The following is a 42,594-nucleotide window of genomic DNA, read 5'->3' as shown; positions in this document are numbered from 1 at the left end:
AGCGTAGGCGGCTTCGGCTGCGTGCTGGGCTCGCTGGCCAACCTGATCGCGCTGCGGCTGGCGAAACTGCCGAACGGGCTGAGCGAGTTCCATCGAATCAGCATTCCGTTTCTGCTGGTGTGCGCAGCCTCGGCGCTGCTGCTGCGGCTGGGGTGACAGCGGTGGCGGGCGGACAATTACTTCCTCCCCGCCCCTTTTCACGCAAGAGCCGGCCACGGCCTCCGGGAAACATCATTCCCACCAGCACTGGCGGGGGCTACTCGAAGCAGTGCCCGGAGATGGCGAAGGCCGTGTCAAAGTCGCCAAACCATGGAAGCACCCAAGGAACCGCCATCGATCTCACCCCGCATGGCGATCGCCTACGCGATCGGGTCGCCCCTGGCGTTGCTCGCGCTCGTCTTCCTGCCTGCAGGCTCGATCGGCTGGCGCCCAGGATGGGTGTTCCTCGCAGTGCTGGTGCTTGGTTTCGGCGTCTCGGCGATGGTGCTCGCGCGGGTCAATCCGCTGATCTATCGCGCGCGCAGCCGCATCCAGCCGGGCACCAAGGGGTGGGACAAGGCGTTGCTCGCGGTCATCCTTCCCGCGATGGTGGCCATCCTCCCCGTGGCGGCACTCGATGCCGGGCGCCATCACTGGTCGGAGGTCCCTGTTTGGCTCATGGTGCTGGGCTACATCGCGCTGCTCGGCGGGATCGCCCTGACCGCGTGGGCACAGGCCGTGAATCGGTTCTTCGAGCCTGGCGTGCGCATCCAGTCCGAACGCCAGCAGCGCGTGATCGACGCAGGGCCCTATCGGTTCGTTCGCCACCCGGGCTATGCCGCAGCGCTTGCGCTGTTCTTCGGCATGGCGCTTGCGCTGGGCTCCTTCTGGGCGCTCGCCCCCGCGGCGCTCGCTTCGGCCGTCCTGGTCTTGCGGACCTCCTGGGAAGATCGCCTGCTGCAGGCCGAGCTTTACGGGTACGCGGACTATGTCCATCGTGTCCGCTGGAGGTTGGTTCCCGGGCTCTGGTGACGGCAGGGCTGTCCATCGACCTCCTTGCGCTCAGTTTTACCCGGATTTAATTTCCGATTGGCGTTCTGGCGCGGTCATCGATGCCAGGTGCCGCCTCCCAGCGGACCCACAGCCCTACCGACAACCCCACCCGCATCCTTGAAACGTCATCGATTGCCCTTATGATTAGCACTCGCTGCTGATGAGTGCTAACAACGGCCTCGCTTCCAGTCGATGGGCTGCCGGTCCCCGGTCCGGCACCCGACCACAAACCCGTTTCTTATCCATACATCCAGGAGATGCAATGAAACTTCGTCCTTTGGCCGATCGCGTGATCGTCAAGCGTGTTGACAGCGAAACCAAGACCGCATCGGGCATCGTGATCCCCGACGCAGCCGCCGAGAAGCCCGATCAGGGTGAAGTCCTGGCCGTGGGCCCGGGCAAGCGCAACGACAAGGGCGAACTGGCCGCTCTGACCGTGAAGGTCGGCGACCGCGTCCTGTTCGGCAAGTACAGCGGCCAGACCGTCAAGGTCGGCGGCGACGAGCTGCTCGTCATGAAGGAAGACGACCTGTTCGCAGTCGTCGAGAAGTAATTCAACAGATCCCCATTCGGAGTAATAGAACATGGCAGCAAAAGACGTAGTCTTCGGCGGCGAAGCCCGCGCACGCATGGTCGAGGGTGTGAACATCCTGGCCAACGCAGTCAAGGTGACCCTGGGCCCCAAGGGCCGCAACGTGGTGCTCGAGCGCTCGTTCGGCGCCCCCACCGTCACGAAGGACGGCGTGTCGGTCGCCAAGGAAATCGAACTGAAGGACAAGCTCCAGAACATGGGCGCCCAGCTCGTGAAGGAAGTGGCCTCCAAGACCAGCGACAACGCCGGTGACGGCACCACCACCGCGACCGTGCTGGCTCAAGCCATCGTTCGCGAAGGCTTCAAGTACGTGGCCGCCGGCATCAACCCGATGGACCTGAAGCGCGGCATCGACAAGGCCGTGTCGGCCCTGGTCGAAGAGCTGAAGAAGGCCTCGAAGCCCACCACCACGTCGAAGGAAATCGCTCAAGTCGGCTCGATCTCGGCCAACAGCGATGAAACCATCGGCAAGCTCATCGCCGACGCGATGGACAAGGTCGGCAAGGAAGGCGTGATCACCGTGGAAGACGGCAAGTCGCTCGAAAGCGAACTCGACGTCGTCGAAGGCATGCAGTTCGACCGCGGCTACCTGTCGCCTTACTTCATCAACAACCCCGAGAAGCAATCGGCGCTGCTCGACAACCCCTTCGTGCTGCTGTTCGACAAGAAGATCAGCAACATCCGCGACCTGCTCCCCACGCTGGAACAAGTCGCCAAGGCTGGCCGTCCGCTGCTGATCATTGCCGAAGAAGTCGAGGGCGAAGCCCTGGCTACGCTGGTGGTGAACACGATCCGCGGCATCCTGAAGGTCGTGGCCGTCAAGGCTCCTGGCTTCGGCGACCGCCGCAAGGCCATGCTGGAAGACATCGCCATCCTGACGGGCGGCAAGGTCATCGCTGAAGAAGTGGGCCTGACGCTCGAGAAGGTGACGCTGGCCGACCTGGGCCAGGCCAAGCGCATCGAAGTGGGCAAGGAAAACACCATCATCATCGACGGCGCCGGCGCTGCTGCCGACATCGAAGCCCGCGTGAAGCAAGTGCGCGTGCAGATCGAAGAAGCCACGAGCGACTACGACCGTGAAAAGCTGCAAGAGCGCGTGGCCAAGCTGGCCGGCGGTGTTGCCGTGATCAAGGTTGGCGCTGCCACCGAAGTCGAAATGAAGGAAAAGAAGGCTCGCGTCGAAGACGCCCTGCACGCCACCCGCGCTGCAGTGGAAGAAGGCGTGGTTGCCGGCGGCGGCGTGGCTCTGCTGCGTGCCAAGCAAGCCGTGGGCGACAAGGTCAAGGGCGACAACGCCGACCAGGACGCCGGCATCAAGCTGGTGCTGAAGGCCATCGAAGCTCCCCTGCGCGAAATCGTGAACAACGCCGGCGGCGAAGCCTCGGTGGTGGTGAACGCGGTTCTGGCCGGCAAGGGCAACTACGGTTTCAATGCCGCCAACGACACGTACGGCGACATGCTCGAGCTGGGCATCCTGGACCCGACGAAGGTCACCCGCACCGCACTGCAGAACGCCGCTTCGGTGTCCTCGCTGCTGCTGACGACCGAAGCCATGGTGGCTGACGCTCCGAAGGACGACGCTCCTGCCGGCGGCGGCATGCCCGACATGGGCGGCATGGGTGGCATGGGCGGCATGGGCATGTAATTGCTCGCCCCCAGGCTGCGCGGCACCTCGTGTCCGCTACGCCTACCCCCTACCGGGGGCGACACCTGCGGACCGGCGAAGCCGGATCCGCGGTGTCCCGCGAAATGAAAAAAAGCCCGTCTGCGACGGGCTTTTTTTCATGGTCGTGGAGATTGTGCCGGTTACTGGACCTGGTCTCGCAGGGACTTGTACAGCGTCTGAAAGCGCGTGTGCCTCGTCCTGTGCCCCTCGGCGCCTTCGGTCGAAGGCGCCAACTTCTGCTTCACCGGCGGCAGCGTGCACACCTCGGCCACCTCGCCGCCATCCGCCAGCCAGGCCAGCCGTGCCGCACCCAGCGCGCCGCCCGTCTCGCTGCCGGCATACAGCGTGAGCGGCACGCCGAAGATGTCGGCGAGCAGTTGCCCCCACCACACGCTGCGCGCGCCGCCGCCGACCAGCGCCATCTCGCGCATCGGCATGTCTTGCGGCAGCCGCAGGGTGTCGAAGCCGTCGCGCAGGCCGAAGCTCACGCCCTCGACCACGGCATAGGCGATCTCCTCCGCACCGTGCGCATGCGTGAGCCCGAACAGCACGCCCTGCGCGTTCGGGTTGTTGTGCGGCGATCGCTCGCCCGAGAGGTACGGAAGGAAGAGCGGGCAGCGTTCGCGCTGCGCCAGCGGAACGCCTGCGGCGGCTTCGAGCAGCGCTGCCTCGTCGGCGAACCTGAAAGTCTTCGCGGCCCAGCTCACCGCGCTGGCGGCCGAGAGCATCACCGACATCTGGTGCCAGCGCTTCGGCAGCGCATGGCAGAAGGCGTGCATCGCCTGCGCGGGGTTGGGCAGGAAGCGGTCGGTCGAAACGAACACCACGCCCGATGTACCGAGCGAGACGAAACCCTGCCCCGGCTCGACCAGCCCCATGCCGACGGCGCTGGCAGCGTTGTCGCCCGCCCCGCCGGCGATCTTGACGCCATCGCGCAGGCCCCATCGCTCGGCCAGTTCGGGCTTGAGCTGTGCCGACACCTCGCTGCCCTCGACCAGCCTCGGCATGTGCGCGCGCGTCAGCCCCGTGGCAGCGAGAAGTTCGTCGGACCAGTCGCGCGCGCCCACGTCGAGCCACAGCGTGCCCGCCGCATCCGACATCTCGCTGACGGTCTCGCCGCTGAGCATGAAGCGCAGCCAGTCCTTCGGCAGCAGCACGCGCGCGACGCGGCCGAAGACCTCGGGCTCGTGCTCGCGCACCCACAGCAGCTTGGGCGCGGTGAAGCCGGGCATCGCGAGGTTGCCCGCGATCTCGCCGAGCCTGGGTACTGCGCGCGCGAGCGCCTCGCATTGCGCGCCGCTGCGGCCGTCGCTCCACAGGATCGCGGGGCGCAGCACCTCGCCTGCTTCGTCGATCAGCGTGGCACCGTGCATCTGGCCCGAAAGGCCGATGGCGCGAACCGCAGCGAGTTCTTCGGGGTGCGACTTGCCGAGCGCGCGCATCACCTCCTCGAGCGCCTGCCACCACTGCTGCGGCGCCTGCTCCGACCACAGCGGCTGCGGCCTTTTGACGGTGAGCGGCGCGCGGGTCACGCCCACGATGCGATGGTCGTCGGCGAGCAAGAGCGCCTTGAGCTCGGACGTGCCGAGGTCGAGTCCCAGATACAAGATGAGCCCCCTGGTTTTGTGTCGGTGCTTAGGAAGAGATGCCGCTGCCGAAGCGCGTGTCGGCCTGCTTCCTGAACTCGCTCGGCGTCATGCCCTTGATCTCCAGGAAGCGCCGGTTGAAGTTCGCCACGTTGTTGAAACCCACCTGGTAGCAGATGTCGGTCACGTAGTGGTCGGTCTGCATCAGCAGGTGGCAGGCGCTGTTGATGCGCACGCGGTTGACGAAGTCGGTGAAGCTGTTGCCGGTGGAGCGCCTGAAGAAGCGGCTGAAGCGGCTCTCGCTCATGCCCAGCTCGGCCGCCACGTCCGACATCGAGATCGGCTCGGCCATGTTGTTGGTGATGCGGTTGACGATGCCGTTGATCTGGTCGACCTGCGCGTCGCCGTCGGCGCCCTGCGCCCCCTGCATCTGCACGCTCGACAGCAGCCGGTAGTCGGTGCATTGCGCGAGGTCGGCCATGAAGTCGAAGAAGAGGCCCAGGCGGCGCACGCCGCGCGCGGCCTTGATGCGGTCCCAGTGCGACTGCGCCTGCTGCGACATGCCGAAGAACTCGATGCCGTGGCGCGCCCGCTCCAGCAGCTGCATCACCTCGCGCAGCTCGGGAATCTGCTCGGCCGCATGCTCGATGGGCTCGTGGCGGAACTGGATCACGCGGTCGCGCCCCGCCGCGCCGCCCTCGGGCACGTCGAGCGAGATCCAGTTGTGCGGCAGCCGCGGCCCGCACAGCACCAGGTGCCCGGGCTGGAAGGGCCCGATCCAGTCGCCGATGAAGGCCTTGCCCGATGTCTCGGTGATCAGGTGAAGCTCGTAGTCCTCATGGAAGTGCCACCGCACCAGCGGGCTCGGGAAGCCGTGGGCGAGGCAGCGCACCACGCCGGTTTCTTCGGGGGCCTCGTAGCCCAGCGAGGGAGATCGCGCGAAGTCGCGCTCCAGTTCGGGCTGGCGCTGGCGGGGAATCGAGCGCTTGCGAGTGGACGTCGTCATGATGGCAGCACGGCTCAGGGCCGGGAAGCAGCAGCAACAGCGGTATTTTGTGCCTTTGCCAGCGCGGCGTGAACCGCCTCCAGCGTCGGTGGATCGGCACCCTCGCGGGTGCAGTTGAGGGCGGCGGCGGTGGCGGCGAAACCCATCACGGCCTTCCAGTCTTCGTCGGTCAACCCGTCGAGCTGACCGGGCTGCTCGATGCCGTGCGAGAGCAGCGCCACCGACAGCCCGGCCGTGAAGGTGTCGCCCGCGCCGATGGTGTCGACCACGGTGACGCGCGGCGCCGCCACGCTCAGCGGCGCACGACCGGTGCGCCAGAGCGTTGCGCCGTCGCCGCCGCGCGTGACGATCACGGCGCGCGCGCCGGCCTTCAGGCACTCGGCGGCCAGCGCATCGACGGGCTGGCCGGGCGCGAGCAGCGCCGCGTCCTCGTCGCTGAGCTTGACCAGGTCGGCCATGCCGAACCAGCCGTTCACGCGTTCGCGATAGGCGACCATGTCGGTGATGAGGCTGGGCCGCACGTTCGGGTCGAACACGATCACGCGCTGCCCGCGGTTCGCCGCCACCAGGTCGGCGATGCGCGTGGCGGCCGGGTCCTGCAGCAGCGAGATCGAGCCAAAGTGCAGGAAGCGGCACTCCGCCGGCAGCTGTGGCAGCGGCTCGGGCGCCCAGGTGGCGTCGGCGCTGCCTTGCGTATAGAAGGCGTAGCGGTTGGTCTGCGGCGTGCGCTCGACAAAGGCCAGCGTCGAAGGCGCGTTGCTGCGCAGGATGAAGCTGGTGTCCACGCCGTTGCGCTGCAGGAAGCCCATCAGCCGCTCGCCGAACAGGTCGGTCGAAAGCTGCGTGAGAAAGCCGGTCGGCTGGCCGAGCCGCGCGCAGGCCACGGCCGTGTTGAGCGGCGAGCCGCCCTCGTGCCCCAGGAATGCCAGGTTGCCAGCCTCGCTGGCGGTGAAATCGATGAGGGCTTCGCCCGTGAGTGCTATGCGCATGATGGCTGGATTCTGGATCAGGGCAGGTCGCGCGCGTCGGCCAGGAAGCCGCTTTCCGCGGCCAGCGTGGCAGGATGATCGAGCAGCTCGGAAAACAGGCGCGGCGGGATGGTGATCGCGCCCACGCCGATCTTCAGCAGCGAAAGATACGCCTCGCGCGAGCGGATGCTGGCCACCAGCAGCCGCGTGCCCGATGAAGGCCGCTGCGCCACCAGCGCCTGCATCTGCGCGATCAGCCCCAGCCCGTCGGCGCCGGAGTCTTCCAGCCGGCCCAGGTACGGCGCGGCATAGGCGGCGCCCAGCTGTGCCGCGAAGTGCGCCTGCTCGGGCGCGTAAACCGCCGTCCAGGTGACCGGCACGCCCTGCGCGATGAGCCGCGCGCCGGCCGTGAAGCCCTGGCGCGTGGCCGGGATCTTCACCACCAGCTGGCCGGGCGCGAAGTGCGCGAGCAGCGCCTGCGCGTCCTCCAGCATGCCCTCTGCATCCTGCGAATAGACCTGCGCCTGCACTTGTCTGGCGCCCAGCTCGATGCAGCGGCGCAGCAGGCCGGGCACGCCGGCACGGCCGATGCCGGCGCGCTTGAGCAGCGTGGGGTTGGTCGTCACGCCGTGCACCACCGGGTGCGGCAGGCAGGCCTGCAGCTCGGCCATGTCGGCGCTGTCGAGGTACAGGTGGAAGTCGTGGTTCATCGGGTCTCAGCTCATGACGTTGCCGCCGTCGACGTTGAGGGTCTGCGCCGTGATGTAGCGCGCCTCGTCGCTGGCGAGGAACACCGCCGCCCCGGCGATGTCGTCCGGCACGCCCATGCGTCCGAGCGGCACCGCCAGGCCGACCTGCCGCTTCTTCTCTCCAGGCGGCAGTCCTTCGGCTTTGGCGAACAGGCTGTCGACATGGTCCCACATCGGCGTGTCGACCACACCGGGGGCGATGCCGTTGACGCGGATGCCGTGCGGCGCCATGGCCAGCGCGGCGCTCTGGGTGTAGCTGATGACGGCCGCCTTGGTCGCGCAGTAGTGCGACACCAGCGCCTCGCCGCGCCGCCCGGCCTGCGAGGCCATGTTGATGACCGACGCGCCCTGCGTGCCGGCCTCCACCATGTGGCGCAGCACCGCCTGCATCACGAAGAACATGCCCTTCACGTTGACGGCGAAGAGCCGGTCGAACGAGGCCTCGTCGCTGTCGAGCAGCGGCGCGAGGTCGAACACCGCCGCGTTGTTGAAGAGCGTGTGGATCGGCCCGAAGGCGACCTGCGCCTCGGCCAGCATGTGGGCGATGGCCTGCGTGTCGGTCACGTCGGCCGCGATGTAGGCGAGGCTCTCGGGGTGGCGCTGCTGCAGCGCGCGCACCGCCTCGGGGGCGGCGGGTGCGCGGTCTATCACCGTGCAGCGCGCGCCCTCGGCGATGCAGGCCGCGGCCACGGCCAGGCCGATGCCGCCGCCAGCGCCGGTCAGCAGCACGTGCCGGTCCTGCAGGCGGGCACTCATGGCTTGCGCTCCGAAGCTTTCTGCACGAAGCGCACGACGCGCCCGCTGGCACGGCGCACGGCGTCGATCAGGCGAGCGTCGCCCGCGATGTTGCCCCACAGCCCCACGTCGGAACACAACGCGACGATCGGGTCGGCCGCCTCGCAGATCGCGTGTGCCACGGCCTCGTCCATACCCTGGTCCTGGTAGACATAGGGCAGCGCGCCCTTGTGCCAGCGCTGCAGGAAGGCCAGGAACAGCGCGGGCAGCATCGCCACGCTCTCGATGGGCTGGCCGGCCGCTAGGCGCTCGCGCACCGTCGGCGCGATGAAGCCCGGAATCTTCGAGAAGCCGTCCGCCGCCACGCGCTGATTGGTGTCGCGGATGGCGGGGTTGCCGAAGCGGTCGAGCACCACGTCGCGGTACGCCGCGAGGTCGATGGGGCTGGGAGTCAGGCAGGGAATGACGTCGTCGGTGACGTAGTCGAAGGCCATCTTGCGGATGGCCGCGTCGTGCGTGCCCTCGTGGATGAAGCCGAGCCCCACGAGCGTTCCCGCCCAGGCAATGCAGCTGTGCGTGGCGTTGAGGATGCGGATCTTCGCCTCTTCATACGGCTGCACCGACTCGACCAGCTCCACGCCCACGCGGCCCCAGTCGGGCCGGCCGGCCGCGAAGTCGTCCTCGATCACCCACTGGATGAAGCTCTCGCCGGTGATGGCGGCTGCGTCGTCGCGCCCGGTGGCGGCCTTCACGCGCGCGCGCAGCTCGGGCGGCGGGCGCGGCGTGATGCGGTCGACCATCGCGTTCGGGCAGCGCGTGTTCGCGTTCACCCAGGCCAGCAGGTCGGCGTCGCCCGCCAGTTCGATGAACTCCAGCAGCCCGGCGCGGAAGCGGTCGCCGTTGTGGCGCAGGTTGTCGCAGTTCAGCAGCGTGAGCGGGCCGGCGTTCGCGGCCTTGCGCGCGCGCAGGATGGCGCAGACGGCGCCGTAGATGGTCACGCCCTTGCCCTCGGTCTCGCCGCTTTCGCCGCGGCGCGCACGCTCCACGTCGGCCGCGAGGTCGGGGAACGACAGGTCGAGCCGGCCCTTGTCGTCGAGGTAGTAGCCGGCCTCGGTCACGGTGAAGGACACGATGCGCGTCGAGGGCGCCGCGCCGCGCGCGATCACGCCGGCGAGCGAGCGCTCCCAGGGCAGCACCTCGCGGATCGCGGAGATCTCTTCGTAGCGGTACTCGCCTGCGGGCGAGACGGTCTCGAGCGTGTAGCGCCCGCCCTGCGCCTCGAGCGCGGCGACGACCTCGGCCATGTCCGGCCGGATGTTGGCGCCCGAGAGCGACCAGCGGGTGTCGCCCGCGTCGATCAGCCGCTGCAGGTACACGGCCTGGTGGGCACGGTGGAAAGAGCCCAGGCCGAGATGAAGCACCGTGAACTCGGAAAGAGCCGGTGGAGTTTGCGCAATGGTCACGAGAAGGTCCGTTGAAAAGACGGTGGACGGAAAGTTGTTGTCACGCGAAGACCGAGCGGCCTTCGCGGTTGAAGAGATGCAGCACCGACGGATCGAGCTCCACAGCCACGTCGTCGCCGGCCTGCAGCGGCGTGCGGTCGTTCTGCCGCGCGATCAGCGGCACGCCGCCCACGTCGACGTGGATCAGCGTGTCCGCGCCCAGCGCCTCGATCAGCTCGACGCGGCCGAGCACGTCCGACACCGGCGCGCCCTGCTTCGGATGCACGCGCAGCCCCTCGGGGCGCACGCCCAGGAAGCCGTCGGCCGGCAAGCGCCCGCCGGTCGCGGCGGAGAAGGAAGGAATCGCATTCGCCGCCACCATGTTCATCGACGGCATGCCGATGAACTGCGCGACGAACTGGTTGGCCGGACGGTCGTACAGCTCCAGCGGCGTGCCGACCTGCTCGATGAGCCCGTCCTTCAGCACCACCACGCGGTCGGCCAGCGTCATGGCCTCGACCTGGTCGTGCGTCACGTAGATGGTGGTCGCGCCCAGCGCGCGGTGCAGCTTGTGGATCTCCACGCGCGTGTTGCCGCGCAGCGCGGCATCGAGGTTCGACAGCGGCTCGTCGAACAAAAACACCTTGGGCGCACGCACGATGGCGCGGCCGATGGCCACGCGCTGGCGCTGGCCGCCCGAAAGGTCCTTCGGCGTGCGGTCGAGGTACTGCGTGAGGTTCAGCGTCTTCGCCGCGTACTCGACCTTCGTCTTGATCTCGCTCTTCGAGACGCCGGCCAGCTTGAGCGCGAAGGACATGTTGTCGTACACGCTCATGTGCGGATAGAGCGCATAGCTCTGGAACACCATCGCGAGGTCGCGCTTGCCCGAGGGTGCCCAGGTGATGTCCTTGCCGTCCAGCAGCAGGTTGCCGCTGGTGATCGGCTCCAGCCCCGCGATCAGCCGCAGCAGCGTCGACTTGCCGCAGCCCGAGGGCCCGACGAAGACGATGAACTCGCCCTTCTGGATCTGCAGGTCGACGCCCTTGATGATGTTGACTTCACCAAAGCTCTTCTTGATGTTCTTGAGTTCGAGGTAGGCCATTCACGACTCCTTGATGTTTTGTGAGCGGGCAGCCGACGTGCCCACGGTGCTCGAAAGCGCACAGCGCAATCCGGGAGCTGCCGCGGAACCGGCTTTGCCGGGCCGCAGGCAGCGCCCCCTCGAGGGGGTTGGCGAAGCGACACGCAGTGCGCGAAGACTGGGGGTGTTCATTTCACGGCGCCGAAGGTCAGGCCTTGAACGAGTTGTTTCTGGCTGAACCAGCCGAACACCACGATGGGCGCAATCGCCATCAGCGAAGCGGCCGACAGCTTGGCCCAGAACAGCCCCTCGGGGCTGGAGTACGAGGCGATGAGGGTGGCCAGCGTGCCGGCCTTGGCGGAGGTGAGGTTCAGCGCCCAGAAGGCCTCGTTCCAGCTCAGCACCAGGCACAGCAGGCCTGTGGATGCGAGGCCGCCCACCGACAGCGGCATCACCACGTGGCGGAACTCGGTCCAGAGGTTGGCGCCGTCCATGCGAGCGGCCTCCAGGATCTCGGGCGGAATGTCCTTGTAGGCGCTGTAGAGCATCCACACCATGATCGGCAGGTTCGACAGCGTGAACACGATGGTCAGCGCGGTGAGCGAGTCCAGCATGCCCGCGGTCTGCGCGATCACGTAGATCGGCACCAGCGCGCCCACGGCCGGCATCATCTTGGTCGAGAGCATCCACATCAGGATGTCGCGCGTCTTCTTCGTTCGGAAGAAGGCCATCGAGTACGCGGCGGGCGCCGCGATCAGCAGGCCCAGGATGGTCGAGCCCAGGCTGGTGATGAGCGAGTTGCGCGCGTACAGCAGGTAGTCGCTGCGGCGCTGCACCTCGCCGAAGTTGTCGAGCGTGGGCTCGAAGAAGAAGAGCGGCGGCACATGGATCGCCTGCAGCTCCGTCTTGAAGGCCGTGAGGAACAGCCAGCCGAGCGGAAAGAACAGCAGCAGCGCGACGGCCCACGCGCCGACGGTGCGCAGCAGCTGCGGCAGGAAGTTGCTGGGAGCTTGTGTCTGTTGCATGGCGCGGGGCTCCTCAGTCAAGGTTCTTGCCGATGATGCGGATCAGGAACACGGCCACGATGTTGGCCAGCACCACCGCGAAGAGCGCACCCGCCGAAGCCACGCCCACGTCGAAGTTCATGAGCGACTGCTTGAAGATCATGTAGGTCATGTTCGTGCTCTCGTTGCCGGGGCCGCCGTTGGTGGTGATGGCGATCTCGGCGAACACGCTGAGCAGGAAGATCATCTCGATCATGATCACCACCGCCATGGGGCGCGCGAGGTGCGGCACGGTGAGATAGAAGAAGCGCTGGAACGCGCTCGCGCCGTCCATGCGCGCGGCCTCCATCTGCTCGCGGTCGAGCGACTGCAGCGAGGTGATGAAGATCAGGCAGGCGAAGGGCAGCCACTGCCAGGCCACCATGATGATCACCGACAGCAGCGGCACGTCGGTGAGCCAGTCGACGGGCTGGGCGCCGAAGGTGCGCCACACGTCGGCGAGCACGCCGTAGATGGGGTTCATCATCATGTGCTTCCACAGCAGCGCGTTGACCGCGGGCATGACGAAGAACGGCGAGATCAGCAGCACGCGCACGATGCCGCGCCCCGGAAAGGGCTCGTTCACCAGCAGCGCGAGCAGCACGCCGAGCACCACGGTGATCACGATCACGCTGCCGATCAAGAGCAGCGTGTTCCAGGTGGCCGGCCAGAAGTCGGGGTCGGTGATGAAGTAGTGAAAGTTCTCGATGCCCGCGAAGGTGCGCTCGCCGGGCTGCATGAGGTTGTAGTTCACGAACGAGAAGTACAACGTCATCACCAGCGGCACGATCATCCAGGCGAAGAGCGTGAGCACGGCGGGCGCCATGAGGGCGCGGGGCAGGAGTCTTTTCATTGTGTGTCCTCTCCGGGGGCTGTTGCCCCCTCTCCCGCTCGCGGGAGAGGGTTGGGGTGAGGGCATGCGGCACATGCGGTGGGCACGCCGTCCCCTCACCCTGCCCTCTCCCCGAGGGGAGAGGGAAGAAAGCGGCTTACTTGTAGTAGCCAGCCTTCTTCATTTCGCGCTCTGCGGCGTTCTGCGAAGTCTTCAGCGCCTGGTCGACAGTGACCTTGCCCGACAGCGCCGCGCTCATCTGCTGCCCCACCGCCACGCCGATCGCCTGGAACTCGGGAATCGCCGCGTACTGCACACCCACGTAAGGCGACTTCGGCAGCGTGCTGTCCGTCAGGTTCGCGCTGTCGATCGCCTTCTTCTCGGCCGCGGCGAACTTGGCGACCTTCTGGAACTCGGGGTTCGCGTAGGTCGACTTGCGCGTGCCGGTCGGCACCGAGGCCCAGCCGGTTTCCTTGGCCACGAGGGCGATGTAGTCCTTCGAAGTCGCCCACTTGATGAACTTCTGCGCCGCCTCGTCCTTGGTCGAGCTGGCCGGAATGGCGAGGTTCCACGACCACAGCCAGTTGGCGCCCTTGGGCGTAGCGGCGGTGGGCGCCTGCGCGAAGGCCACCTTGTCGGCCACCTTCGACTGCTTCGGGTCGCTGATGAACGAAGCCGCGATGGTCGCGTCCACCCACGCCGCGCACTTGCCTTCGTTGAAGAGCGCGAGGTTCTCGTTGAAGCTGTTGGCCGAGGCGCCCGGAGGGCCGTCCTTCTTCATCAGGTCGACGTAGAAGGTGATCGCGTCCTTCCAGGGCTTGGTGTCGATCTGCGGCTTCCACTGCATGTCGAACCACTGGCCGCCGTTGGTGTTGACCAGCGTGGTCAGGAAGGCCATGTTGTCGCCCCAGCCCGGCTTGCCGCGCAGGCACATGCCGTAGACGCCCGCCTTCGGGTCGTTGGCCTTGTCGGCGAACTCCTTCACCTGCGCCCAGGTGGGCTGCTCGGGGAACTTCACGCCCACCTTGTCGGCCAGGTCCTTGCGGTACATGAGCATGGAGCTCTCGCCGTAGAAGGGCGCGGCGTAGAGCTTGCCCTCGTTCGACAGGCCGTCGCGGATGGCGGGCAGCAGGTCGTCCACGTCGTAGGCGGCGTCGGTGGCAATGGGCTTGAGCCAGCCCTTCTTCGACCAGATCGGCGTCTCGTACAGGCCGATGGTCATCACGTCGAACTGGCCGCCCTTGGTGGCGATGTCGGTGGTCACGCGCTGGCGCAGCGTGCCTTCTTCCAGCGTGACCCACTTGAGCTTGATGTCGGGGTTGGCCTTCTCGAAGAAGGGGGTGAGTTTCTGCATCTCGATCATGTGGCCGTTGTTCACGGTCGCGATCACGAGTTCGGTGGCGGCCTGCGAGACGACGCCCGTACCGATCAGTGCGAGGACGAGGCCCGCTTTCAGAAAACGCTTCATGTTGTCTCCTAGAGGAAGTGAGCGACGCCCTCTTTCTGTCTGTCGGGTCGCCGTGCCGCGAATTCTGGAGAAGCGTGCCTGCGGTTTTGGTACTGGGGCCGCCATCACCAGTACTTTCATGCATCGATTGGCTAGTGAAATCCCTAGTCGATGCAATACAGCATGGAAATCCGCAAGCCAAAGGCCTCAGGCGCTGCCCAGCAGCTGCCGCCGCAGCTGCGCCGCCGCGGGCGACAGCGCCCGGTCGGTGCGGGTGATCAGGCAGATCGGCGGCACCCGCACCGGCAGTTCCACCGGCACCACCCGCAGCACGCCCAGGCGGGCGTAGTGGCCGGCCTGCGAGGCGGGCATGACGGCCGCCATGTCGGAGTTCTCCAGCAGCGCGGTGATGGCGATGGGCGATGCCGTTTCGATGATGTCGAGCCGGTCGGCAATGCCCGCCTCGCGCATCGCCGCCTCGAAGCGCCCGCGCTGCGGCGAGCCCGGCGGCTGCAGCACCCACGACCAGCCCGCCATCTCGGCCAGCGTGACGTTGCCGCGCTCGAACACCGGATGGGCGGCGCGCACCACCACCACCTGCGACTCGCCCAAGAGCGGCACGCTCGCGTACTTCGCCTCGTCGTGGCCGTCGGTGAGGCGGCCCAGAACGAAATCGACGTCGCCCTGCTCCAGCTGCGCCTGGATCACGTCGCTGGTCTCGACCACCACCGACACCGCCACCTGCGGGTGCCTGCGGTGGTACTCCACCAGCGCTGGCGCCAGCAGCTGCGGCACCGCCCCGGGCACGCTGCCCACGCGCAGCGCGCCGCTCAGGCCCGAGCGCAGCGCCAGCATCTCCTCGCGAGCGGTGCCGAAGTCGCTGAGCACGCGGCGCGCGTAGCGGATCAGGATCTCGCCGTAGGGCGTGGGCTCCATGCCGCGCGCCAGGCGCTCGAAGAGCTTCTCGCCCAGCGAGTCCTCCAGCTGCTGGAGCAGCTTGGTGGCCGCCGGCTGGCTGATGTTCATGGCCTCGGCCGCCCGGCCCAGGTGGCGATGGGCGTCGAGCCGGGCCAGCAGCAGCAGCTGGCGCGGCCGCACGAGGAGCATCAGCGAGGCGTCGGAGGGGCCTTGGGTCATGTACAAAAGTATATGAAGCCCCGACCTTTTTCGATTGGATCGCGCGGGCGTTGCTCCGTACGCTTGCCTCACTACAAGCAGGAGACAAACCCGATGAAGCCTTCTTTTCTCGCCCACGCCGCAAGGCTGGCAGGGCTGGCGGCCATGGCATTGCTGGCGGCCGCACCGGCCGGCGCGCAGCAGCCGACCTACCCCGACAAGCCCATGCGCATCATGGTCGGCGCCTCGCCCGGCGGCGGCACCGACATCCTCGCGCGCGTGCTGGCCGACAAGTTCTCGCCCGCGCTCAAGCAGCCGGTGGTGGTGGAGAACCGGCCGGGCGCATCCAACACCATCGCCGGCGAGCTCACCGCCCGCGCGCCGGCCGACGGCGCCACGCTGCTGCTGGCCACCAACACGGCGCAGGCGGTGGCGCCGCACATCCTCAAGCTCAAGTACGACCCGCTCAAGGACCTGCAGCCCGTGGGCCTGGTGGCCGTGATGCCCAACGTGCTGGTGGTGTCCGCCAACTCGCCCTACAGGTCGGTGAAGGACCTGGTGGCGGCCATGGCCGCGAAGCCCGGCAGCTTCAAGTACTCCTCTTCGGGCATCGGCAGCACGCAGCATGTGGGCGGCGAGGCCTTCAATCTGGCCACGGGCATGAAGTCGATCCACGTGCCCTACAAGGGCAGCTCGCAGGCGCACGTCGACATCATCGCGGGCGAGGTCGACATGATGTTCGACAGCACCTCCTCGGCCATGGGCCAGATCAAGGCCGGCAAGTTCCGCGCGCTGGCCGTGAGCGCGCCGCAGCGCTCGCCCGAACTGCCCGACGTGCCCACGCTGGCCGAGCAAGGCATCAAGGGCGCCGACGTGTCGACCTGGTACGGCCTCTACGTCACGGCCGGCACACCGCGCCCCGCGGTGGAGCGGCTGAGCGCCGAGCTCTCGCGCACGCTGAAGCTGGCCGACGTGCAGACGCGCATCAAGGCCCTGGGCGGCGAGCCCGGCGGACTGACCGGCGAACCCTTCGCGGCGATGAACCGGCAGGAGTTCGACCACTACGGCCAGCTCGTGCGCGACGCCAACATCAAGGCCGAATGAGGCGGCCGGCTGGCTTTCTTTCTCTCTCTTCTCTTCTTCAACCGCACCCGACCGACACCATGTCCCCTTCCTCCTCCCAGACTCCAGGCGTGACTTCCGCCAAGCCCCGCATCGCCGTGCTGCTCGGCGACCCGAGCGGCATCGGCCCCGAGATGGCGGTGAAGCTGCTCGCGCGGCAGCGCAACCTCGACGCCGCGCGCGTGCTGCTGATCGCCGACCCGGTCGTGCTCGCGTCCGGCGAGCGCATCGCGGGCGAAAAGCTGAGCCCGCTGCGGGTGGACAGCCTCGACGCAATGCGCTTCGAGGACGGCCGCCCCACCCTGCTCGCCAGGGACTGGATGGAGGGCCGCGAGCCGCTGCTCGGCGAATCGAACGGACACTCGGGCCGGGCCTCATTCGAGGCGCTGGAGCTGGCCACGCTGGCGGTTCGGCGCGGGCAGGCCGAGGGCATCCTCTTCGCGCCGCTCAACAAGCACTCCCTGCGCCTGGGCGGCCTGGTGCACGAGGACGAGCTGCGCTACATGCAGGAGCGCTTCGCGGTGGAAGGCTTCGTCTGCGAGTTCAACCTCACCGGCTCGCTGTGGACCTCGCGCGTGACCTCGCACATTCCGCTGAAGGACGTGGCCAGCCACATCACGGTGCAGGGCGTGAGCGACGCGGTGAAGATCATCGCCAATGCCCTGCAGCGCGCAGGCGTGGCGCAGCCGCGCATCGCGGTGACGGGGCTCAATCCGCACGCGGGCGACGGCGGCTCCATCGGCATGGAGGAGATCGAGATCATCGCGCCCGCCATCGAGCAGCTGCGCGCCGAGGGCCTCGATGCACGCGGCCCCTTCTCGCCCGACACGGTGTTCATTGGCGCGCGGCGCGGCGACGTGGATGCGGTGGTGTCGATGTACCACGACCAGGGCCAGATCGCGATGAAGCTCATGGGCTTCGAGCAGGGCGTGACGCTGCACGGCGGCCTGCCGGTGCCGGTGGCCACCTCGGCCAGCGGCAGCGCCTTCGACATCGCGGGCAAGGGCATCGCGAAGATCGAGGGGCTGCAGCAGGCCTTCGACCTGTGCGTGCGCATGGCGAGCGGCGCGCCGGCGCACACCGCCGCGCAAACGGCGGCGGAGGCCGCGGCCTGAACCTCGACCGCAGGCACTACCGCCCCAAAGGAAAAGGGCCGCTCGCGCGGCCCTTTCTTCTCTTCTTCTTTTGAAACTCAGGCGGCCGGCGGCTCGCCGTAGTTGTTCGATTCCGGCTGCGTCGGCTGCACGTAGAAGTAGATCAGCACGAGGTTGACGAGCGGAATGAGGGCCAGCAGCAGGAACCAGCCGCTCTTGCCAATGTCGTGCAGGCGGCGTGCCCCGACGGCCAGCGCCGGCAGCAGCAGCCCGAGCGCCGCGATGCCGTACACGAAGCGATGGATCAGGCTCGCCACGATGAGAACGACGAGCTGCGCGAGCACGAACCACCAGAACTCGGAGCGCGATGCGCGCCCCGTGAAGTCCGCATACTTGCTCAGACATGTCTTGACTGCTGTTTGAAAATCCATTGATCGACTCCTCTTTGTGTTGGTCCCAGGGAAATTTCCCCGGGCCATCATATCGACGCGTCTTTCAACGGCAAATACAGCCGTAAGCCATAGCCCGGCTTAAAACAAAAGGCTCCGAAAAGCCTTTGCTGCAGCCCTCGGATCAGCTTGCGAGCCGCTTCAGCAGGCCCGCGGTGGAGGCATCGAGCCCCGTGACGTCGCCCGATGCGAGGCGCGGTTCGATGTCCTTGGCCAGCACCTTGCCGAGTTCCACGCCCCACTGGTCGAAGCTGTTGATGCCCCACAGCGCGCCGCTGGTGAACACGCGGTGCTCGTACATCGCGAGGAAGGCACCCAGCGCCTCGGGCGTGAGCTTCTCGAACACGAAGAAGGTGCTCGGCCGGTTGCCGGGGAAGTTCTTGTGGCCGCCCTCGTCGAGCTTGCCGACCATCAGCGCCTGCGCCTGCGCGAGCGCATTGGCCAGCAGCTTCGGGTGATGGCCTTCGAGGTCGTGCGAGGCATCGCGCACCGCCACGAACTCGAGCGGCGTCACGTCGGTGCCCTGGTGCAGCATCTGGAAGTAGGCGTGCTGGCCATTGGTGCCGGGCTCGCCCCACAGCACCGGCGAGGTGCCGAAGGCCAGCGGCTTGCCGTCTGCATCCACCTGCTTGCCGTTGCTCTCCATCTCGAGCTGCTGCAGGTAGGCGGGCACGCGCTTCAAGGCGCTGTGGTACGGCGCGATGCTGCGGCTGGTGAACTTGTGGAAGTTGCGATACCAGACGTCGAGCAGGCCGAGGCGCACCGGCAGGTTGCGCTCCAGCGGCGCGGTGCGGAAGTGCTCGTCCATCGCATGCGCGCCCGCCAGCAGCCTGCGGAAGCCCTCCGCGCCGATGGCCAGCGCAATGGGCAGGCCGATGGCCGACCACAGCGAATAGCGTCCGCCCACCCAGTCCCAGAAGCCGAAGGTGGTGTCGATGCCGAACTTCTTCGCGGCTTCCACGTTGGTGGTGAGCGCGGCGAAGTGGCCCGCGATGTCGGTGCCGCCCGACTGTTCGTACCAGCGCTTGGCCGACTGCGCGTTGGTCATCGTCTCGGCGGTGGTGAAAGTCTTCGAGGCGATGAGGAACAGCGTGTGCTCCGGCGCCAGCCCCTGCAGCACGCCGGCCAGTTCGTGGCCGTCGACGTTCGAGACGAAGTGGAAGCGCTTGCCCGGCGCGGCGAACTCGGCCAGCGCCAGCACCGCCATCTGCGGGCCGAGGTCGGAGCCGCCGATGCCGATGTTGACCACGTCGGTGATCGTGTGGTCGGCGCGCACCTTCTCCGCATAGGCCAGCATCGCGTCGAGCGTGGCATGCACCTCGCGCAGCTCGCTGGCCGTCTTCGGGCCCGTGGGCGCATCGGCCGGCGCGCGCAGCAGCGTGTGCAGCACGGCGCGGTCTTCGGTGTTGTTGATGTGCTCGCCGGCGAACATGGCGTCGCGGTGCGCCTCCAGGCCGCATTCGCGGGCCAGCTTGAAGAGCAGTTCCTCGGTGCGCGCGTCGATCAGGCTCTTCGACAGGTCGGCGAAGACGTGGGGCGCCTCCTGGCTGAAGCGCTCGAAGCGGCCGGCGTCTTCCACGAAGGCATGGCGCAGGTCGAACTGGCGGCCCGCGGTCTCGAAGGCGGACTGCAGTTGCGCCCAGGCCGGCGCGCGGTCGCAGCGAAGGGTCATGGCCATCTTTACTTGCCGCTTTCCTGCATGAGCTTCTCGAGCTTCACGGCGTCGGCCGCGAAGGCGCGGATGCCTTCGGCCAGCTTCTCGGTGGCCATGGCGTCTTCATTCAGCGCAAAGCGGAAGCCCGCCTCGTCGTAGCTGACCTTGGCGACGTCGGCGCCGGTGGACTTGGGGTCGAGCGCGCGCTGCAGCGGCTCGTTGCTCGCGGCCAGCTCGGCCAGCAGCTCGGGGCTGATGGTCAGCAGGTCGCAGCCGGCCAGCGCCTTGATCTGGCCCACGTTGCGGAAGCTCGCGCCCATCACCTCGGTCTTGACGCCGTGCTGCTTGTAGTACCCGTAGATCTGGCGCACCGACTTCACGCCGGGGTCGTTGGCACCGGCGTTCGCGGATTCGTCCCAGCTGGAGCCGGCGGACTTCTTGTACCAGTCGTAGATGCGGCCCACGAAGGGCGAGATCAGCTGCACGCCAGCCGCGCCGCAGGCCACGGCCTGCGCGAAGGAGAACAGCAGCGTCAGGTTGGTGCGGATGCCCTTCTGCTCAAGCTGGCGCGCGGCCTCGATGCCTTCCCAGGTGGAGGCCACCTTGATGAGCAGGCGCTTCTCGGTGTCGATGCCTTCGGCCTTGTACAGCGCCACGATGCGCTCACCGCGCGCGATGGTCGCGGCCGTGTCGAAGGACAGGCGGGCGTCGACCTCGGTGGAGACGCGGCCCGGAATGATGGAGAGGATCTCGGTGCCGAAGCTCACCAGCAGGCGGTCGATGACCTCGTCGAGCGGCTTGCCTGCGTGCTTCTTCACGGTCTCGTCGAGCAGAGGCCGGTACTCGGGCTTCTGCACGGCCTTGAGGATCAGCGACGGGTTGGTGGTCGCGTCCTGCGGCTTGGAAATGCTGAGCTGTTTGAAGTCACCGGTGTCGGCGACGACGGTGGTCCACTGGCGGAGTGCATCGAGTTGGTTCATGAAATCATTATCCTGTGCCGGTTGTGACAAGACCTGCACGCAGTTGCGCGCCGGCCGATGCTTTCATGCGCACCGTAGCACGGGTTTCAACGCGGCTCCATCAGCCTGCGGCCGGTGGGGTTGTCGGACCCTCCCGGCCCATCTTCCCGGCCCCCGTGCCCTACAGCGCCTGTGGTCCGCGGCTTACGGTCGCGCACGCCTGCGATGGCTAGCCTGAGGCCTACGCCGAATGTCTTCATCCTCCAGGAGTGCCTCAATGACCCCACGCCCGCGCACCGGCGCCACATCCGTCCAGCCTTTCGATGACCGCCGCACCGGCAACGCGATAGGGGCGATGGCCACGGCCTTTGTCGTCGGAGGGGTGGCCGCGTGGTTCACGATGGGCGCGGCGCGCAGCGCTGCCCGCTCGCGCCTGGCGAGGCCGGCCGGCCCGGCCGACGGCGCGCCGCTGATGCGCGCCCCGCTGCAGGTGGTGGCGCCGGTCGACCTGGAGCGCTATGCGGGCCTCTGGCACGAGCAGGCACGCCTGCCGAACCGCTTCCAGAAGCAGTGCGCCGGCCCCGTGACGGCCGAATACACGCTGCAATCTGACGGCACTGTGCAGGTGCGCAACCGCTGCGTCAGGGAGGACGGGAATTTCGACGAGGCCGTCGGCACCGCCCGCGTGGTGCCCGTGGCGGGCCAGCCCGGCGCGGGCCGTCTGGAGGTGCGATTCGCCCCGGCGTGGCTGGGCTGGCTGCCCATGGTCTGGGGCGACTACTGGATCCTGAAGCTCGACCGCGACTACCAGGTGTCGCTGGTCGGCACGCCCGACCGCGAATACCTCTGGGTGCTGTCGCGCGCCCCGCGCCTGGAAGACGCGGTGCTGCAGGCCGAACTGGACTACGCCCGCAGCCTGGGGTTCGACACCGGCAAGGTGATACTGACCGGCAGGTAGCGCTGCAGCTGCGACGGCAGCATGGCCGGCGCGGTGCAGTGGATGGCCTGCCAGCCGAAGGCCCGTGCAGCCTCCACGTTGGCGGCGGAATCGTCGATGAATACGGTCTGCGCCGGATCGAGGCTGTAGCGCATCGCCAGCACTTCGTAGATCTCGCGCTCGGGCTTGAGGAACTTCACGTCGCCCGAGAACACGCCGCCGTCGAAGCGCCCCATGAAGGCGTGCCGGCGTTCGATGGCACGGGCATAGGGCGCGGGCATGTTCGACAGGTAGTACAGGCGCACCGGCTGGCCGGCATCGCGGTGCGAAATCAGCTGCTCGAGCATCTCGACCGTGACGCCGATCGGCTCCAGCCGCTCGCCCAGCCCGTCGAGCATGGCGAACAACGGCTCGGGCGGCAGCGCCAGCCGGGCCGACATGCGGGCAATGGAATCGTCCAGCGTGCGGGTGCCGCAGTCGAAGCTGGTCCAGTCGTCGTGATGGAAGAGCGCGCGGCCCATGGCCGCCGCGGCGGCTTCAGTGGGTGCGTGTGGGGCGAGATGGGCCTGTACCAGCCGGGTGGGCTCCCATGCGAACAGCACGGCGCCCAGGTCGAAAACCACGTTCATGGCGCCATTGTTTCATGCGCCCGGCACCACGCTCACGCCATGGGCTCCCAGGGACAGGGTGGCCTGGGCCCCGGCCGCCAGCGGGCTGGACAGGTCGGTCGACACCACGAAGACCTGCCCCAGGGTGGTGTCGAAGCCGTATTCGTAGAAGCTGCCGAGGTAGGCCGACTTGCGCAGCGTGGCGGGCAGGCCGCCCGTGGCGTCGGCGGCGCCGATCCGCCAGGCCTCCGGCCGTACCGCCACCTTCACCGTGCCGGGTGCCACCGCGTAGCGCGGCTGCAGGCGCAGCGGGCCCAGCGCCACGCTGCCGTCGGCCTCGGCCACCGCCGGGAACACCATCGCCTCGCCCATGAAGCCGGCGACGAATTCGCTCTCGGGACGGCCGTAGAGCTGCTCGGGCGTGCCGCGCTGGGCGATCACGCCGTGGTCCATCACGATGATCTGGTCGCTCACCGCCAGCGCCTCGCTCTGGTCGTGCGTGACGTAGGCCACCGTGAGCTTCAGCCGCTGCTGCAGCGCGCGGATCTCCTCGCGCATCTCGCGGCGCAGCCGGGCGTCGAGGTTCGACAGCGGCTCGTCGAAGAGCAGCACCGCCGGCTCCAGCACTAGCGCGCGCGCCAGCGCCACCCTCTGCTGCTGGCCGCCGGAGAGTTCGCTGGGCAGCCGCTCGTCGAAGCCGACCAGCCCCACGCCGCGCAGCGCCTCGCGCGCCCGCGCCGCGGCCTCGTCCTTCTTCACGCCGCTCATGCGCAGCCCGTAGGCTACGTTCTCGATCACGTTCATGTGCGGGAACAGCGCGTAGCTCTGGAACATCATGCTCACGTTGCGCTCGGCCGGCCCCAGCGTGGTGACGTCGCGCCCGCCCATCAGGATCGAGCCCGAGGTGGGCGACTCGAGCCCCGCGATCATGCGCAGCGTGGTCGTCTTGCCGCAGCCCGAGGGGCCGAGGATGGTGGTGAGCGTGCCCACGGGCACCTCGAAGCTGATGCCCTTGACGGCCAGGGGTGCGTTCTTGTCTGCGCCGTAGCGCTTGGTGACATTGCGGAATTCGATGCCGTTCATGGTGCCAAGCTTTCCATTTTGTGATGCCCCTGGTGTCCGGTCGCCGCCCCGCGCCGCCCCAGCTTGCGCTCCCCTACCACCCACTGCACCAGCGCGATGGCCAGCGACATCAGGATCATCAGCACCGTGCAGTAGGCCAGCGCGATGCCGTAGTCGCCGTTGCCCACGCGGCCGATGATGTAGGTGGTGGCGAGCTCGTTCTCGGCCGTGACCAGGAAGATCACCGCGCTCACCGTCGTCATCGCGCGCACGAAGCTGTAGACCAGCGCGGCCACCAGCGCCGGCTTGAGCAGCGGCAGCACCACCCTGAAGAGCGTCTGCGAGGTCGACGCGCGCAGCATCAGCGAGGCTTCGTCGAGCGAGCGGTCGAGCTGCTTGAATGCCGCGGTGCCGGCGCGCACGCCCACCGGCAGGTTCCGGAACATGAAGCACAGCACGATGATGAGCCCCGTGCCCGTGAGCTCGAAGGGCGGCACGTTGAAGGCCAGGATGTAGCTCACGCCGAGCACGGTGCCGGGAATCGCGAAGGCCAGCAGCGCGCCGAACTCGAAGAGGCCCTGCCCCCTGAACTCGTTGCGTGCCAGCAGCCAGGCGATCAACAGGCCCAGCGCCGCGGTGATCGGCGCCGAGATGCCCGCCAGCTTCAGCGTGGTGATCAGCGAGTTCCACGCGGTGCCGGCCCACACCAGCCCGAACTGCCCCCATTCGAGCGAGAACGCCGTCTTGAAGTGGTTGAGCGTGAAGGTGTAGTCGCGGCCCCAGGTCTGCACGAAGCCGCCCGCGAAGGCGAACAGGTAGACCACGGCGGTGAACGCGATCCACGGCCCGGCGATGCACAGGATGGTGCGGCGCACGCCGTCGGGCAGCGCCATCGGGATGCCGGCGTCGCCCTTGCCGCTGACGGTGGTGTAGTTCTGCTTTCCCAGCAGGCCGCGCTGCAGCGCGAACACGCCGAGCGCGAACAGCGTGAGCACCCAGGCCAGCGAGGCGGCGCGGCCCTGGTCGTACTGCGCGCCGACGATGGCGAAGAAGATGTCGGTCGACAGCACCGAGAACTGCCCGCCCACCACCACCGGGTTGCCGAAGTCCGCGATGCTTTCGATGAAGCCCACCAGGAAGGCGTTGGCCAGCCCGGGCTTCAGCAGCGGCAGCGTGATGGTGAAGAAGGCCCGGCGACGGTCGGCGCGCAGCATCTGCGCGGCCTCCTCCAGGCTGGGCGCGATGCCCTGCACCACGCCGCGCATGATCATGAAGGCGATGGGCGTGAAGGCGAAGAGCTGCGCCACCAGCACGCCCGGCATGCCGTAGAACCAGCGCGTGGGCTCGATGCCGAACACGCTCTCCAGCACCTGGTTGACGATGCCCGCGCGGCCGAACAGCAGGATCAGCCCCAGCCCCACCACGAAGGGTGGCGTGATGATCGGCAGCAGCGCCAGCACCCGCAGCGCGCCCTGCCCGCGCTTGCTGCCGCGCTCGGCCATCAGCGCCATCAGCGTGCCGAGGAAGGTGGTGCCCGCCGCCGTGAGCAGCGCCAGCACCAGCGTGTTCCAGGCCACGCCGCAGCGCACTCCACCCGCGAGGCAGCCCAGGCCCCAGATGCGCTCGGTGAACACGCGGGCGACGAAGGCGGCGACCGACCACTGTCCGTCTTCGTTGAAGAACGCGCCCGACAGCGCCTTGCTCACCGGGTAGGCGATGAACAGCGCCATCAGCACGCCGCAGCCGACGACCGCCGCCGAGACGAACAGGTCGCCCTTGAAGAGTCCCAGCCGCGCGATGCCGAAGGCCGCCAGCAGCACCAGCGCAGTGAGCGCCACGAAGCCGCCCGCGCCGATGCCGAACTGGTTGACCGCCAGCTCGCCGAACTGCGCGTTGAGCGCCGCCACGCTCCAGCCGCGCGCACCGATGGTGAATCCGGTGACGGCAAGCCCGAGCGCGCCGATCAGCCCGCCAGCGAGCAGCCAGCGCCCCTGCGCCCTGCCGGCCGGAAGCCACGCGCCCACGGCGCACAGCAGCAATCCGGCGAGCCCGACGAAGAGCCAGCTGCGGCCCTGCGTGGCAGCCTGCATCAGGCCGTTGGCGCCCTCCGCCTGGCTGAACACCTGCGGAACGGCCTCGTACCAGGTCGAGTCCTGGATCGCATACCAGGGCAGCAGCAGGTAGGCCGCCAGGCCCAGCGCGACCCACGCCCAGATCCAGCGCCGCGAGCGCCGGGCCGCCGCCAGCGACGCCGGGTTGACCGGCGCGCCTTCGATAGCACGCGCTTCCACTTAGCGCGGCAGCGAGTTGACGTCTTTCTCCCAGCGCGCGATCAGGCGCCGACGCTCGGCGCTGGCGCCGTACTTGGCGTAGTCGTAGTTGATGAACTTGATCTTCTTGAAGTCAGGGATGCGCGGGTCGAGCTTGGCGTTCACGTTGCTCGGCAGCTGGAACTGCTTGTTGGCCGCGCCCAGCTCCTGCGCGGCGGGCGTCAGTGCCCACTCGTAGAACTTCTTGGCCGCGTCGAGGTTGCGCGCGCCCTTGACGATGCTCATGGAGCCGATCTCGGCACCGGTGCCGTCGCTGGGGGTGATGGTCTCGACCGGGAAGCCCTGCATCTTTTCGCCCGGGCCGTCGTGCACGAAGCTGATCGACACGGCCGTCTCGCCACGCGCCACAGCCTTGATCGGGCCGGTGCCCGAACGGGTGTACTGGCCGACGTTCCTGTGCAACGCCTTGAGGTAGTCGAAGGCCTTGTCCTCGCCCATGAGCTGCACCAGCGTGGCGATCATGGTGTAGGCCGTGCCGCTGGAGGCAGGGTTGGCCACCTGGATGTCGCCCTTGTACTCGGGCTTGAGCAGGTCGGCCCAGGTCTTGGGCACGGGCAGCTTCTTCTTGGCCAGCAGCTCGGGGTTGTAGCCGAAGCCCAGCGGGCCCGAGTAGATGCCCACCGTCTTGTAGCCCGACTGCTTGGCCTGCTGCTGCGCCCACGGGTGCAGCTGCGGCAGCGTGGGCGACTTGTATTCGAGCGTGAGACCCTGCTCGGCGGCCTGCAGGTGCGGGTCGCCGGTGCCGCCGAACCAGACGTCGGTCTTGGGGTTGTCCTTCTCGGCGATCAGCTGGGCCAGGGCCTCGCCCGAGCCCTTGAGCGCCATGTTGATGCGCACGCCGGTGGTGCGGGCGTAGACGGTGGCGATCACGTTGCACCATTCGGCCTGGACCGAGCAGATCACGTTGACGGTCTGGGCCGAGGCCGCGGCCGAAAGGCCCAGCAGTGCCGCGGCGGTAAGAATCTTGCTTTTGTTCATGGTGTATCTCTTCCTCTGTCCTGCTCCGGGCAATAAAAAAGGCCTCGCGGCCATCGGGCAGCGTAGCTTTAGTACAGGCCTCGCGAATCCGTACAAGTACCATCGTGGCTGGCGCAGTCGCCTTTGAGACCAGGGTTGCGACCAAGGTCGCCTGGCCAGGCATTCAGACAAGGAAGGAAAGTTTTCTCATGAGCTTCGATCTCGTTCTGTTCGGCGGTACTGGCGATCTCGCGTGGCGCAAGCTGATGCCCGCGCTGTTCCAGGCCTTCCGGCACGGCAGCCTGCCTCCCGACGGGCGCATCGTCGGCGTGGCGCGGGACGACCTGTCGGACGACCAGTACCGGGAGCTGATCCAGTCGCGCTTCAGCGCCGTCGAAGGCGCCAAGCGCCCCTCGCCGGAGGAATTCAAGAAGTTCGCCTCCATGCTGCACTACCTGCGCATGGACCTTTCCAAGCCCGACGACTACGCCCGCCTGGCCGGCCTGCTCAACCAGCGCGACGCCAAGACGGTCGTGATGTACGTGGCCACCGCCCCCGCCCTCTTCACCCAGGTGGTCGAGCAGATCGCCGCGGCCGGCCTGAACGGCCCGCGCACCCGCATCGTGCTGGAGAAGCCGCTGGGCCACGACCTGGCCTCCAACCGCGCCATCAACTCCGCCGTGGGCAAGGTGCTCGAGGAGAAGCAGGTCTTCCGCATCGACCACTACCTCGGCAAGCCCTCGGTTCAGAACCTGTTCGCGATGCGCTTCGGCAATGCGCTGTTCGAGCCGATCTGGCGCCGTGAGCACATCGCCAACATCCAGATCACCATCGCGGAAGACCTGGGCGTGGAAAAGCGCGGCGCCTTCTACGACCAGACCGGCGCGCTGCGCGACATGGTGCAGAACCACGCGCTGCAGCTGCTGTGCGCCGTGGCCATGGAGCCGCCCATCAACGCGCACGCCGACGCCATCCGCGACGAGAAGCTCAAGGTGCTGCGCGCGCTGAAGCCCTGGACGCCCGAAAGCCTGGGCCTGCACGCGGTGCGCGGCCAGTACACGGCCGGCACGGCCTACGGCGAGCGGGTGCAGGGCTACCGCGACGAGCCGGGCGTGAGCCCCGACAGCCGCACCGAAACCTTCGTGGCGCTGCGCACCGAGATCGCCAACTGGCGCTGGGCCGGCGTGCCCTTCTACATCCGCACCGGCAAGCGGCTGGCCTCGCGCGACGCGCGCATCGAGGTCAACTTCCGCCCCACGCCGCACGCCATCTACCGCGCGCCGGCCGGCAACGTCAACAAGCTGGTGATCAACCTGCAGCCCAAGGACGGGCTGGAGCTGCACATGCTCGCGCAGGCGCAGGACAACCGCCAGCGCAGCAACGGCAACCAGAGCTCTGCCGCCCAGCTGGCGCCGGTGCAGCTCGACCTCGACTTCGACAAGCGCTTCGGCTCCGAGCGCGTCGGCGCCTACGAGCGGCTGCTGCTGGACGTGATCGACGGCCGGCTCAACCTCTTCGTGCGCAGCGACGAACAGGAAGAGGCATGGCGCTGGGTCGAGCCGCTGATCGACAGCTGGGAATCGGACGGCGGCCCGCGCCCCTACGCGGCCGGCACCTGGGGGCCGAGCGCATCGAGCGCGATGATCGCGCGCGACGGCTTCTCCTGGGGCGAGGAGCAGTAAGCCCTGCCCTCACCCGCTCCGGGCCTGCTCAGCCGAACTGCAGGCAACGCATGCTGAGCGTGCCCGACTGGAACCCCTCGTAGACCGTCTTCGCGCGCTCGCTGCTGCCGGCGGCGCCCAGCGCGTAGAGGAACGGGTAGTAGTGATCGGGCGTCGCCACCGCGGTCGATGCGCCTTCCAGCTTGGCGTAGTCGACCAGCGCGCGGTCGTCGCGGCCCGCGAGCGCCGACTTCACCGCATCGTCGAACGACTGCGCCCACGGCCGGCTGGCACTCGGGCCGTCCGGCGTTCCGCGGTCGGTGGCGCGCAGGTTGTGGACCACGTTGCCGCTGCCCATCACCAGCACACCCTTGTCGCGCAGCGCGGCCAGGTCGCGCCCCACCGCGTAGTGGAAGGCGGCGGGCTTGTCGTAGTCGATGCTGAGCTGGAACACCGGAACGTCGGCCTTGGGGTAGAGGTGCTTCAGCACCGTCCACGTGCCGTGGTCCAGGCCCCACTGGTCAGTGGCGATAACCGGCGTCTGCTTCACCGCCCCGACGGTCTCGCGGGCGAAGGCCGGATGGCCCGGCGCCGGGTATTCGATGTCGAACAGCGCCTGCGGAAAACCGCCGAAGTCGTGGATCGTCTTCGGCCGCTCCTGGATGCCGACGCCGGTGGCGCCGCGGCTCAGCCAGTGCGCCGAGACGCTGAGGATCGCCGACGGCCGCGGCAGCTCCCTGCCCCAGGCTGCCAGCCGGCGCGTGAAGGCGTTGTCGGTGATGGCGTTCATCGGCGAGCCATGGCCGATGAAGATCACCGGCATGCGCCGCGTGGGCGCTCCCGCGGCGTGCACGCTGCTGGCCAGCGAGGCCAGCACCGCGGTCGCGCCGAGCGCGGTACCCATCAGGAAGCCGCGGCGGCCGATGTCGGAGGTAGCGAGGGTCGTCGTCAGTGGCATGGCGGCACTCTGCAGCAGTTCCGCAGGCGCGGCGGTGCCTTTGCGCACACTTTTCGAGTGATCGGGCGAAGCCGCGCGCTAGATGCGCCCTTCTTCCACCGCATGGCAAGCCACCTGCACGCCCCCGATGCTCGACAGCTTCGGCCGCTCCGCCGAGCAGCGCGCATTCGCATGCGGACAGCGCGGATGGAAGGCGCAACCCGCCGGCGGGTTCAGCGGGTTCGGCACTTCACCCTGCACCGGGGTGCGGGAGCGGCCGGTCTGCTTCATCTGCGGAATGGCGTCCAGCAGCATGCGCGTGTAGGGATGGCGCGGCGTCGAGAACAGGTCCTGCTTGTCGGCCACCTCGACCAGCCGGCCCAGGTACATCACGCCGACCTGGTCGGCCACGTGGCGCACCACGGCGAGGTTGTGCGAGATGAAGAGGTAGGTCAGGCCCTGCTCGCGCTGCAGGTCCTTCATGATGTTGAGCACCTGCGCCTGCACGCTCACGTCGAGCGCGGAAGTGGGCTCGTCGCACACCAGGAACTCGGGCTGCGTGGCCAGGGCGCGCGCGATGGAGATGCGCTGGCGCTGGCCGCCGGAGAACTGGTGCGGGTACTTGCTCATGTCCAGCGGCGACAGGCCCACCGACTTCAGCAGCTCGCCCACGCGCTCGCGCAGCGCGGCCTTGTCTGTGAGGATGTCGTGCTCGCGCAGCGGCTCGCCGATGATGTCTTCCACGATCCAGCGCGGGTTGAGGCTCGCGTAGGGGTCCTGGAAGATCATCTGGATGCGGCGGCGCAGCTTGCGGCCTTCGGCGGTCTTGAAGGCGGCGTGCGCGTCCTGCCCGTCGAACTTCAGCCCGCCGCGCGTGGGCGCATAGAGGCCCACCAGCAGCCGCGCCACGGTGCTCTTGCCGCAGCCCGATTCGCCCACCAGCGCCAGCGTCTTGCCGCGCTCGATCGAAAAGCTCACGCCGTCCACCGCATGCAGCAGCACGCGCGGCTTGCGTTCGAGCACGCGGTTGAGCCAGGGCGGCGAGACGTCGAAGGTGCGCGCGAGGTCGTGGGCGACGACGAGAGGTTCGTTCACTACAGCGCTCATCGCGTCACCTCCACGATGTTTTCGGCCGCCTCGGGCGTGGCGCGCTCGCCGGCCGCCATCGCTTCGTGGTGCCTCGCGGCGATCTCGGCCTGGCCGACGTGCGGGTCGGCCGCGTCGTGCAGCCAGCAGGCGGCGCGCGTGGCGCCGGCGTGCATGAGCTCGGGCCGCTCGACCAGGCAGCGCGCGAAGGTGCGCGGGCAGCGCGGGTTGTAGGCGCAGCCGGCCGGGATGGCATTGAGCCGCGGCATCGCACCGTCGATCTGGTTGAGGCGCTCGCGGTCGCTGGTCATGTCGGGAATCGAGCCCATCAGGCCCGAGGTGTAGGGATGCGCCGGCTGGTGGATCACCTCGTGCACCGGGCCGATCTCGGCGATGCGGCCCGCATACATCACGGCCACGCGGTCGCAGGTCTCGGCGATCACGCCCATGTCGTGCGTGATCAGCATCACCGCCGCGCCGCGTTCCTTGCAGACCTGCTTGAGCAGCTGGATGATCTGCGCCTGGATCGACACGTCGAGCGCGGTGGTCGGCTCGTCGGCCACGATGAGCTTGGGCTCGGCCGCGAGCGCGAGCGCGATCACCACGCGCTGGCGCATGCCGCCGGAGAACTGGTGCGGGAAGTGGTCGATGCGCTGCTCGGCGGCCGGGATGCCGGTGTCCTGCAGCAGGCCGATGGCCCGCTTGCGCGCCTCGGCCTCGGTCACCGGCAGGTGCGCGCGGATGGTCTCCACCAGCTGGCGGCCCACGGTGTAGAGCGGGTTCAGCGAAGTAAGCGGGTCCTGGAAGATCGCGCCGATCTTGCGCCCGCGGATGGGCCGCATCGCATCGAAGCCGAGGTTGTCGATACGCTGGCCCTCCAGCAGGATCTCGCCGCCGGCCACGCGGCCCGGCGGCTCCAGCAGGCCGATGATGGCCGCGCCCGTGAGCGACTTGCCGGCGCCCGATTCGCCCACCACGCCCAGGATCTCCCCGGGCGCGATGTCGAAGGAAATGCGGTCCAGCGCGCGCAGCGTGCCGCGGCGGTGGGGAAACTCGACGACGAGGTCTTTGACTTGCAACAGGCTCATGGCGCTACCTCTCTCATCGCAGGCGGGGGTTGAGCGCGTCGCGCAGCCAGTCGCCCAGCAGGTTCACGCTGAGCGCGATCAGCACCAGCATCAGGCCGGGGAACACGGTGATCCACCATTCGCCCGAGAACAGGTACTGGTTGCCGATGCTGATGAGCGTGCCCAGCGAAGGCGAAGTGGGCGGCACGCCGACGCCGAGGAACGACAGCGTGGCCTCGGTGATGATGGCCGTCGCCACCTGGATCGTGGCGAGCACCGTCACCGGCCCCAGCACGTTGGGCAGCACGTGGCGCAGCATGATGCGCAGCGGCGCCACGCCGGTGACGCGCGCGGCCTGCACGTACTCCTTGCTGCGCTCCACCAGCGTGGAGCCGCGCACCGTGCGCGCGTACTGCACCCAGCCGGTCAGTGAGATGGAGATGATCAGCACGCCGAAGGCGAGCGACTCGTGCGCAGCGGGAAACAGCGCGCGGCCGACGCCGGCGATCAGCAGCGCGACCAGGATCGGCGGGAACGACAGCATCACGTCGCACACGCGCATGAGGAAGGAGTCGAGCCAGCCGCCGAAGAAGCCGGCCAGCAGGCCCAGCACCACGCCGACGGCCACCGACAGCACCACCGACACCAGGCCGACGATGAGCGAGATGCGCGCGCCGTAGATCACGGCCGAGAGGATGTCGCGGCCCTGGTCGTCGGTGCCCAGCAGATATTTGGAGGTGCCTTCGGCGCTCCATGCAGGCGGCAGCCGCGCGTCACCCAGTTCCAGGGAGGCCAGGTCGAAGGGGTTGTGAGGCGAGACCCAGCCGGCGAACACCGCGCAGAACACGCAGATCAGCGCAATGAACGCCGCGACGATCGCCACGGGCGAGTTGCGAAAGCTGTAGCCGACATCGCTGTCGAGCCAGCGGGCTAATGTTTTTTTCATCGCCGGGCCGCCCCAAGATGAAAAGCGGCCCCCTCGGGGGGCAGCGGACCTTGCGCAGCAAGGGAAGCGTGGGGGTTATTTCTCATCGTGAAGCAAAAAGGAATGGGCCCGCAAGAAGCGGGCCCATGGTCAGGCCGCCGTACGGGCGGCCCGCTGTCTTACGGCTTGATGCTCATCCACTTGAACGGCATGTAGTTGTCGGCCATCTGCGTGAGCGACACCTTCTTGCTCACACCCCAGGCCAGCGTCTGCTGGTGCAGCGGCAGGTGGCCCACGTCGGCGGTGTGGAGGTCGAAGGCTTCCTTGATCATCGCGTCGCGCTTGGACTTGTCGGTTTCCGACTGGATCTTCTTGGTCAGCTCGTCGACCTTCGGATTGCAGTACGCGCCCAGGTTGAACTGGCCGGCTCCGGTCTTGTCGTCGGGGCAGGCCATCAGCGCGGTCAGCGCGTTGTGCGAGTCGTAGGTGGTCGGGGTCCAGCCCAGCATGTAGAAGCTGGTGTCGCGGCGCAGCACCTTCGGGAAGTAGGTGCCCTTGGTCTCGGCCGCGAGGTTGATCTTGACGCCGATCTTCGCGAGGTTCGAGGCCACGCTCTGGCAGATCTGGCCGTCGTTGACGTAGCGGTCGTTCGGGCAGTTCATGGTGACTTCGAAGCCGTTCGGGTAGCCTGCGTCGGCCAGCAGCTTCTTGGCGCCTTCGACGTCCAGCGGCAGGCGCTTGTCCTGGGCTTCGGTCCAGCCGTTGATGCCGGGGCCGACCATCAGGCCCGTCGGGCGCGAGGCGCCGCGCATCACGGTGCGCTGGATGCCCACGATGTCGATGGCCTGGTAGAAGGCCTGGCGCACGCGCTTGTCCTTGAACGGGTTCTTGCCCTTCACGCTGGAGTAGAGCAGTTCGTCGCGCTTCTGGTCCATTCCCAGGAAGATGGTGCGCAGCTCGGGACCGGCGATGACACGGGCGGTGGGGCTGGCATTGACGCGCGCGATGTCCTGCACCGGCACGGGCTCCATCACGTCGACCTCGCCCGAGAGCAGCGCGGCGACGCGGGTGGCCGGGTTGGCGATCGGCGTGAAGATGATTTCCTGCGCGTTGCCTTCGATCTTGCCCCAGTAGGTCGGGTTGCGCGTGAACACGGTGCGCACGTTCGGCTGGCGTTCGCGCACGCGGTACGGACCGGTGCCGTTCGCCTTGAACGAGGCGGTGTTCTCGATGCCCTTGCGACGGTCCACGGGCGTGACGGCCTTGTTTTCCTCGCACCACTTCTTGCTCATGATCATGAGCTGCGTGATGACGTCGGGAAGAATGGGAAACGGCCCCTTGGTCTCGATCTCGATGGTGTGCGAGTCGACCTTGCGCACTTCCTTGATGTCGGTGGTGTTCGACTTCATGTCCGAGCCATCGCCCGAGGCGCGCGCGAAGCTGAAGAGAACGTCGTCGGCCGTGAACGGCGTGCCGTCGTGGAACTGCACGTTCTTGCGCAGTTCGAAGCGCCACACCGTGGGCGAGGTCTGCTTCCAGCTGGTGGCCAGCAGCGGCGCGACGCTCAGGTCCTTGTTGCGTCCGACCAGGGTTTCATAAACGTTGGCGGTGGTGCTCAGCTGCAGCGACTCGTTGAGCGAGTGCGGGTCCAGCGATAGCGCGTCCCCCTGGTTCGCGATGCGGATGGTCTGCGCGCCGGCGACCATGCTGAAGGCGCTCAGGGCGCACAAAACGGCGGCCGCAGCCACATTCTTCTTGAAACTCATGGGAACACTCCTCGGGTTGGAATCGAACAAATCACGTCGCCGCGGTGGCGGCTGCTTTCCCTGGCTGCGCACCGCGGGTAGCGGCAAGCGGCATGCCCTGCTCGATCAGGCCGGCATGCAGCGCGGCGCCTAGCGGCAGGATCTCGTCGTTGAAGTCGTAGCGGCTGTTGTGCAGGTAGGCGCCGTCGCGCACATCCTGGCCGATGCGCAGGTAGGCGCCAGCCTTCTTCTGCAGCATGAAGGAGAAATCTTCGGCGCCCATGCTGGGCTCCATGCTGCGCTCGACGTTGCGCGCGCCGACCAGCGACTCGGCCACGTCGGCCGCGAACATGGCCTCGGGCGAGGTGTTGATGGTGGCCGGGTAGATGCGCTCGTACTTGACGCTGGCGGTCGCGCCGAAGCCGGAGGCGATGGCCGCGCACAGCTCGTTCAGGCGCTGCTCGACCTGCGCCTGCACGCGCGAGCTGAAGGTACGCACGGTGCCGACCAGCGTCGCCTCTCCGGGCACCACGCTCATCGCGCCGAGGTCGCCGGCCTGCATCGCGCAGATGCTGATGACGGCGGCATCGATGGGGCGCACGTTGCGCGACACGATGGTCTGCGCCGCGGTGATGATGTGCGCCGCGACGATCACCGGGTCGATGGTCTGGTAGGCATGCGCGCCGTGGCCGCCCTTGCCCTTGATCTCGATGGTGATGCGGTCGGCCGCGGCCATCATCGCGCCGCGGTTGATGCCGACGGTGCCGGCCGGCATGGCGGGCCAGTTGTGCATGGCGTAGACGGCGTCGACCGGGAAGCGGTCGAAGAGGCCGTCCTCGATCATCACGCGCGCGCCGGCGAAGCCTTCCTCGCCGGGCTGGAAGATGAGCACTGCGGTGCCGTCGAAGTCGCGCGTCTCGGCGAGGTAGCGCGCGGCGCCGACCAGCATGGCCGTGTGGCCGTCGTGGCCGCAGCCGTGCATGAGGCCGTCGCAGGCGGAGCGCCAGCCGAAGTCGTTGTCCTCGCGCATGGGCAGGGCGTCCATGTCGGCGCGCAGGCCGATCATGCGGCCGCTGGCCGTCGAGCGGCCGCGGATGACGCCGACCACGCCGGTCTTGCCGATGCCTTCGTGGATCTCGTCGACGCCGCAGGCGCGCAGCGCTTCGCGCACGCGCCCGGAGGTGTAGACCTCCTCGAAGCCGAGTTCGGGGTGGGCGTGCAGGTCGCGGCGGAAGGCGGTGATCTCGGGGTAGAAGTTCGCGATGTGCGCGAACGCGCGGCCGGAGGCCTTCAGGCGCGGGACCATGGGCGTGGCTGCCGCCATGTCAGTGCCCTCCCGCCTTGCCGACGCGCAGGCGCGGATCGACCACGAAGTACAGCAGATCGACCACGAGGTTGATCACCACGAAGATCAGCGCGATGAGGCAGAGGTAGGCGGCCATCACCGGGATGTCGGCGAAGGTCACGGCCTGGATGAAGAGCAGGCCCATGCCGGGCCACTGGAACACCGACTCGGTGATGATGGCGAAGGCGATCAGGCCGCCGAGCTGCAGGCCGGTGATGGTCATCACGGGCACCAGCGTGTTCTTGAGCGCGTGGCCGAAATGGATGGCGCGGTTCGACAGGCCCCGTGCGCGCGCGAACTTGATGTAGTCGGTGCGCAGCACTTCCAGCATCTCGGCACGCACCAGCCGCATGATCAACGTGAGCTGGAAGATCGCCAGCGTCACCGCCGGGAGCACGATGTGCTGCCAGCCGTCGGCGCTGAAGAGGCCGCTGGTCCACCAGCCGAACTTCACCGTGTCGCCCCGGCCGAAGCTCGGGAACCAGCCCAGCGTGACCGCGAAGACCAGGATCAGCAGGATGCCGATGAGGAAAGTCGGCAGCGACACGCCGAGCAGCGACACCGTCATGAACACTTGGCTCATGAAGGTGCCGCGGCGCAGCGCGGTGTACACGCCCATCGGGATGCCGATGAAGAGCGCCAGCACGGCGGCGACCAGCGCGAGTTCGAGCGTGGCGGGGAAACGCTCGCCGATCAGGCGAGACACCTTCGCACCCTGTCGCAGGCTCAGCCCGAACTCGCCCTGCGCCGCATTCACGAGAAAGTGCCAGAACTGCACGAAGAAGGGTTGATCGAGCCCCAATGCGGCGCGCAGTTCGCGGATCTGCTCGGGCTTGGCGTCCTGGCCGAGAAGGAACACGACGGGGTCGCCGACGTATTGAAAAAGAAGGAAGGCGATGAACGCGACCGCGATCATCACGATCACGGCCTGGATCAGGCGGCGCAGTACGAAGGCAATCATTCAGCAAACAAAGTGAACGGGCATGCTAGCAGTGCAAGGTGCGTGCCCGCACGGGGGTTCCCCGGGGGTGCGCATCGTGGTTTCCCGAGGGAATCCGAGGAAGGTCCGGACGAAAAAAAGCCACTCGACTTGCGCCGAGTGGCTTTTGACTTTTTAACCGAAGCTGGCTTACGCCAGCGTCAGATTAGAAAGCGTGACGGATACCGAAGTCGTAGCCGGTGGAGCTCTTCGGGGTGAAGGCGCCAGCTGCGTTGTTGTAGAACGACGGGCCACCAACGGTCAGGCCAGCACCGTTCTTGTTGCTGACGCGAGCGATCGTTGCGTACAGAGCCGTGCGCTTCGACAGGTTGTGCACGTAGCCCAGAGCGATCTTGTTGGCCTTGGGATCAGGCGTGTTCACAGCGAACAGCGTGGCAGGCGTGTTCAGGTCGTACTTGACGTGCGACCACGAAGCGCGGATCAGGCCAGCGCCGACCGGCACGGTCACGCCGAGCAGGTAGCCGGTCAGATCGATGTCAGGACGGCCGCCCAGGAGAGGCGTCACTTCGTAGTCGATCTTGTTCTTGGCCTTCGACAGTTCACCGAACAGCTTCACGGGACCGAAGTCATACGAAGCGCCCAGGTTCAGGGTGTTGACCTTGGTGGTCGTACCAGCGTAGTAGTTGTCGCCGATCGTGCTGCTGCCGTAAGCCAGGGCAACGTCCAGAGGACCGTTTGCGTAGCCGAAACGGCCACCGACGTAACGGCCTTGGCGCGAGTTGTTGGCAACGTCAGGCGTGTAGATGCCCGAGCTGTACTTGGTCTTCTCGCTGAGGCCGTACTGGAACTGGCCATAGAAGCCACCCAGGTTCGGCGGCAGGAAGTAGCCGACCGTGTTGCTGGCGCGAACGTAGTTGCTCGTACCGACATTGGGCACGCCAGGAACGGCGGTCGGAGCCGTACCGAGGAAGTTGTTGAAACCGTCGTTCGCCGTGTTGATCAGGTTGGAACCAACGCCGTTGGTGCCGAACGGGTCGAACACGGTGTCGTTCCAGAACGTCGGGGTGTAGTCACGACCCAGGCGCAGTTCACCGAAACCACCCGACAGGCTCACGGTCGAGCGACGAGCGAACGTCGAAATGCCGCGCTGGCCGTCGTCGTTGCTGATCGGGGCTTCGAGCCAGAAGCTGGCTGCCAGACCGCCACCCAGGTCTTCCGTACCACGGAAGCCGATACGGCTCGAGTTGTAACCCGAGTTGGCCAGTTCACGACGGCTGGTCTTGACCGAACCTTGGTTCAGGTAGACGGGGATGCCGAAAGCATTGGGGAACACGGTCGCGCGGTTGTCGCGGGCGGTGCTCGAGTAGCCGCTGATCGACGCGTCGACCACACCAAACAGCGTGACGGACGACTGAGCCGAGGCAACACCGGCAACAGCCAGGGCAGCCAGAGCAACTAGAGATTTTTTCATTGCAAGTTTCTCCAAGGTTAAACATAGGGCTCCGGTGCGAAGGGCTCACCGTGACTGGCACTTTTGTGCTCCCACCGGACCCCGGGCCAACCTCCTTTTGGGAAGTTGATGCTATTGCACCAGAGCCGCTGCGGCAGGGCAAAACAAATCGCCCGAAATCTTGGATGGCCCGCGCGTTTCGTTGCACGCCTGCAACAAAGGACTTATGACCTCGGATACACCGCATTATGAAAAATGATGAGCCCGTGACAGGGCATTTCCTATGTGCGTTCAAATAGCCCCATGACGCTCATGATCGACTCAGTTCTGACCGCGGCAGACTCGGCGTTGCGCACGCTTTTCGCCCGCCCCCACGCTACCCGCGCAACTCCAGTCCCCTCCCAGGCAACGGGCGAGTTGAGCGAGGCCGAACGCCGGGAAGCCGGGGCACTGATGCGCGTGAACCACGTCGGCGAAGTCTGCGCCCAGGCGCTTTACACGGCCCAGGCGGCTGTGGCACGCGACCCAGGGTTACGCGCTCACTTCATCGAGGCGGCACACGAAGAAACCGATCACCTGGCATGGACCCGGCAACGGCTCGATGAATTGGGCGCCCGCCCGTCGATCCTGAATCCGCTCTGGTACGCAGGTGCTTTCGGCCTCGGCCTGGTGGCGGGCCGACTGGGAGATCCGCTGAGCCTGGGGTTCGTCGCGGAGACCGAACGCCAGGTGGAGGCTCACCTGGACAGCCACCTCGACCGCCTGCCGCCCGGAGACAGCGCCTCGAGGGCGGTGGTCGAACAAATGAAGCTCGACGAGGCTCGCCATGCGTCGCAGGCGGTCGATGCCGGCGCGGCGGAACTCCCGGCGCCGGCCAAGGCGATGATGCGGGTGGCGTCCCGCGTGATGACCACGCTGGCGCACCGCATCTAGGCTGAGTGGCTCAGGTTTCGATCAGGTCGAAACTGGTGGTGATCTCGGCCGTCTTCGCCAGCATGATGCTGGCGGAGCAGTAGGTTTCGTGGCTCAGGGCAATCGCGCGCTCCACGGCCGAAGCCGGAATTCCCTTGCCCGCCACGGTGAAATGCATGTGGATCTTCGTGAAGACCTTGGGGTCCTTCTCCGCGCGCTCGCTGGTCAGTTTGACGCTGCAGCGCTCGACGCGGTGCCGCCCGCGCTTCAGGATCAGCACGACGTCATAGGCGGTGCACCCGCCCGTACCGGCCAGCACAGTCTCCATCGGCCTTGCCGCTAGGTTCTGGCCGCCATTCTCGGGTTTGGCGGCATCCGGGGCGCCATCCATCATCACGACGTGGCCGCTGCCGGTCTCGGCAACGAAGCCCATGGCCGATCGGGTACCTGTGTCTCCGGTCCAACTTACTGTGCATTCCATGGTTTTTCGGGCTTCCAGGTGGGGGATGCCGGGCAAAATGCACGCGAGCATCCATTTATGTGTGGGAAAAGCATCACTTGCTTGTTGCAACGCAACAAACAGTCGATATACTTTATTTCATTGCGCAAACGTATGCGCGGCAAGTTGTCTCCTCCACCCTTCCAATTGGTGGATTTAGCCCCGAGCTGCAAGGCTCGGGGCTTTTTTCTGCCCGAATCACTCCCGGCCGGCCCGGAAACCACTCTAGTTTTCTCGCCTGAAGGGCAGTTGCTCTGGCTGCCCTGGCTGTTGCCGGTGTTGCCTCGGCTCAGTCGTCCGTCACGCTGTTCGGTGTGGTCGACGCGTCGATCAGCGGCTACTCGTCCAGCTCGCGCGATCTGAAGCCCACCGTCCTGGCAAACAGCTTCGGCGCTCCCCTCCATACGAATCAGGGCAGCGTCAAGGTCAGCCGCAAGGCGCTGGCCAACTCCGGCTACAACACCCGCCGGCTGGGTTTCCGCGGCACCGAGGATCTGGGCGGCGGCCTGGCCGCCAGCTTCTGGCTCGAAGCCCCCGTCACCGCTGACGACGGCTCCACCGGCGTTGCGAGCTTCGTCCGTCGCTCGACCGTGAGCCTGTCGGGTGGCTTCGGCGAACTGCGCATCGGCCGCGACTACACCCCGACGTTCTGGAACGACACCGTGTTCGATCCATTCGGTACGAACGGCGTCGGCGCCAATCTGATCAACACGGCCAACGGCTTCAATGCAGAAACCTATGGCGCCAAGGACACCGGCGGCTTCGGCGGCAACCAGAACTACTTCCGCGCCAGCAACTCGATCGGCTATTTCCTGCCCCCGAACCTGGGTGGTTTCTATGGCCAAGTGATGTATGCGTTCCACGAGAACGACAAGTACAGCAACGGCAGATTCACCCCGAACGACAGCAGCACCTCGAAGAGCCGCGCAGGCCGCTACATCGGCGGTCGCTTCGGCTACGCGAACGGCCCGCTGGACGTGGCAGTGTCCTATGGCAACAGCACGGTTGCCGACCAGTACTACGCAGGCACCACCGATTCGGTGAAGACGTTCAACCTGGGCGCTTCGTACGACTTCGGCCCGGTAAAGCTGTTCGGTGAACTGTCGCGCGCCAAGAACTCGCGCGACTATGAAATCACGCCCCTCTCCGGAGCCCGCCCCGACGTGGATCTGAACGGCTACCTGCTCGGCGTGACCGTGCCTGTCGGCGCTGGCCTGATCCGCGCTTCGTACTCGCAAGTCAAGTACGACCGCAACCTGCCGTTCGACTTCTACAACCCGGCTAACAACAGGGACCCGAAGGCCAACAAGCTGGCTCTGGGCTACGTGCACAACCTGTCGAAGCGTACCGCTCTGTACGCCACGATCGCTCGCGTCAGCAACAAGAACGGCGCAGCGCTGACGGTGGGCGGCCCGGGTTTCTACAAGGCGTCGGAAGGCGTGTTCACGCCGAAGACCTCCACCGGCTACGACTTCGGCATTCGCCACGCGTTCTGATAGTCCAGCCTTTCAAGCTTTCTGTTTGACTTCGATGCTGGCTCCCGCCAGTTCGACGCGGCAACAAAGCCTCAAGTCGCCCGGCCCATGCCGGGCGGCTTTTTGCTTTTTCCGCCCTTCAGCTCACCCGGCTGCGCCGGCTCTGCAGCAATCCCACATTCATTTCTCCGCTCAACACCGAAGCGTAGAAACGCTCGACCATGTTGACGCTCGTGCGCGCATTGCGCGCCAAGGTCAGCATGTCGATACCTTGACCATACAGAAGCCGCAGCGTGATTGCGGTATGGCGCAGGCAGTACAGCGTCCTCGATTGACCCAGCGGTCCCTTTTCGAGACCGGCCTTCTCGAGCACCCAGTGGAAGAAGAAGTTGAGCACCGCGTGCTCGCGCTCGCGGTTCTTCAGCTGCGGCATGAATACGTAGTCTTCCGCCCCACCGTATCCGTGCTTTTCACGATAGGCGAGCAGGCATTCGTAGACCCGCACGGCGGGACACAGGCTCACGATGGGCTGGCTGTGCCGCTTGGTCTCCGGCAGGTTCATCCGCAGATAGACGTGCTTGCCGCGCACGACCTCGATGTGCTTGTGCTTCATGAACTTGATGTCGCTCGGACGCACGAAGGTGTTGACCATCCATCGGACAAGCCAAGGCAGTTCGTCCGGCATCACAAGCAGTTCGCGCGCGATCCAGAAGCGCTCCCCCGCCCCGAGCTGATCGAGTACCGGGTGCGAATGCCCGCGCAGGCTGCGCGCGGTCCTGATGATTGCGCGGTATTCGGCAACGCTGAAGCCGCCTCGTGGCTGGCTGCGTACCTTGACTTTCGGAAACGCAGGCGCATCGCGAAGCACACCGATGTGCACGCCATGCATCACGACCTTGCGCAACAGCACCAGGTACTGAGCAATGGTCGTGCTCGTGAAGCCTTGTTCTCCGAGGTGATCGATCAGGCGCTGCGCGTCCGCGGTTGCAAAGGACTGCGCCGGCACATCACCGAGCAACGGAACGATGTGCGCACGCAATCTGTTGCCCATCACCTGCCACGTCGCACGCCCAATTTCCTTTCGCTGAACGCGCGCGGCCTCCGCTTGCATCAGTTTCTTCGAAAGATCACTGACAGAAATTGATAACAGATTCTGCTCATTTGTAAATTGATCTGCGGTCGGATGAATCGCGGGATAGGTGCGTCCAAAAAATCCCGAATCATTTGCAGCTGGGGCTTTGCTGAAGAGGTTTATGACATTTGTGTCCATGTCATATCTCGCATGCAATCTCGATGCCTCTTATCATCGGCAGTTAGCAAATGAAAACTCCCTTGGAAAAAATCGTGCAAGACGCACCTCTTAAAACAACGCTGACGCCCGCCGACTATCTCAGAAAAATACTCAACGCCCGGGTCTACGACGTTGCAGTCGAGTCGGCGCTCGAGAAGGCGCGCGCGCTGAGCGAGCGGCTGGGCAGCACTGTTCTATTGAAGCGCGAAGACCAGCAACCGGTCTTCAGCTTCAAGCTGCGCGGCGCATATAACAAGATGGCGCATTTGAGTCCTGCGCAATTGGCGAGCGGCGTGATTTGCGCCTCGGCGGGCAATCACGCGCAAGGCGTTGCATTGGGCGCGCGCAAGCTGGGCACTCGCGCCGTGATCGTGATGCCGGTGACAACGCCCAAACTCAAAATCGATGCGGTGCGTGGTTTCGGCGGAGAAATCGTGCTGCACGGCGACAGCTATTCGGATGCCTATCTGCACGCACTCGAATTGCAGGCGAAGCAGAACCTGACCTTCGTTCATCCATTCGACGATCCGGACGTCATCGCCGGCCAGGGCACCATCGCGATGGAAATCCTGCGGCAGCACCAAGGCCCGCTCGACGCGGTGTTCGTTGCGATCGGCGGAGGCGGGCTGATTTCCGGCGTGGCCAACTACATCAAGGCCGTGCGCCCCGAGGTCAAGGTGATCGGCGTGCAGATGAACGACTCCGACGCGATGATGCAGTCGGTCGCGGCGCATCAGCGCGTGAACCTCCCCGACGTCGGCCTGTTCTCGGACGGCACCGCCGTCAAGCTCGTC

The 42,594-nt window shown here is 67.0% G+C and carries 38 protein-coding genes and 1 pseudogene (1 of these 39 running past the window's edge); 11 read left to right on the top strand and 28 right to left on the bottom strand.

Translation table 11 applies throughout. The annotated features are described in order from the left end of the window. The 4 genes and pseudogenes from FHT32_RS35195 to groL form a co-directional block, all read left to right on the top strand. Positions 1 to 156, top strand: a pseudogene (locus FHT32_RS35195) (citrate transporter); the annotation flags it as partial. A gap of 192 nt (positions 157 to 348) precedes the next feature. Further along, positions 349 to 1,011: an isoprenylcysteine carboxylmethyltransferase family protein gene (locus FHT32_RS32190; protein ID WP_218088511.1), complete on the top strand. Its 663-nt coding sequence runs from the start codon at positions 349 to 351 to the stop codon at positions 1,009 to 1,011. A gap of 283 nt (positions 1,012 to 1,294) precedes the next feature. Then, positions 1,295 to 1,585 carry a co-chaperone GroES gene (locus FHT32_RS32185; RefSeq protein WP_007835162.1) on the top strand — a complete coding sequence of 97 codons (291 nt, stop codon included), beginning with the start codon at positions 1,295 to 1,297 and terminating at the stop codon, positions 1,583 to 1,585. A 31-nt stretch (positions 1,586 to 1,616) separates the two neighbouring features. Next, entirely contained in the window at positions 1,617 to 3,269 is a 1,653-nt protein-coding gene (gene groL, locus FHT32_RS32180; protein WP_093196550.1) for a chaperonin GroEL, read from the top strand. Between the two features lie 161 nt (positions 3,270 to 3,430). On the opposite strand, the gene xylB is transcribed toward groL, so the two are convergent. The 11 genes from xylB to FHT32_RS32125 all read right to left on the bottom strand — a co-directional run bounded on the left by xylB (position 3,431) and on the right by FHT32_RS32125 (position 15,316). After that, the gene (gene xylB / locus FHT32_RS32175) at positions 3,431 to 4,897 is read right to left on the bottom strand and encodes a xylulokinase (RefSeq protein WP_176668605.1); all 1,467 of its coding nucleotides are present in this window, start codon (positions 4,895 to 4,897) and stop codon (positions 3,431 to 3,433) included. Positions 4,898 to 4,925: 28 nt separating this feature from the next. Beyond that, positions 4,926 to 5,882, bottom strand: a complete 957-nt coding sequence (locus FHT32_RS32170) for an AraC family transcriptional regulator (RefSeq protein WP_176668604.1) — start codon at positions 5,880 to 5,882, stop codon at positions 4,926 to 4,928. A 14-nt stretch (positions 5,883 to 5,896) separates the two neighbouring features. After that, positions 5,897 to 6,871, bottom strand: coding sequence for a carbohydrate kinase (locus tag FHT32_RS32165; protein ID WP_176668603.1), 975 nt, complete (start codon positions 6,869 to 6,871; stop codon positions 5,897 to 5,899). A gap of 17 nt (positions 6,872 to 6,888) precedes the next feature. Beyond that, positions 6,889 to 7,560, bottom strand: a complete 672-nt coding sequence (locus FHT32_RS32160; RefSeq protein ID WP_176668602.1) for a transaldolase family protein — start codon at positions 7,558 to 7,560, stop codon at positions 6,889 to 6,891. Between the two features lie 6 nt (positions 7,561 to 7,566). Further along, positions 7,567 to 8,355, bottom strand: a complete 789-nt coding sequence (locus tag FHT32_RS32155) for an L-iditol 2-dehydrogenase (RefSeq protein ID WP_176668601.1) — start codon at positions 8,353 to 8,355, stop codon at positions 7,567 to 7,569. After that, positions 8,352 to 9,755 carry a D-arabinitol 4-dehydrogenase gene (gene dalD, locus FHT32_RS32150; protein WP_176668615.1) on the bottom strand — a complete coding sequence of 468 codons (1,404 nt, stop codon included), beginning with the start codon at positions 9,753 to 9,755 and terminating at the stop codon, positions 8,352 to 8,354. Before dalD ends, FHT32_RS32155 begins: the two co-directional genes overlap by 4 nt. Before the next feature lie 82 nt (positions 9,756 to 9,837). After that, positions 9,838 to 10,878, bottom strand: coding sequence for an ABC transporter ATP-binding protein (locus FHT32_RS32145; RefSeq protein ID WP_176668600.1), 1,041 nt, complete (start codon positions 10,876 to 10,878; stop codon positions 9,838 to 9,840). 167 nt (positions 10,879 to 11,045) lie between these two features. Next, positions 11,046 to 11,882: a carbohydrate ABC transporter permease gene (locus FHT32_RS32140; RefSeq protein ID WP_176668599.1), complete on the bottom strand. Its 837-nt coding sequence runs from the start codon at positions 11,880 to 11,882 to the stop codon at positions 11,046 to 11,048. 13 nt (positions 11,883 to 11,895) lie between these two features. Further along, entirely contained in the window at positions 11,896 to 12,753 is an 858-nt protein-coding gene (locus FHT32_RS32135; protein WP_176668598.1) for a carbohydrate ABC transporter permease, read from the bottom strand. A 136-nt stretch (positions 12,754 to 12,889) separates the two neighbouring features. Further along, positions 12,890 to 14,200, bottom strand: a complete 1,311-nt coding sequence (locus tag FHT32_RS32130; RefSeq protein WP_176668597.1) for a sugar ABC transporter substrate-binding protein — start codon at positions 14,198 to 14,200, stop codon at positions 12,890 to 12,892. Positions 14,201 to 14,386: 186 nt separating this feature from the next. Further along, positions 14,387 to 15,316 carry a LysR family transcriptional regulator gene (locus FHT32_RS32125; protein WP_176668596.1) on the bottom strand — a complete coding sequence of 310 codons (930 nt, stop codon included), beginning with the start codon at positions 15,314 to 15,316 and terminating at the stop codon, positions 14,387 to 14,389. Positions 15,317 to 15,409: 93 nt separating this feature from the next. Between FHT32_RS32125 and FHT32_RS32120 the strand changes: the two genes are divergently transcribed. Together FHT32_RS32120 and FHT32_RS32115 are read left to right on the top strand one after the other, a co-directional pair. Continuing rightward, the gene (locus FHT32_RS32120) at positions 15,410 to 16,399 is read left to right on the top strand and encodes a tripartite tricarboxylate transporter substrate binding protein (protein ID WP_176668595.1); all 990 of its coding nucleotides are present in this window, start codon (positions 15,410 to 15,412) and stop codon (positions 16,397 to 16,399) included. A gap of 59 nt (positions 16,400 to 16,458) precedes the next feature. After that, entirely contained in the window at positions 16,459 to 17,532 is a 1,074-nt protein-coding gene (locus FHT32_RS32115) for a 4-hydroxythreonine-4-phosphate dehydrogenase PdxA (RefSeq protein WP_176668594.1), read from the top strand. A 77-nt stretch (positions 17,533 to 17,609) separates the two neighbouring features. Here the strand turns inward: FHT32_RS32115 and FHT32_RS32110 are convergent, their stop codons facing one another. The 3 genes from FHT32_RS32110 to tal all read right to left on the bottom strand — a co-directional run bounded on the left by FHT32_RS32110 (position 17,610) and on the right by tal (position 20,594). Continuing rightward, positions 17,610 to 17,942: a DUF805 domain-containing protein gene (locus tag FHT32_RS32110; protein ID WP_176668593.1), complete on the bottom strand. Its 333-nt coding sequence runs from the start codon at positions 17,940 to 17,942 to the stop codon at positions 17,610 to 17,612. A 142-nt stretch (positions 17,943 to 18,084) separates the two neighbouring features. Beyond that, entirely contained in the window at positions 18,085 to 19,638 is a 1,554-nt protein-coding gene (gene pgi / locus FHT32_RS32105) for a glucose-6-phosphate isomerase (RefSeq protein ID WP_176668592.1), read from the bottom strand. A 2-nt stretch (positions 19,639 to 19,640) separates the two neighbouring features. Next, a complete protein-coding gene (gene tal, locus FHT32_RS32100) occupies positions 19,641 to 20,594 on the bottom strand; it encodes a transaldolase (RefSeq protein ID WP_176668591.1) in 954 nt (317 codons plus the stop codon). A gap of 256 nt (positions 20,595 to 20,850) precedes the next feature. Here tal and FHT32_RS32095 point away from each other — a divergent pair, with 256 nt between their 5' ends. After that, the gene (locus tag FHT32_RS32095; protein ID WP_218088510.1) at positions 20,851 to 21,531 is read left to right on the top strand and encodes a lipocalin family protein; all 681 of its coding nucleotides are present in this window, start codon (positions 20,851 to 20,853) and stop codon (positions 21,529 to 21,531) included. On the opposite strand, the gene FHT32_RS32090 is transcribed toward FHT32_RS32095, so the two are convergent. From FHT32_RS32090 to FHT32_RS32075, 4 genes are read right to left on the bottom strand one after another with little or no spacing between them, the layout of a single operon-like run. After that, entirely contained in the window at positions 21,477 to 22,139 is a 663-nt protein-coding gene (locus tag FHT32_RS32090) for an HAD family phosphatase (protein ID WP_176668590.1), read from the bottom strand. The genes FHT32_RS32095 and FHT32_RS32090 overlap by 55 nt on opposite strands. 12 nt (positions 22,140 to 22,151) lie before the next feature. Next, positions 22,152 to 23,201: an ABC transporter ATP-binding protein gene (locus FHT32_RS32085; RefSeq protein ID WP_176668589.1), complete on the bottom strand. Its 1,050-nt coding sequence runs from the start codon at positions 23,199 to 23,201 to the stop codon at positions 22,152 to 22,154. Next, positions 23,198 to 25,471 (bottom strand): iron ABC transporter permease, encoded by a 2,274-nt coding sequence (locus FHT32_RS32080; RefSeq protein WP_176668588.1) that lies wholly within the window; start codon positions 25,469 to 25,471, stop codon positions 23,198 to 23,200. The genes FHT32_RS32085 and FHT32_RS32080 overlap by 4 nt, the downstream gene beginning before the upstream one ends. Further along, a complete protein-coding gene (locus FHT32_RS32075) occupies positions 25,472 to 26,488 on the bottom strand; it encodes an ABC transporter substrate-binding protein (RefSeq protein ID WP_176668587.1) in 1,017 nt (338 codons plus the stop codon). Positions 26,489 to 26,676: 188 nt separating this feature from the next. Between FHT32_RS32075 and zwf the strand changes: the two genes are divergently transcribed. After that, positions 26,677 to 28,149: a glucose-6-phosphate dehydrogenase gene (gene zwf / locus FHT32_RS32070; RefSeq protein WP_176668586.1), complete on the top strand. Its 1,473-nt coding sequence runs from the start codon at positions 26,677 to 26,679 to the stop codon at positions 28,147 to 28,149. Positions 28,150 to 28,177: 28 nt separating this feature from the next. Here zwf and ygiD read toward each other — a convergent pair whose 3' ends face one another. The 8 genes from ygiD to FHT32_RS32030 form a co-directional block, all read right to left on the bottom strand. After that, positions 28,178 to 29,086 (bottom strand): 4,5-DOPA dioxygenase extradiol, encoded by a 909-nt coding sequence (gene ygiD, locus FHT32_RS32065; protein WP_218088509.1) that lies wholly within the window; start codon positions 29,084 to 29,086, stop codon positions 28,178 to 28,180. A 78-nt stretch (positions 29,087 to 29,164) separates the two neighbouring features. Then, entirely contained in the window at positions 29,165 to 30,172 is a 1,008-nt protein-coding gene (locus tag FHT32_RS32060; protein ID WP_176668585.1) for an ABC transporter ATP-binding protein, read from the bottom strand. Next, positions 30,169 to 31,239 (bottom strand): ABC transporter ATP-binding protein, encoded by a 1,071-nt coding sequence (locus FHT32_RS32055; RefSeq protein WP_176668584.1) that lies wholly within the window; start codon positions 31,237 to 31,239, stop codon positions 30,169 to 30,171. Before FHT32_RS32055 ends, FHT32_RS32060 begins: the two co-directional genes overlap by 4 nt. A gap of 13 nt (positions 31,240 to 31,252) precedes the next feature. Continuing rightward, a complete protein-coding gene (locus FHT32_RS32050; RefSeq protein WP_176668583.1) occupies positions 31,253 to 32,164 on the bottom strand; it encodes an ABC transporter permease in 912 nt (303 codons plus the stop codon). A 158-nt stretch (positions 32,165 to 32,322) separates the two neighbouring features. After that, the gene (locus FHT32_RS32045; protein WP_176668582.1) at positions 32,323 to 33,909 is read right to left on the bottom strand and encodes an ABC transporter substrate-binding protein; all 1,587 of its coding nucleotides are present in this window, start codon (positions 33,907 to 33,909) and stop codon (positions 32,323 to 32,325) included. A gap of 31 nt (positions 33,910 to 33,940) precedes the next feature. Beyond that, positions 33,941 to 35,212 (bottom strand): M20 aminoacylase family protein, encoded by a 1,272-nt coding sequence (locus tag FHT32_RS32040; RefSeq protein ID WP_176668581.1) that lies wholly within the window; start codon positions 35,210 to 35,212, stop codon positions 33,941 to 33,943. 1 nt (position 35,213) lies between these two features. Then, entirely contained in the window at positions 35,214 to 36,194 is a 981-nt protein-coding gene (locus FHT32_RS32035; protein ID WP_176668580.1) for an ABC transporter permease, read from the bottom strand. A gap of 184 nt (positions 36,195 to 36,378) precedes the next feature. Continuing rightward, positions 36,379 to 37,644 carry a porin gene (locus FHT32_RS32030; protein WP_176668579.1) on the bottom strand — a complete coding sequence of 422 codons (1,266 nt, stop codon included), beginning with the start codon at positions 37,642 to 37,644 and terminating at the stop codon, positions 36,379 to 36,381. A 282-nt stretch (positions 37,645 to 37,926) separates the two neighbouring features. On the opposite strand from FHT32_RS32030, the gene coq7 reads away from it, so the two are divergent. Continuing rightward, positions 37,927 to 38,556, top strand: coding sequence for a 2-polyprenyl-3-methyl-6-methoxy-1,4-benzoquinone monooxygenase (coq7, locus tag FHT32_RS32025; protein WP_176668578.1), 630 nt, complete (start codon positions 37,927 to 37,929; stop codon positions 38,554 to 38,556). 10 nt (positions 38,557 to 38,566) lie between these two features. On the opposite strand, the gene FHT32_RS32020 is transcribed toward coq7, so the two are convergent. Then, positions 38,567 to 39,016 carry an OsmC family protein gene (locus FHT32_RS32020; protein WP_176668612.1) on the bottom strand — a complete coding sequence of 150 codons (450 nt, stop codon included), beginning with the start codon at positions 39,014 to 39,016 and terminating at the stop codon, positions 38,567 to 38,569. A 272-nt stretch (positions 39,017 to 39,288) separates the two neighbouring features. Here FHT32_RS32020 and FHT32_RS32015 point away from each other — a divergent pair, with 272 nt between their 5' ends. Continuing rightward, positions 39,289 to 40,530, top strand: coding sequence for a porin (locus FHT32_RS32015; RefSeq protein ID WP_176668611.1), 1,242 nt, complete (start codon positions 39,289 to 39,291; stop codon positions 40,528 to 40,530). Between the two features lie 118 nt (positions 40,531 to 40,648). Here the strand turns inward: FHT32_RS32015 and FHT32_RS32010 are convergent, their stop codons facing one another. Beyond that, positions 40,649 to 41,779, bottom strand: coding sequence for a hypothetical protein (locus tag FHT32_RS32010; protein ID WP_176668577.1), 1,131 nt, complete (start codon positions 41,777 to 41,779; stop codon positions 40,649 to 40,651). 50 nt (positions 41,780 to 41,829) lie between these two features. Between FHT32_RS32010 and ilvA the strand changes: the two genes are divergently transcribed. Then, positions 41,830 to 42,594, top strand: partial view of a threonine ammonia-lyase, biosynthetic gene (ilvA, locus tag FHT32_RS32005; RefSeq protein WP_176668576.1) — the start only. Its footprint extends 852 nt past the window's final position; the window shows 765 of its 1,617 coding nt (coding positions 1-765); it begins with the start codon at positions 41,830 to 41,832; its stop codon lies off the right edge, out of view.

The organism is Variovorax sp. SG517, from assembly GCF_013376045.1.
In the GTDB taxonomy this organism is placed as follows: domain Bacteria; phylum Pseudomonadota; class Gammaproteobacteria; order Burkholderiales; family Burkholderiaceae_C; genus Variovorax.
The sequence above is the reverse complement of the archived record's forward strand: the minus strand, read 5'-3'. Positions and strand labels throughout refer to the sequence as shown.

What these genes read in the sequence shown, in the direction of transcription:
- tal (WP_176668591.1), bottom strand. Translation starts at nt 20,594, where the DNA reads ATGAACCAACTCGATGCACTCCGCCAGTGGACCACCGTCGTCGCCGAC.
- FHT32_RS32030 (WP_176668579.1), bottom strand. Translation starts at nt 37,644, where the DNA reads ATGAAAAAATCTCTAGTTGCTCTGGCTGCCCTGGCTGTTGCCGGTGTT.
- zwf (WP_176668586.1), top strand. Translation starts at nt 26,677, where the DNA reads ATGAGCTTCGATCTCGTTCTGTTCGGCGGTACTGGCGATCTCGCGTGG.
- coq7 (WP_176668578.1), top strand. Translation starts at nt 37,927, where the DNA reads ATGACGCTCATGATCGACTCAGTTCTGACCGCGGCAGACTCGGCGTTG.
- FHT32_RS32115 (WP_176668594.1), top strand. Translation starts at nt 16,459, where the DNA reads ATGTCCCCTTCCTCCTCCCAGACTCCAGGCGTGACTTCCGCCAAGCCC.
- FHT32_RS32145 (WP_176668600.1), bottom strand. Translation starts at nt 10,878, where the DNA reads ATGGCCTACCTCGAACTCAAGAACATCAAGAAGAGCTTTGGTGAAGTC.
- groL (WP_093196550.1), top strand. Translation starts at nt 1,617, where the DNA reads ATGGCAGCAAAAGACGTAGTCTTCGGCGGCGAAGCCCGCGCACGCATG.
- FHT32_RS32160 (WP_176668602.1), bottom strand. Translation starts at nt 7,560, where the DNA reads ATGAACCACGACTTCCACCTGTACCTCGACAGCGCCGACATGGCCGAG.
- FHT32_RS32125 (WP_176668596.1), bottom strand. Translation starts at nt 15,316, where the DNA reads ATGACCCAAGGCCCCTCCGACGCCTCGCTGATGCTCCTCGTGCGGCCG.
- FHT32_RS32045 (WP_176668582.1), bottom strand. Translation starts at nt 33,909, where the DNA reads ATGAGTTTCAAGAAGAATGTGGCTGCGGCCGCCGTTTTGTGCGCCCTG.
- pgi (WP_176668592.1), bottom strand. Translation starts at nt 19,638, where the DNA reads ATGGCCATGACCCTTCGCTGCGACCGCGCGCCGGCCTGGGCGCAACTG.
- FHT32_RS32055 (WP_176668584.1), bottom strand. Translation starts at nt 31,239, where the DNA reads ATGAGCCTGTTGCAAGTCAAAGACCTCGTCGTCGAGTTTCCCCACCGC.
- FHT32_RS32170 (WP_176668604.1), bottom strand. Translation starts at nt 5,882, where the DNA reads ATGACGACGTCCACTCGCAAGCGCTCGATTCCCCGCCAGCGCCAGCCC.
- FHT32_RS32120 (WP_176668595.1), top strand. Translation starts at nt 15,410, where the DNA reads ATGAAGCCTTCTTTTCTCGCCCACGCCGCAAGGCTGGCAGGGCTGGCG.
- FHT32_RS32095 (WP_218088510.1), top strand. Translation starts at nt 20,851, where the DNA reads ATGACCCCACGCCCGCGCACCGGCGCCACATCCGTCCAGCCTTTCGAT.
- FHT32_RS32075 (WP_176668587.1), bottom strand. Translation starts at nt 26,488, where the DNA reads ATGAACAAAAGCAAGATTCTTACCGCCGCGGCACTGCTGGGCCTTTCG.
- FHT32_RS32155 (WP_176668601.1), bottom strand. Translation starts at nt 8,355, where the DNA reads ATGAGTGCCCGCCTGCAGGACCGGCACGTGCTGCTGACCGGCGCTGGC.
- FHT32_RS32035 (WP_176668580.1), bottom strand. Translation starts at nt 36,194, where the DNA reads ATGATTGCCTTCGTACTGCGCCGCCTGATCCAGGCCGTGATCGTGATG.
- FHT32_RS32165 (WP_176668603.1), bottom strand. Translation starts at nt 6,871, where the DNA reads ATGCGCATAGCACTCACGGGCGAAGCCCTCATCGATTTCACCGCCAGC.
- FHT32_RS32130 (WP_176668597.1), bottom strand. Translation starts at nt 14,200, where the DNA reads ATGAAGCGTTTTCTGAAAGCGGGCCTCGTCCTCGCACTGATCGGTACG.
- FHT32_RS32135 (WP_176668598.1), bottom strand. Translation starts at nt 12,753, where the DNA reads ATGAAAAGACTCCTGCCCCGCGCCCTCATGGCGCCCGCCGTGCTCACG.
- FHT32_RS32185 (WP_007835162.1), top strand. Translation starts at nt 1,295, where the DNA reads ATGAAACTTCGTCCTTTGGCCGATCGCGTGATCGTCAAGCGTGTTGAC.
- FHT32_RS32050 (WP_176668583.1), bottom strand. Translation starts at nt 32,164, where the DNA reads ATGAAAAAAACATTAGCCCGCTGGCTCGACAGCGATGTCGGCTACAGC.
- ygiD (WP_218088509.1), bottom strand. Translation starts at nt 29,086, where the DNA reads ATGCCACTGACGACGACCCTCGCTACCTCCGACATCGGCCGCCGCGGC.
- FHT32_RS32040 (WP_176668581.1), bottom strand. Translation starts at nt 35,212, where the DNA reads ATGGCGGCAGCCACGCCCATGGTCCCGCGCCTGAAGGCCTCCGGCCGC.
- FHT32_RS32085 (WP_176668589.1), bottom strand. Translation starts at nt 23,201, where the DNA reads ATGAACGGCATCGAATTCCGCAATGTCACCAAGCGCTACGGCGCAGAC.
- FHT32_RS32110 (WP_176668593.1), bottom strand. Translation starts at nt 17,942, where the DNA reads ATGGATTTTCAAACAGCAGTCAAGACATGTCTGAGCAAGTATGCGGAC.
- FHT32_RS32090 (WP_176668590.1), bottom strand. Translation starts at nt 22,139, where the DNA reads ATGAACGTGGTTTTCGACCTGGGCGCCGTGCTGTTCGCATGGGAGCCC.
- FHT32_RS32020 (WP_176668612.1), bottom strand. Translation starts at nt 39,016, where the DNA reads ATGGAATGCACAGTAAGTTGGACCGGAGACACAGGTACCCGATCGGCC.
- FHT32_RS32190 (WP_218088511.1), top strand. Translation starts at nt 349, where the DNA reads ATGGCGATCGCCTACGCGATCGGGTCGCCCCTGGCGTTGCTCGCGCTC.
- FHT32_RS32010 (WP_176668577.1), bottom strand. Translation starts at nt 41,779, where the DNA reads ATGGACACAAATGTCATAAACCTCTTCAGCAAAGCCCCAGCTGCAAAT.
- FHT32_RS32140 (WP_176668599.1), bottom strand. Translation starts at nt 11,882, where the DNA reads ATGCAACAGACACAAGCTCCCAGCAACTTCCTGCCGCAGCTGCTGCGC.
- FHT32_RS32060 (WP_176668585.1), bottom strand. Translation starts at nt 30,172, where the DNA reads ATGAGCGCTGTAGTGAACGAACCTCTCGTCGTCGCCCACGACCTCGCG.